Annotated in this window: 43 protein-coding genes; 41 read left to right on the top strand and 2 right to left on the bottom strand. The window is 40.6% G+C overall.

Going from position 1 to position 50996, the window contains the following annotated elements; genetic code table 11:
- The first annotated feature begins 209 nt into the window (after positions 1–209).
- The 20 genes from A2536_09190 (at position 210) to A2536_09095 (ending at position 22840) form a co-directional block, all read left to right on the top strand.
- A complete protein-coding gene (locus A2536_09190; protein OGF48213.1) occupies positions 210–1907 on the top strand; it encodes a hypothetical protein in 1698 nt (565 codons plus the stop codon).
- The gene (locus A2536_09185) at positions 1885–3378 is read left to right on the top strand and encodes a UDP-N-acetylmuramoyl-L-alanyl-D-glutamate--2,6-diaminopimelate ligase (protein OGF48212.1); all 1494 of its coding nucleotides are present in this window, start codon (positions 1885–1887) and stop codon (positions 3376–3378) included. The genes A2536_09190 and A2536_09185 overlap by 23 nt, the downstream gene beginning before the upstream one ends.
- On the top strand, positions 3363–4745 hold the full coding sequence (locus tag A2536_09180; GenBank protein OGF48211.1) for a hypothetical protein: 1383 nt from the start codon (positions 3363–3365) through the stop codon (positions 4743–4745). The genes A2536_09185 and A2536_09180 overlap by 16 nt, the downstream gene beginning before the upstream one ends.
- Positions 4746–5828, top strand: a complete 1083-nt coding sequence (locus A2536_09175; GenBank protein ID OGF48210.1) for a phospho-N-acetylmuramoyl-pentapeptide-transferase — start codon at positions 4746–4748, stop codon at positions 5826–5828.
- Between the two features lie 8 nt (positions 5829–5836).
- Positions 5837–7219: a UDP-N-acetylmuramoylalanine--D-glutamate ligase gene (locus tag A2536_09170; GenBank protein ID OGF48209.1), complete on the top strand. Its 1383-nt coding sequence runs from the start codon at positions 5837–5839 to the stop codon at positions 7217–7219.
- Entirely contained in the window at positions 7219–8331 is a 1113-nt protein-coding gene (locus A2536_09165) for a cell division protein FtsW (protein OGF48208.1), read from the top strand. The genes A2536_09170 and A2536_09165 overlap by 1 nt, the downstream gene beginning before the upstream one ends.
- A 168-nt stretch (positions 8332–8499) precedes the next feature.
- Positions 8500–9573: an undecaprenyldiphospho-muramoylpentapeptide beta-N-acetylglucosaminyltransferase gene (locus tag A2536_09160; GenBank protein OGF48207.1), complete on the top strand. Its 1074-nt coding sequence runs from the start codon at positions 8500–8502 to the stop codon at positions 9571–9573.
- A complete protein-coding gene (locus A2536_09155; GenBank protein OGF48206.1) occupies positions 9570–10946 on the top strand; it encodes a UDP-N-acetylmuramate--L-alanine ligase in 1377 nt (458 codons plus the stop codon). Before A2536_09160 ends, A2536_09155 begins: the two co-directional genes overlap by 4 nt.
- A gap of 462 nt (positions 10947–11408) precedes the next feature.
- Positions 11409–12272 carry a UDP-N-acetylenolpyruvoylglucosamine reductase gene (locus A2536_09150; GenBank protein OGF48205.1) on the top strand — a complete coding sequence of 288 codons (864 nt, stop codon included), beginning with the start codon at positions 11409–11411 and terminating at the stop codon, positions 12270–12272.
- A gap of 29 nt (positions 12273–12301) precedes the next feature.
- Complete coding sequence (locus tag A2536_09145) at positions 12302–13213, top strand: hypothetical protein (protein ID OGF48214.1); 912 nt, start codon at positions 12302–12304, stop codon at positions 13211–13213.
- Positions 13203–14096, top strand: a complete 894-nt coding sequence (locus tag A2536_09140; GenBank protein ID OGF48204.1) for a hypothetical protein — start codon at positions 13203–13205, stop codon at positions 14094–14096. The genes A2536_09145 and A2536_09140 overlap by 11 nt, the downstream gene beginning before the upstream one ends.
- Before the next feature lie 24 nt (positions 14097–14120).
- Positions 14121–15368 (top strand): cell division protein FtsA, encoded by a 1248-nt coding sequence (locus tag A2536_09135; GenBank protein OGF48203.1) that lies wholly within the window; start codon positions 14121–14123, stop codon positions 15366–15368.
- Positions 15365–15574: a hypothetical protein gene (locus tag A2536_09130; GenBank protein OGF48202.1), complete on the top strand. Its 210-nt coding sequence runs from the start codon at positions 15365–15367 to the stop codon at positions 15572–15574. The genes A2536_09135 and A2536_09130 overlap by 4 nt, the downstream gene beginning before the upstream one ends.
- Positions 15575–15624: 50 nt before the next feature.
- Entirely contained in the window at positions 15625–16818 is a 1194-nt protein-coding gene (locus A2536_09125) for a cell division protein FtsZ (GenBank protein OGF48201.1), read from the top strand.
- A gap of 116 nt (positions 16819–16934) precedes the next feature.
- Positions 16935–17714, top strand: coding sequence for a hypothetical protein (locus A2536_09120; protein ID OGF48200.1), 780 nt, complete (start codon positions 16935–16937; stop codon positions 17712–17714).
- Positions 17698–18693 (top strand): hypothetical protein, encoded by a 996-nt coding sequence (locus tag A2536_09115; GenBank protein ID OGF48199.1) that lies wholly within the window; start codon positions 17698–17700, stop codon positions 18691–18693. Before A2536_09120 ends, A2536_09115 begins: the two co-directional genes overlap by 17 nt.
- Positions 18677–19942, top strand: a complete 1266-nt coding sequence (locus A2536_09110) for a hypothetical protein (GenBank protein OGF48198.1) — start codon at positions 18677–18679, stop codon at positions 19940–19942. The genes A2536_09115 and A2536_09110 overlap by 17 nt, the downstream gene beginning before the upstream one ends.
- A 100-nt stretch (positions 19943–20042) precedes the next feature.
- A complete protein-coding gene (locus tag A2536_09105) occupies positions 20043–20732 on the top strand; it encodes a hypothetical protein (protein ID OGF48197.1) in 690 nt (229 codons plus the stop codon).
- 88 nt (positions 20733–20820) lie between these two features.
- Entirely contained in the window at positions 20821–22179 is a 1359-nt protein-coding gene (locus A2536_09100; GenBank protein ID OGF48196.1) for a hypothetical protein, read from the top strand.
- A 145-nt stretch (positions 22180–22324) separates the two neighbouring features.
- On the top strand, positions 22325–22840 hold the full coding sequence (locus A2536_09095) for a hypothetical protein (protein ID OGF48195.1): 516 nt from the start codon (positions 22325–22327) through the stop codon (positions 22838–22840).
- A gap of 42 nt (positions 22841–22882) precedes the next feature.
- Here the strand turns inward: A2536_09095 and A2536_09090 are convergent, their stop codons facing one another.
- Positions 22883–24286: a hypothetical protein gene (locus tag A2536_09090; protein ID OGF48194.1), complete on the bottom strand. Its 1404-nt coding sequence runs from the start codon at positions 24284–24286 to the stop codon at positions 22883–22885.
- 328 nt (positions 24287–24614) lie between these two features.
- Here A2536_09090 and A2536_09085 point away from each other — a divergent pair, with 328 nt between their 5' ends.
- The 21 genes from A2536_09085 (at position 24615) to A2536_08985 (ending at position 49854) form a co-directional block, all read left to right on the top strand.
- Positions 24615–25214 (top strand): hypothetical protein, encoded by a 600-nt coding sequence (locus tag A2536_09085; GenBank protein OGF48193.1) that lies wholly within the window; start codon positions 24615–24617, stop codon positions 25212–25214.
- Between the two features lie 97 nt (positions 25215–25311).
- Positions 25312–25677, top strand: a complete 366-nt coding sequence (locus A2536_09080) for a hypothetical protein (GenBank protein ID OGF48192.1) — start codon at positions 25312–25314, stop codon at positions 25675–25677.
- 185 nt (positions 25678–25862) lie between these two features.
- Positions 25863–26846, top strand: a complete 984-nt coding sequence (locus A2536_09075) for a glutaconate CoA-transferase (protein ID OGF48191.1) — start codon at positions 25863–25865, stop codon at positions 26844–26846.
- Between the two features lie 13 nt (positions 26847–26859).
- On the top strand, positions 26860–27639 hold the full coding sequence (locus A2536_09070) for a 3-oxoacid CoA-transferase (protein ID OGF48190.1): 780 nt from the start codon (positions 26860–26862) through the stop codon (positions 27637–27639).
- A 3-nt stretch (positions 27640–27642) separates the two neighbouring features.
- Complete coding sequence (locus A2536_09065; GenBank protein ID OGF48189.1) at positions 27643–28659, top strand: hypothetical protein; 1017 nt, start codon at positions 27643–27645, stop codon at positions 28657–28659.
- Between the two features lie 237 nt (positions 28660–28896).
- Positions 28897–30438, top strand: a complete 1542-nt coding sequence (locus A2536_09060; GenBank protein ID OGF48188.1) for a D-lysine 5,6-aminomutase subunit alpha — start codon at positions 28897–28899, stop codon at positions 30436–30438.
- A complete protein-coding gene (locus tag A2536_09055; GenBank protein ID OGF48187.1) occupies positions 30435–31193 on the top strand; it encodes a hypothetical protein in 759 nt (252 codons plus the stop codon). The genes A2536_09060 and A2536_09055 overlap by 4 nt, the downstream gene beginning before the upstream one ends.
- A gap of 233 nt (positions 31194–31426) precedes the next feature.
- Positions 31427–32806, top strand: a complete 1380-nt coding sequence (locus A2536_09050; GenBank protein ID OGF48186.1) for a 4-aminobutyrate aminotransferase — start codon at positions 31427–31429, stop codon at positions 32804–32806.
- Between the two features lie 176 nt (positions 32807–32982).
- Complete coding sequence (locus A2536_09045; GenBank protein OGF48185.1) at positions 32983–34251, top strand: lysine 2,3-aminomutase; 1269 nt, start codon at positions 32983–32985, stop codon at positions 34249–34251.
- Between the two features lie 14 nt (positions 34252–34265).
- Positions 34266–35495, top strand: a complete 1230-nt coding sequence (locus tag A2536_09040) for a hypothetical protein (protein ID OGF48184.1) — start codon at positions 34266–34268, stop codon at positions 35493–35495.
- A 13-nt stretch (positions 35496–35508) separates the two neighbouring features.
- A complete protein-coding gene (locus tag A2536_09035) occupies positions 35509–36552 on the top strand; it encodes an L-erythro-3,5-diaminohexanoate dehydrogenase (GenBank protein ID OGF48183.1) in 1044 nt (347 codons plus the stop codon).
- A gap of 226 nt (positions 36553–36778) precedes the next feature.
- A complete protein-coding gene (locus A2536_09030) occupies positions 36779–37957 on the top strand; it encodes an acetyl-CoA acetyltransferase (protein OGF48182.1) in 1179 nt (392 codons plus the stop codon).
- A gap of 145 nt (positions 37958–38102) precedes the next feature.
- Positions 38103–38933, top strand: a complete 831-nt coding sequence (locus A2536_09025) for a hypothetical protein (protein OGF48181.1) — start codon at positions 38103–38105, stop codon at positions 38931–38933.
- 163 nt (positions 38934–39096) lie between these two features.
- Positions 39097–39966, top strand: a complete 870-nt coding sequence (locus A2536_09020) for a hypothetical protein (protein ID OGF48180.1) — start codon at positions 39097–39099, stop codon at positions 39964–39966.
- 17 nt (positions 39967–39983) lie between these two features.
- On the top strand, positions 39984–40940 hold the full coding sequence (locus A2536_09015) for a hypothetical protein (GenBank protein OGF48179.1): 957 nt from the start codon (positions 39984–39986) through the stop codon (positions 40938–40940).
- Between the two features lie 167 nt (positions 40941–41107).
- Positions 41108–43795 carry a preprotein translocase subunit SecA gene (secA, locus tag A2536_09010; GenBank protein ID OGF48178.1) on the top strand — a complete coding sequence of 896 codons (2688 nt, stop codon included), beginning with the start codon at positions 41108–41110 and terminating at the stop codon, positions 43793–43795.
- Between the two features lie 296 nt (positions 43796–44091).
- Positions 44092–45486, top strand: a complete 1395-nt coding sequence (locus A2536_09005; protein OGF48177.1) for a transcriptional regulator — start codon at positions 44092–44094, stop codon at positions 45484–45486.
- A 357-nt stretch (positions 45487–45843) separates the two neighbouring features.
- Complete coding sequence (locus tag A2536_09000) at positions 45844–46965, top strand: hypothetical protein (protein ID OGF48176.1); 1122 nt, start codon at positions 45844–45846, stop codon at positions 46963–46965.
- The gene (locus A2536_08995; GenBank protein OGF48175.1) at positions 46952–48115 is read left to right on the top strand and encodes a hypothetical protein; all 1164 of its coding nucleotides are present in this window, start codon (positions 46952–46954) and stop codon (positions 48113–48115) included. The genes A2536_09000 and A2536_08995 overlap by 14 nt, the downstream gene beginning before the upstream one ends.
- A gap of 68 nt (positions 48116–48183) precedes the next feature.
- Positions 48184–49233 carry a hypothetical protein gene (locus A2536_08990; protein OGF48174.1) on the top strand — a complete coding sequence of 350 codons (1050 nt, stop codon included), beginning with the start codon at positions 48184–48186 and terminating at the stop codon, positions 49231–49233.
- A 384-nt stretch (positions 49234–49617) separates the two neighbouring features.
- Entirely contained in the window at positions 49618–49854 is a 237-nt protein-coding gene (locus A2536_08985) for a hypothetical protein (protein OGF48173.1), read from the top strand.
- 125 nt (positions 49855–49979) lie between these two features.
- Here the strand turns inward: A2536_08985 and A2536_08980 are convergent, their stop codons facing one another.
- Positions 49980–50576 (bottom strand): hypothetical protein, encoded by a 597-nt coding sequence (locus A2536_08980; GenBank protein ID OGF48172.1) that lies wholly within the window; start codon positions 50574–50576, stop codon positions 49980–49982.
- Between the last annotated feature and the right edge of the window lie 420 nt (positions 50577–50996).

Below are 50996 nucleotides of genomic sequence, written 5' to 3'. Positions count from 1 at the left end.
GATATAAGCACAATGATTTTGTTTAAGATTTTGTGATTAAGTATTAGTAATTGTTTAGTGCTTAGGATTTAAATCTTAGTGATTGGTTTATGGGTTTGTTTAGTGCTTAGGATTTAAGTCTTAGTGATTGGTTTATGGGTTTGTTTAGTGCTTAGAATTTAAATCTTAGTAATTGAATTTTAAGGGAGCATAACTTGACCGACAAGAGCATGCGGATAAGGATCCAGATTATTGCTGCTTTTTTTATTCTCTTTGGCGCAGCTCTCTTTTTCAGGTTCCTGTATCTTCAGATCTATACGGGCGGCCAGATGGAAAATCTTTCCGACCGGCAGTCCGCGGACGTACAGGAGATAATAGCGGAGCGGGGATTTATATATGACAGTAACGGCCGCGAGCTCGCGGTCAGCGTGGAAGTGCCGTCGGTTTACGCCATCACTTACCAGGTGAAGAACAAGGAGGAGACTGCCGTAAAATTAGCAGGTATTCTCGGCATGAGCAGGGCGGAAATCTTGAAAAAATTTAATTCAGGCAGAAACTTTGTCTGGATAATGCGGAAAACGGAATATGAAAAAGGGAAGCGTATTAAGGCTATGAAGCTTCCCGGTATCAATACGGTCCTTGAGACAAAAAGATTTTATCCTAAAGGCACCCTCGGGGCGCATGCTCTCGGTTTTGTGAATGCCGATGCAGCGGGATGTGAAGGCTTGGAACTTTCATACAATAAATATCTCTCCGGTAAGAACGGAAAGCTTATCTCTGTAAAAGACGCTAAAGGCAGGGAAGTGGTCTCAGGTGAAGTGGATTACGAAGCTCCCCAGAACGGGAACAACATGATCCTTACTATTAACGAAGGCGTTCAGTCTATTGTTGAAGAAGAATTGAATATTGTTTTTGAAAAGTACCATGCTAAAGAAGCAACGGCAATTGTGATGAATCCTGCGACCGGAGAAATACTGGCGCTGGCTAACAGGCCTAATTATGACCCGAATAAATTTAATGAATACCCGCAGTCTTATCTGAGAAACAGGGCGGTTTCGACAGCATACGAGCCGGGATCCACCTTTAAGGCTGTGACTATGGCGGCGGCTTTTTCGGAGAAGGTAATAAGCGAGGGAGACCTCATTAACTGTGAGAACGGACAGATGATTGTTTACGGGCATAAATTGAACGACCATGAAAAATACAAGATATTGAATTTTAGAGATGCTTTTGCCAACTCCAGCAATATCGGTATATCGAAAGTAGGAGTTATGGTGGGGAAAGACAGGCTTTACAAATACATAAGGAATTTCGGGTTTGGAGATAAGACAGGTCTTACGATTTCAGGGGAAGTCAAAGGAATGGTCAGGTCTCCTGAGAAGTGGTCAGGACTTTCCATTTACACCGTTTCTATAGGTCAGGAAATCTCCGTAACTCCGCTCCAGATTGCCTCGCTTTATGCGACTATCGCGAATAAGGGAAAAATGATGCAGCCGATGCTTGTGAAAGCGATAAAGAGCAAAGAAGGAAAAATAATTAAGGAGTTTGCTCCGAAAGAAATACGACAGGTAATCTCCGAGCAGGTGGCAGAACGGATGACCCGGGTTTTAAAAGCGGTAGTGGAAAATGGCACGGGTAAGGAAGCGGCAATTCCCGGGCTTTCTTTAGCCGGAAAGACCGGTACCGCACAGAAGTTTGACCCGGCCATAAGAAAATATTCAAGCAGTAAGTATGTTGCGTCGTTTGCCGGTTTTGCTCCGGCGGATAATCCGAAGCTTGCTATTTTAGTAGTGGTGGATGAACCAAGCACCAGCAGGGGGATTTATTACGGCGGAAGCGTGGCGGCACCGGCCTTTGGAAAGATAGCAAAAAGAGCTCTCAGGTGTTTGGAAAAAAAGGAAACTGATGATATTGTTAAAAGTAATTAAGAATCTTAAATTAGAAAAGATTAAAGGTAATGTAGAAAAAAACATAGACGGGATTTATTATGATTCTAGAAAAGTAGAAGCAAACGGTGTTTTTGTCTGTATTCCGGGCTTTAAGGTTGACGGACATGCTTTTGCTTCGGAAGTTGTAAAAAAAGGCGCGGCTGCTCTTATTGTGGAAAAGGATGTGGAGAATGTTCCGCCGGACGTGACCCTTATCTATGTAAAAGATGCAAGAGAGGCTCTGGCGGAAATTGCTGCTGTTTTTTATGACCATCCGTCAAGGAAGCTTAAACTTGTCGGAGTGACCGGCACGAAAGGCAAGACCACTACATCGTATATGCTCCGGTCGATCTTTGAGAAGAACGGTGAAAAAGTAGGACTCCTTGGTACCATTAATTATGAGTTTAACGGAGAGGTTATACAGTCAAAAAATACCACTCCGGAATCTTTGGATCTGGAAGAGTTATTCCTTAAGATGGTGGTAAAAAAAGTGGAAACCTGCATTATGGAGGTCTCTTCTCATTCTTTGAAATTAAAGAGAGTTCATGGTCTTGAGTTTGACACCGCGGTCTTTACAAATTTCACCCAGGATCACCTGGACTTTCATAAAACCTTTGAGGATTATCTCGAGGCAAAACTTATGCTTTTTAAAGGCCTTGGTGTTAACAGTGTGAAAAGCTTTCCCAAGGTGGCTGTAGTTAACCTGGATGATCCTAAAGCCGCTGATTTTATGAAGGCGACAAAAGTAAAAGCTGTAACGTACGGGCTTAACGCCGGAGCGCATGTTGATGTCACGGCAAAGAATATTGTTTCGAGCGCTTTGGAGCTTTCTTTTGACATAGTTTACGCGGGTAAGGTTTTACCGGTAAAGCTTCAGATGCGGGGCAGGCATAATATAAGTAATGCCCTTGCCGCTGCCGCTGCCGGATTTGCCATGAATATCCATCCGGATAATATACAGGCCGGACTGGAAAACTTGAAAGGTGTTCCGGGCAGGTTTGAGGTTTACAACACCACAGAGGGAGTTTCAGTGCTTATAGATTACGCGCATTCTCCGGATTCTCTGGAAAAACTTCTTCTTTCGGCAAAGGATTTGAAACCGTCGAGAATTATAACGGTTTTTGGCTGCGGTGGAGACAGGGACAGGTCGAAGAGGCCTATCATGGGAAAAATTGCGATGGCGAATTCTGATATTACGGTTATTACCTCGGACAATCCGAGAACCGAAGATGCGCTTTCTATTATTAAAGAAATTAAAACAGGGATGAACGGTGGGGATTATAAAGAAATACCGGACAGGAAAGAAGCTATAAGAACGGCGCTTCTTCTAGCGAAGAAAGATGATGTTGTTGTGATCGCAGGAAAGGGTCACGAAGATTATCAAATTATAGGAAAAGAAAAGATTCACTTTTCCGACAAGGAAACAGCTGAAAGTATACTTTCAGAAAAGGGTCTATGGAAAAAATATTAGTTAAGGAAATAGTTGCCTGGACTAACGGGAAGCTTTTAAGAGGATCTCCTCTGGACGAAGTTTCTTCTCTTTCTATTGATTCGAGAACTATAAAAGCGGGGGCTTTATTTCTTGCAATTAAAGGCGATAATTATGACGGGCATTGTTTTGTAAAGAATCTGGAAAAACTTTCTGCGTTGGGAGCTGTCGTCAGTAAAGAGACGGAAGGATTGAATACTCTTAAGGTTGTAATATCTGTCGAAAATACAACTCAGGCGTTAAAACAGATAGCGGCAGGTTATATTGCAAAGCTTGCTAACGTGAAAATCGCGGGAATAACTGGCAGTAACGGCAAGACGACTACAAAAGACATTTTATGGAATATTATTTCTTTATCTGAAAAAACACATAAACCAAAAGGGAGTTTTAATAATGAAATTGGTCTGCCCTTGACGATATTAGGGGTGGATGCTTCTTACAAAGCTCTCATTTTGGAATATGGAACGAATCATCCCGGGGAACTTGTAAAGCTGGTTGGGGTGGCCAAACCGGATGCGGCGGCAATAACTAATATCGGGACGGCGCATATAGGTTTTTTTAAGTCCCGTGAAAATATACTGAAAGAAAAATGGACGCTTTTGGAAAATATAAAAGAGGGTGGTCTGGCGGTGATTAACCTGGATGATGCCTTATTAACCGGAAAAATGAGTTCGATCAAAGGAAAGATGCTGACTTTTAGCGTACTACGGCCGGCGGATATTTCCGCCGAAAATGTTACCGAACTTAAAGAAGGCGGTACGGCTTTTACTCTGAGTATCGGGGGAAAAAAGGAAAAGGTGAAGCTGAATCTTCTCGGGATTCATAATGTAAGTAATGCTCTTTGCGCTGCGGCTCTTTCCACGGCTTTTGCGGCGGATATTAAAAATATTGCCAAAGGGCTGGAGGAGTTTATAGCCGTTTCCGCGCACAGGCTTTCCGCGGAAGTTGTTAACGGAATTAAAATTCTGGATGATGCTTATAATGCCAATCCGGATTCCGTAAAAAGAGGTATTTATGCCCTTTTGGGTTTTTCGGCAAAAAAGAGAGTGCTGGTGCTGGGCGAAATGGCTGAGCTTGGTGAGTTTGCAGAAAAGCTTCACGGGGAGATAGGAGCGGTAGCGGCAAAGAACAATATTGACGCTCTGGTGGTGACAGGCCTGACCGGCGCATGGTATAAGGCCGGTGCCGTTAAAGCGGGAATGAAAGAGGGAAAAGTTTATCTTTTTCCCGATAATATCTCCGCCGGATTATTTTTAAAGAAATTTCTGGAAGAAGGAGACGCAGTCTTAATAAAGGGCTCAAGAAGAGCAGGTATGGAAAAAATCGTAGAAATGGTGAGGTTAAAATAAATGCTATATTATCTTCTCTATCCGCTGACCAAATATTGGAGTGCTTTTAATGTATTTAAGTACTCCACTTTCAGGGCAATCTATGCGGCTTTGACTGCTATACTGATTACATTTTTAATAGGTAACTTTGTTATAAAAAAACTGAAACAGATGAAGGTCTCTCAGCCGATCCGTGAGGATGGACCTAAAACCCATCATATTAAGACAGGAACGCCGACTATGGGCGGTATAATAATTATAATCTCCGTATTGGTTTCCGTGCTGCTCTGGGCTAAACTCGATAACGGATTAATCCAGCTTTCCTTGTTTACATTCGTTTATTTTGCGCTTCTTGGCGGGATTGACGATTACATGAAGCTTGTGAAGATGAACTCAAAGGGTATTTCAGCAAGAGTGAAAATACTGGGACAACTCCTTGGAGCCGCGGTAATTGTGGCATTTCTTTACACCTCTCCGGTAAGCGCCGAATTTGCGAGGCATATTAAAGTTCCTTTAATTAAATTTCCCGTGGACCTGGGAATATTTTATTTTCTCTTTATCTCTATAGTTATAGTCGGCTTTTCCAATGCAATAAACTTAACCGACGGTCTTGACGGGCTTGCCACAGGTTCACTTTTGTTTACCACTTTGGCTTTTACGGTAGTTGCTTATGTGGTAGGGCGCGTGGACTTTTCAAAATATTTAAATCTGATACATGTTCCGGCTGCTTCTGAACTTGTAATTTTTTGCGCGGCTATTGTCGGCTCCTGTCTGGGTTTTCTCTGGTACAACAGTTATCCTGCTCAGGTTTTTATGGGAGACACGGGTTCTCTGCCTCTGGGGGCTGTGCTCGGGCTCATGGCTGTGCTTGTAAAACAGGAACTCCTGCTTGTATTAATCGGCGGAATTTTTGTAGTGGAAGCGCTTTCGGTGATGATACAGGTCTTTTCTTTCAGAGTTTTTAATAAAAGGGTTTTTAAGATGGCGCCCCTCCATCATCATTTTGAATTAAAAGGTATGCCTGAATCAAAGATCGTTATCAGGTTCTGGATAATAGCAATAATAATTGCACTTGCAAGCTTGTCTTTGCTTAAGCTGCGTTAGGAGAAATGTTGAATTTAAGAGGAAAGAAAGTTACTGTTGTCGGTATGGCAAGAAGCGGAGTTGCTTCGGCAAAACTGCTGAAAGAAAGCGGAGCATTGGTGACTGTTACGGATATAAAAAATGAAAGTGAACTTCCGGAACAAAAAGAAGCTTTGCAGGCTCTTTCCGGTATAGAGATGGAGTTTGGCAGACATTCGGACAAGGCTCTCCTGGAGACGGATCTTATTGTTGTCTCTCCGGGGGTCGACACGGAAAAACCGCTCTTTGTGAAGGCGAAAGAAAAAGGTATTGAAATAATCGGAGAGCTTGAGCTGGCTTCTTCATTCTTTAAGGGCTCTGTAGTTGCTGTGACCGGCACCAAGGGAAAAACGACTACCTCGACTTTAATAGGCGAGATACTTAAAAAGGCCGGCAGGGAAACTGTAGTCGGCGGAAATATAGGAGAACCCTTGACCGGATTTGTAAGAGAGGGCGTGGATGATACCGGTACGATTTATGTAGCAGAAGTGAGCAGTTTTCAACTGGAAACTATAAAGACGTTTAAACCGAAAATTGCGGCTATTTTAAATATCGGAAGCGATCATATGGACAGGTATAAAAGTCTCCAGCAATATGTGGAAGCCAAAGGAAGGATTTTTAAGAATCAGACGGAAGGGGAAGCGCTTATTTTAAATGCAAATGATAAGTTTACGCCCCTCTATGAACAACAGGCAAAAGCAAAACAGTATTTCTTTGATATAAACGGCAGAGACAATAAAGAGGGTGTTTTCCTTAATAATGGGAATATTATTCTTCACTTAAATGGCGTTGAGAAAATGATTGTTAACCGGAAAGAACTCCTTATCAAGGGTTCTCATAATGTTGAAAATGCAATGGTCGCGGCTCTGGCGGCCGGTCTTCTTGGAGTGGAAAACGGTGTAATAGCAGAAGTATTCAGGAATTTTAAAGGCGTAGAACACCGGCAGGAGTTAGCCGGGGAAGTTTCCGGAGTAACGTTTATTAACAACTCCCAGGGGACGAATATGCTGGCGGTGGAAAAATCCCTGCTCAGTTATGACGCGCCGATAATACTTATTGCCGGCGGCAGAAATAAGAGAAGTGATTTTTCGGAACTGAGGGCTGTGGTTGCTAAAAAAGTAAAAAAACTTGTAGTTATCGGCGAAGCGAAGGAAGAAATTAAAAGAGCTCTTCTTGATGTCGTTCCTACAGAAGATGCGGCAGATATGGCAGATGCAGTAAGGAAAGCATTTGCGTCGACAGTTGCCGGAGATGTCGTTCTTATGTCGCCCGGTTGTGCGAGTTTTGATATGTTCAAAAATTACGAAGAGCGCGGGCGGATTTTCAAGGAAGAAGTCAGGAAGCTGCAGTTTGAAAAGACCGGAGGTTTATAGTGTACGACTTAGCACCCTCAAGAAAGCGGTTTGACGGCGGAGTTATTCTTTCTGCTCTCATTCTCCTTTTGGCTTTTGGAACCGTAATGGTGCTTTCTTCTTCCGGGATTTATGCCAACGATAAAGGACAGGCGCTGCATTATTATCTTATGAAACAGCTCTTTTGGATAGGTGTGGGAAGTTTAGGTCTTATTTTTTTTAAGAATATTAAATATGAAAAACTTCGTGAGCTGGCAAAACCGCTCTTTATCGCGGCCGTAATCTCGGTATTTCTGGTTTTTGTCCCGCACCTCGGCAGAAAAGTGGGAGGAGCCAGAAGATGGATATCGCTTTTCGGATTTACCTTTGAACCGAGCGAATTCCTGAAACTGGCGTTTATCCTTTATGTAGCAACGGCAATTGAGAGAAAACAGGAAGTAATTAAAAGTTTTGCTAACGGTTTTGTGCCGTTTTTAGTCGTTTTCGTCTGTATCTCAGGAGTTCTTCTGCTTCAGCCCGATATGGGTTCAATATTAATGCTGTTGTTTGTTCTGGGTTTAATGCTCTTTGTCGGAGGAGTAAGACTTGCTCATGTTTTAGCGGTTTCTCTTCCGATGCTTCCTGTCGGATATATGATCATAATGAGGGCCTCTTACAGGAGTAAAAGGATCAAAGCTTTTTTAGATCCCTGGGCAGACCCGCAGGGGATCGGGTTTCAAATAGTGCAGTCGTTTATCGCTTTTGGTTCCGGCGGCATCTTTGGTAAAGGTCTCGGAGGCGGCACCCAGAAGCTTTTCTATCTTCCGGAGGCGCATACGGATTTTATCTTTGCGATAGTAGGTGAAGAGGTCGGACTTATAGGATCTACAGCGGTTCTTTTGATCTTTGGTTTCATTATTTGGAAGGGCATTGATATTGCCATAAGGCTGGAAGATGTTTTCGGTAAAGTACTGGCGGTCGGGATAACTTCCTGGATAGGCCTTCAAGCTTTCATTAATATGTCGGTTGTAACGGGACTGGTTCCGACCAAGGGTTTGACTTTACCTTTTATCAGCTACGGCGGTTCGTCCTTACTTATAAATATGATGGCGGTGGGGATTTTGCTGAATTTGGCAAAACAGGTAAGAAGATAAGTATAAGAAATGGTGTTGGGTGCTAGGTTCTAGGGGCTGGGTTTAGATTAATGAGTTGTTGATTTAAATGATACTGCACTTAATCCGCCCCTGGCGGAAAGTAAAACAAAGTACCTAGAACCTGTGCCCGGGAAAAAGAGTAAATTTAAGAACGAGGAAAAACACTAAGTGAAAATACTGATTGCAACAGGCGGGACCGGAGGGCACATCTATCCTGCTGTTGCGTTTGGAAGAGAAGCTAAAAAAAATCATCAGGTGATATTTATCGGCGGGCGCGGAGGGATGGAAGAAAAAATTGCAGTAGCGGAAGGTTTTCAATTTCTTCCTATACCGGTGGGGAAGATATTAAGAAGGATCACTTTAAAGAACGTTTCAAATATGTTCAATTTTACAAAAGGGATATTTGCAGCAACGGCGGCAATAAGAAAAGAGAAGCCGGCGGTAATAATAGGTTTTGGCGGGTATGTTTGCGCACCGGTCGTTATAGCCGGATGGTTTACGGGCATTCCGGTTACTCTGCATGAGCAAAATGCGATACCCGGGCTTACGAATAAAGTTCTTATGAGATTTGCAAGGAAAGTATTTGCGAGCTTTCCCGGTACAGAGAAAGCTTTTAAAGGTAAAGGTGTTTACACCGGTAATCCCGTAAGGGAAGAGATAGGTTCTTTAACGAAAGAAAAGGCAAGTCAGTCCCTGAATATTGAGGCTGAAAGATCCGTGCTTTCTATAATCGGAGGCAGCCAGGGTGCCAGAAGCATGAACGCGGTTGTTTTTGAAGCTTTGAAAAAGCTAAAAGGCGGAAAAGTGGAAGTTCTATGGATGACAGGGGAAAAAGATTTTTCTCTTTATAAAGATAAGCTCTCCGAGATCGGCGGGTTAAAACCGAAATTATCGGCGTTCTTTGGAAACATACAGGAGATCTATGCTGTGACAGATCTTCTAATTGCAAGAGCGGGTGCCTCGACTATATCCGAGGTTATAAAATGTTCTATTCCTTCGATATTTATCCCGTTTCCCGCGGCGGCGAACAACCATCAGGTGCATAATGCACGGTCGATGGCGGAAAAAGGAGCGGCTTTGATGTTTGAAGAAAAAGACCTGACTGCCGAAAAGCTGGCGGATGAGATAGAAAGGCTTCTTTTTAAAAATGAAGGCATGGCGTCAATAAAGGAAAATATAAAAAAAATAATTACAAAAGACAGCGCGAAAATAATGTTAGAGGAGCTGAAAAAGGCGATATGAATAAAAAAACTTACAAAGCGCATTTTGTGGGAATAGGCGGTATTGGCATGAGTGGTATCGCTGAGGTTCTAATTAATCTGGGATACGGTGTTTCAGGCTCGGATGTTAAGAACTCCGAAATAGTCGAGAATCTTAAAACGAAGGGTGCTTCCGTAAATATCGGACACGCCGGAAAAAATGTTGCCGACGCAGCGCCGGATGTCGTGGTTATCTCGAGTGCGGTGCTGGCGGATAATCCGGAGGTAGTAGAAGCAAAGAAAAGAAATATTCCCGTAATTCCCAGGGCGGAGATACTTGCGGAATTAATGCGCCTTAAAACAGGCATTGCTATTGCAGGTACTCACGGGAAAACCACAACTACTTCTATGGCAGCGGTGGTCTGGAATGAAGCAGGTCTGGATCCGACAATAGTTATAGGCGGCAAACTTAATGTAATTAACAGTAATGCAAAACTGGGAAAAGGTGAATATCTGGTTGCTGAAGCCGATGAATCCGACGGTTCTTTTATGCATCTTAGTCCTGTTGTTATAGTTGTTACCAATATAGACGATGATCATCTTGATTTTCATCACAGCATGGAGAATTTAAAGCATCTCTTCATAAGCTTTATAAATAAGGTGCCGTTCTACGGTGTCGCGGTGCTTTGCGCGGATGATGATAATGTAAGAAGTATTTTACCGAGTGTGGAAAAGAAATATATAACCTACGCTATTAAGAGTAAAGCGGATATTACACTTAAAAAGCTTAAAGTAAAAAAGTTTGGCAGTGAATTTGAAGTGCTTTACCGCGGAAAAAACCTCGGGAAGTTCGTTGTTAATGTGCCCGGCGTGCATAATGTTCTTAATGCACTTGCCGTTATCGGTGCCGCCGTCGAGACAGGAATAAAACCGCAGGCGGTAAAGAAAGGCCTGGCGAAGTTTACCGGCGTAATGCGCAGGTTCGAAAAACTCGGAGAAAAGCACGGCGTGCTGGTGGTGGATGATTACGGGCACCACCCGACGGAGATTATGGCGACCTTAAAAGCGGCCCGGATGCTTAAGCCCAAAAGACTCATAGCGGTTTTTCAGCCGCACAGGTACAGCAGGACAAGGATACTCTTTGAAAAATTCGGCAGGGCGTTTAAAGAAGCCAATATGGTGGTGCTTACGGATATTTACGCGGCCGGTGAAAAACCGATACCTAATGTAACGGCGGAGCTGGTGGCTAACAGTATAAAAAATAACGGCAAAAAAGTGGTCTTTATAAAAAATAAAGAAGATATACCTGGGTATCTTTTGGATATCTGCAGGAAGGGAGACCTCATTATAATACTTGGGGCCGGAGATATCAGGAAGACCGGGGAAGATTTTGCGAAAAGACTTATTAAAAGCTAAAAAAGTACTAATGACTAGTGACTAATGACTATTTTAGGTAAGCGGCGGAAAGCTGCCGCGATATTACAATGAAGAGATATAGATATGAGGCGGAGTTTTTTCCGCCAACAATGAATAGTCAATAGTCATTAGTACTTAGTTATTAACATGAATGGTAATTAGTACTTAAATTACTGAGGATAGCATGAAGGTCAATGAAAACTTAATTATAATACTTGGGGCCGGAGATATTAGGAAGACCGGGGAAGATTTTACGAAAAGACTGATGAAAAGCTAAAAAAGTACTAATGACTGGTGACTAATGACTATTTAATGAACGCGGCAATAGAGCACCGCGATATTATAGAAAAGAAAGTTAAATATTAGGCGGGTTTTTTTCCCGCCAACAGTAAATAGTCAATAGTCATTAGTACTTAGTCATTCAACTCGATAGCAGTATTAGCAAGGAGTGTCAAAGAGTGTATGAAGATCAACGAAAACTTAAGTAAATATACCACACTGGGTCTTGGCGGGCCGGCGGACTGTATGATTGATGTTGCCGATATGGCGGGACTTAAAAAAGTGCTTTTATTTGTGAAAAAGGAAAAACTGCCGCTTACTCTGCTGGGAGGGGGAAGTAATGTTTTAGTAAAAGACGGAGGAATTAAAGGATTGGTAATCCGGTTAAAAGAAAATTTTTCAGAGATAAAGGTGAAAGGCAAAGAGGTCATTTGCGGCGGGGGAGCTGTACTCTCCGGTGCAGTGATAATAGCTGCGGCAAAAGGACTCTCCGGGCTCGAATTTGCGGCAGGCATACCCGGAACTGTCGGAGGCGCTGTGGTTATGAATGCCGGGGCAAATGCCGGGGAAATAAAAGATGTGGTTAAATCCATTACTGTAATAGACAAAAATGCGAAAATTAAAAAGTTAAACAGTAAAATGGCAGGTTTTATATATAGAGGGGCAAAGTTTGCAAAAAACGGCAATCTGATCGTGGTCGAAACAACTTTTAAGTTAAAGAAAAGCTCTAAAAAAGCCGTAAAAGCAAAGATATTTGAGCTTTTAAATAAAAGAAAAAAAAGCCAGCCGGCTTGCTGGGGTACCGCGGGTTCGGTATTCAAAAATCCGGAAGGTTTCTTTGCCGGTCGTTTGATAGATGAATGCGGATTAAAAGGCAAGAAATCCGGAAAAGTTGAAGTATCGGAAAAGCACGGAAATTTCTTTATTAATCGAGGGAAATCCTCAAAGGATTTTATAAAACTTATAGAGCTTGTAAAAAAGACAGTGCTTAAGAAAACCGGAGTAAAGCTGGCTGAAGAAATAAAAATATTAGGAGAGGATAAGTGAATAACTTGTTTGTAGAATATCATAAATTACTGAAAAATAAAAAAATTGTTCTTATTGCCGGAGGTATCTCTTCTGAAAGGGAAATTGCGCTAAGAAGCAGTGATGCCGTGGAAAATGCGCTCCGTAACATCGGACTTAAATATAGTCGCATAGATTTTAATGAAAAAAACAGGAAAAATATATTTTCACTGATAAGAAAAGCTTCGCCGGATATTGCTTTCCTCGGACTGCACGGGGCTTTCGGTGAAGATGGACGTATTCAGGGAGCCTTGGATATTTTAGGGATCAAGTATGCCGGGTCCGGAATGCTCGCAAGCGCGATTACCATGGATAAAATAATTACAAAGAAAATATTAATAGAGAGAAAACTGCCGACGCCCGGATATCTGGAATATACCGGCGGAAAATTGAAAATGAAACTTCCGGTGGTTGTTAAGCCCGCAGACGGCGGCTCAACCGTAGGTATTACAATTGTCAGAAATAATAAAGATTTTAATAAAGCAGTTAAACTTGCGCTGAAGTATTGTCCGAAAGTTCTTGTAGAAAAGTATGTAAAAGGCAGAGAGGTGACTGTTCCGGTGTTCTTTGGCAGGGCGCTTCCGGTTATTGAGATAATTCCAAAAACAGAATTTTATGATTATAAGGCAAAATACACAAAAGGCATGTCAAAACATATAATGCCGGCTAAACTTGAAAAGAAGCTTTACGGGAAAATTGAGGAACTGGCGCTTAAAGTACATGAGGCGCTTCTTCTTAAAGATTATTCAAGAATTGATTTTATTATAGAAGAAAAGACAGGAAAACCCTATATTCTTGAAGCAAATTCATTGCCGGGCTTGACGGGAACATCTCTACTTCCTGAGGCTGCAGGATATATGGGTATAAGTTTTGAAGAAATGATACTTTCAATGTTGGCGGGCGCGGTCAGGAATGGACAATAAAATACTGTTTTCTAAATATAGGAATAAGCCTGATATAAAAGGCACTAAAACCTATAAAGTTACGAGAATAGTATTGAAAACTGAAGCGGCAGCGGTAAGGCCAAAGGCAAAGATTACGCTTTCGTTTGCAAAGTTCTTAAAAGCGGGAAAGATCCTGCTTATAGCCGGAGCAGCTGCTGGTTTGGGTTATGCCGTTTTTACCGGAGTGGACAGATTAAATAACTCCCCGGAGTTTGAAGTAAAAGAAGTAAAAGTAAAGGGGAATAAATATGTAAGCAAAAACGAGATACTGGCGATAGCAAAAGTGGAGACAAGAAGGAATATGTTCGGAGTAAAATTAAAGGATGTACAGTCAAGATTAAAAGGAAACCCGCAGTTTAAAGGGGCTGCCGTTAATCGGGTGTTTCCCGGTACGGTGGAAATAGAAGTTACCGAAAGAGACCCGGTTGCTTATCTCGGGGAAAATAAACTTTATCAGGCGGATGCGGAAGGGATAACCTTCCCGGCTATTAAGTCTTTTTTTCACGGCAAGCGACTTTATGTCTTTACGGGAATAAATATTAGTTTAAGCGAGGTTGGAAAGAAAACCACTTCAAAGTCCTTAAAACAGGCTCTGGCGATGGTTGAAAAACTGGAAACAAAAGGGGTGCCGTATTTGAATGATGTAATGGCGGTAGATGTGCCCTGTCCGGAAGAGCTTTCGCTTGTGGTGCAAAATACAAAACAAGTGTATAAGCTCGGAGAAGGGAACTGGGATGAAAAAATTGATAAGCTCAGCTGCCTTCTTAAAAGTATAAATGAAAGAAAAAAAGATATCGCTTACGTTGATCTCCGGTTCCGTGACGAGGCGGTCGTTTCTTTTAAAAATAATAAAGCAAACTGATAAACCTAAAAGGGCGGTGAGAAAATGGCCAAAGACGAAAATGAAAAGATAGTGGTCGGGCTGGACATAGGCACGACCAAGGTCTGCTGTGTTATCGGAGAAGTTACAGATTCTGGAGGGCTTAATCTTATCGGTATCGGGCATTCCATATCAAGAGGTTTAAAAAAAGGTATTGTCGTTAATATTGAAACTACCGTGGAAGCGGTACGGAAAGCTGTAGATGAAGCTTCCAGAATGGCGGGAGTTGAGGTTGGTTCCGTATATGCGGGTATAGCCGGAAGTCATGTAAAAGGCCTTAATACAGAAGCGGTTGTGGCCGTTGCGGGAAAAAACAAAGAAGTTACAAACGGTGATGTTGAAAGAGTAATTGAAGCGGTCAAGACCCAGTCGGTACCGCCGGACCGGGAAGTAATTCACATTATCCCTCAGGAATTTATACTGGACGATCAGGATGAGATAAGGGCTCCTGTAGGTATGTACGGACAAAGATTAAGAGCAAAGGTCCATGTGGTTACGGCCTCGGTAGCCAGGACTCAGGATATTATCAGGTCTATAGAGAAGGCCGGTTATTTTGTGGAGGATATCGTACTTCAGCCTTATGCTTCGAGTGAAGCGGTGCTTACGCAGGATGAAAAAGAACTCGGAGTTGTTATGGTTGATATCGGCGGCGGGACGACGGATATAATTGTTTTCTCTGAGGGCGGAGTAAAGCATACTTCAGTAGTTGCCGTCGGCGGAATGCAGGTTACCAATGATGTTGCAATCGGACTTCGTGCTCCTATTGAAACAGCGGAGGAGATTAAGAAGTCTTTTGGCAGCGCTTTTGCCGGAACAATAAACGAGACGGAAGAGATACGGGTGAAACTTATTGGTGACAGGCCGGATCGTATTGTGCCGAAAAGGATTGTTGCAGAAATTATTCAACCCCGGATGGAAGAGATTTTTGAGTTTGTTTCTCAGGAGTTGAAAATGAATGGTATGGATGGCAAGGTGCCTTCAGGAGTGGTTGTTACCGGAGGCGCTTCTTTAATTTTAGGTATAGAGGAGGTTGTTGAAAAGGTGTTGAAACTCCCGGTAAGGGTCGGATATCCGCAGGGCATCAATGGTCTGGTGGAGATTGCCAATTCTCCCATGTATGCTACGGCGGTAGGACTTGCGCTTTACGGCGCAAAAGCCAAATCCGGAGGAAAAAGCGGACTGAGGTCTGTGAATAAAGGCCCGCTGGAGGGGGTTCTAAATAACGTGAAGAAATGGTTTAAGGAACTCTTTTGAAAGAAGCAGGGAAAGCAAGGACAGCAAAGAAAGCAAGAACAGTAAGAGCAGTAAGAGCAGAAAAAGAAGAAGGAGAAGCAAAAGAAGAAATGAAGGAGGAAAAGGAAGTGATAAAAAGTTGCAGAAAATCGGAATCAAATATTGTATCAGTGGAATCCGGTAGTTTTGCAATCAGCGAAATCATCTTCCAATTAAAAACGAAATAATATTACTAAAAGCCCCGACTAAACGTCGGGAAAAAAACGGAGGAAATACAATGATAGAATTTGCAAACGATCCAAGTTTTGCGGCCAACATAAAGGTGGTCGGAATCGGCGGTGCGGGAAACAATGCCTTAAACAGGATGATTGCCGCAAACATTTCAGGGGTTGAGTTTATAGCTCTCAACACCGATGCTCAGCAGTTGAAGAGAAATGCTGCTTCTGTGAAGATCCAGGTCGGCACCAAGCTTACCAAAGGTCTGGGTGCGGGAGCTAACCCTGAAGTAGGCCGTAAAGCGGCTGAAGAAGACAGGGAAAAGATCAGAGAAGCTCTTGCGGGTGCGGACATGGTCTTTATTACCTGCGGTATGGGCGGCGGAACAGGGACCGGCGGAGCTCCTGTCGTTGCAGAAATAGCCAAAGAGAACGGATCACTTACGGTAGGAGTTGTAACCAAGCCGTTCCGTTTTGAAGGGTACAGAAGAAAGATCCATTCAGACGCGGGTATAAAAGAAATATCCGAAAAAGTAGACACGCTCCTGATAATTCCGAACGAGAAACTTCTTTCTATAGTTGAAAGGACGACTCCGATGGTGGAAGCGTTTAACATGGCTGATGATGTTCTTCGCCAGGCTATTCAGGGCATCTCCGACGTTATCACTATCCCCGGGCTTGTAAATGTTGACTTTGCCGATGTAAGGACGATCATGGCAGAGATGGGCGGCGCCTTAATGGGTACCGGTATAGCAAGCGGAGAGAATAAAGCTACGAAAGCGGCGGAGATGGCAGTGACCAGTCCGCTTCTTGAAAATGTAAATATAGAAGGGGCGAGGGGCGTTCTTATTAATATCACCGGCGGTCCGGATTTAAGTTTGTTTGAAGTAAACGAAGCCACTTCTGTTATTTATGAAAAAGCCCATAAAGAAGCAAATATCATATTCGGCGCGGTCATTGATGAGAATATGAAGAATGAAATCAGGATAACTGTTATTGCCACCGGTTTTACTCCGAAAGCTAATGAAGCAATTCAGAAAGCGGAAGTAAAAAATGAAGTAGCGGTGGAAGAAAAGGAGCCTGAGCCTGCGGCAGAACAACAAGCTGTTTTGGTTGCAGCAGCTCCGCAGAAAAAACTTTCCCTTGACGATATAAAGGGTGAGATAGGAATGTCTAACCTCGAAGCCAAGGTAAAGGGCTATATGGAAAATGAAGATTTTGATGTTCCGACTTTTCTAAGAAAAAGAACGGAATAGAAAGCGGGGGCCGTGCTGAAAAGTACGGCCCTTTCTTCTCTTTCTTTAATCCGTTTAAGGAAAGGGAAGAAAAAAGAAAAGTACTTAGTCATTTTGTGTTAGCAGAAAGGAGCCCTTTGCTTAAAAGTTTTCTCATAGGAATACTCATCCTTACGTCATGCGTAAGGGCTGACGAGCCCTGGGGTATGATCCTGGGGTATCATAGAATTGTTGAAAAAAGAACCCTTTATCCTGATGTTACTATTACTGCCTTTGAAGAACAGATGCAATTTATTAAGGATAATTACGAGGTAATCTCGCTGGATTATCTGGTTTCTTGCATTAAAGAGAAAAAATCCCTCGAAGCCAACTCGGTGGTTATAACGCTTGATGACGGAGACCAGACCATTTATAAAAATGCGTATCCGATACTTAAAAGACTGAATTTGCCTGCTACGGTATTTCTATATTCTGATTATCCGGGAAAGGGCGGTATGACCTGGGAGCAGGTAAAAGAAATGTCAAATAATGGAGTAATCTTTGGCTCTCATACTAAATCTCATACCTTACTGACTGAAAAACTAAAAGGTGAGAGCAAAGAGAAATATCTTGAAAGATTAAGAATGGAACTTGTTGAATCAAAAAAAACAATAGAAGAAAAAATAAAAAAAGAAGTAAAGTACCTGGCTTATCCTTACGGGCAACATCTGGAAGTTGTTGAGGCGGAAGTGTTAAAAGCAGGTTATATTGCTGCTACGGGAATGGCCTGGGATAGAAACTTTGTTTCAAGTGCGTTGCTTGTTAATCTTAAACGCAGGCTTATTCCGGGAAAATATAAATTTAACGAGTTCGTAGATATATTCAAAAATACAAATCTTGATAAATCTTCGGAGACACTGCATGAAGACTACCGTTAAACTGGCTATTCTTGCCGTACTGGTCGGAATATTTGCCATATTTGTTTTAAAAATAGAATCTCCCGCGGGAAAAAACAAATCAAGGGAAAGTTTTACGGATATTGAAGTAACCCCCGAAGGCCATAATGCGCAAATAGAAGCTCCAAAGCAGGATATTCCTATAGAAAATTATCAGGATAAATATACTTTCCCCGGTCCCGAAAAAAATAAAGGAGCTAAATGGATAAAAATACTTAATTATCATGAAATCTTCCCTGAAAGCGTCCGTTCGAGCAAGGATCCAAAAATCAACAGGTTTTCCAAACCCTCGGATTTGTTGTTAATAGTTTCACTGGAAAATTTTGAAGAGCAAATGAAGTACCTTTCCGAAAATTATAAATGCGTAAAAATGTCGGATTTTGGTTTACGTCTCGAGAAAAAACAGTCCTACGATAGGGATGTAATAGTAATAACTTTTGACGGCGCCGATGAATCTATATATAAATACGCTTATCCTGTACTCAAAAAGTATAAGCTTCCGGCTACTTTGTTCCTTCATATTAACTCCGTAAAACTTGACAGGACCGCGATGAGCTGGGAAACAATAAAAATAATACATGAAGAGGGCTTAATGGAAATAGAGTCCCATTCAATGTCCCATCCTCACTTAAACAAAATGAAGGGCGGAGAAACCGGGGAAGAGTACGAAAAAAGAATAAAGCGGGAACTTGTCGAATCTAAAAATATAATAGAAGAAAAGCTTAAAAAGAACGTTTACTATTTTGCTTATCCTTACGGAGGCTATAACAGTACCGTTATGCGTCTGCTTAAAGAGAGCGGTTATAAAGCGGCGGTAACAGTGCAGTGGGATAAAAATACTATGGAATCCAACCCCTTTGCCTTAAAACGCAGAGGTGTTTTTGGAAATATAAATTTAAAACAATTTTCCGAACTCTTATCAAATAATTATAAAGATGACATGCGTGAATACGCAGATTAAAGTAATTATTTTGTTAATTATGTCCTTGTTTTGTATGGGCGCAGAGAGCCTCAAGGACAAAGTTATGCTTTCAGAAGTAAAGGTATCAGATAATGGAACAATCCGTAAAATAAAAGTATATACTCTCACCCGCGGTTTTGATACTTATTACCACCTGAAAGGGATCTGTCAGGCTTATAATATTTCCTTCTCCTATGTGCCGTCAAAAAAAAGAGTGCTTATGAACAGAGGTGTTAATTCCATGCGTCTTACTGTCGGCGTAGAACCAAAGCTAAAAGAATATTCTGTTTTTTCAGATAAGAGGTATTTTCTATCTGCAGATGGCCTGAATTATGTCTTTGCCGGACTGATGAAAGGTTCAGTAAAACTCGATAAAAAATCCAAAGTGCTTCAGGTTAAATACGAGGGAGAGATAAAACCAAAAAAAGGAAAAAAAAGCAGACCGGAAGTTAAAATGAATAACGGAAGTATAAAGACTATTCCTTTTTTACAGGGTGAAAAATTTAAAGTACAGAGGATAATAGTAGATGCCGGTCACGGGGGAAAAGATCCGGGTGCAGTCGGAAAAGACGGACTGCAGGAGAAGGCGGTTACTCTGGATATTGCTTTTAAAACAGCTGAATTAATAAGAGAAAAGCTAAAAAAAGAAGTTATTCTTACCCGTGATAAAGATGTATATATAAGCTTGCAGGAAAGAACGGCAATAGCTAATAAAAACAAAGGAGATATATTTGTTTCTATTCATATTAATGCAAATACCGACAGGGAGGCAGAGGGTACAGAAATCTATATATATGATGCGGATCCGTCCGATAAAAAATCAAGCAAGCTTGCAATACGGGAAAACATGGAATATTTGAAAACCGGAGGTATTAAATCCATCCTTTCAGAACTGGGTTCAAAATCTAATGATTATTTGAGTATTCTTCTGGCCGGGAACATACTGGATAATATTGTAAATAATGTAGATGTGGAAAGCCGGAATAAAAACATGATCCTTCGCGCCCCTTTTTATGTTATTGCGCATGCCAATATGCCGGCTGTACTTCTGGAAGTGGCATTCATTACCAATAAGAATGAAGAAAATAAACTTAGAGGTGATGATTTTAGAAACAAAGTGGCTAAGGCTATTTGTCAGGGTGTGGAAGATTTTATTAACGCAACAAACGAGCAGGATAAAGATGAGATCATGACTTCCCGGGAGCCGGTGACCGAGGAATACAAGAAGGAAGGATATACGGAACAGTGAGAACAGCAGGAGAAGCAAGGAAAGCAAGTACAGCAAGTACAGGAAGGGAAGAAAAAGAAGTAGAAGAAGGAAAAGAAGGAAAAGGAAGAATAGGAGTGGCATGATTTCTTTTGTTTTGAAAAATAAAAATACTACGGCGTTTACTTCGGTTAGGCCTGTTAGTTATAAATTGGAAGAGCTGAATAAGAAATTACCTGCTCTGTTAAAGAGGTTGAAAATAAAACCGGAGATTGTTGCTTTTGCGAAGCAGGTGCATGGGGCAAAAGTGTTTGACGTGAAAAGTGGCAAGTTTGTAAATGGGCGCGAAGCGGACGGATTTATTACTACGAAAAAGAATTGCCTCCTCCTGGTTTTTACTGCAGACTGCCTGCCGGTATTTTTATATGATGTGAAAACCGGATTCATCGGTATAACCCACTGTGGTTGGAAAAGCACAATAAAAAACATAGTATCTAGAGCCGTAGGGAAGCTAAAAAAGAAGGGCTCCAAAGTAAAAGACCTTCGTATAGTTCTAGGTCCGAGGATAAAAGAGTGCTGTTATGAGGTAAGCCCTGAGTTTGCCCTTAATTTCAAAGAGAAATATAGAAATAAGGGTTTTTGCAAGCGCGGCGGAAAACTATATTTTTCCTTGTCAGATATAGTGAAACTACAATTGAAAAAACTGGGAATTCCTGCTAATAATATAGAAGATACAGCTCGCTGCACATGTTGCGAGAAGAAAAAGTATTTCTCGTATAGAAGAGACGGTAAGGGAACGGGTCGGATGGTGTCAGGAATCATTAAAAGATAAGTACGAAGTACAAAGTACAAGGTACGAAGTTGAGCTAAGTATAGATATAAGACCATTTGATTTTGAACATTAAATAATGGAGAAAACTGTGAAAATAATATTAATTGTGCTCGGTGTTATTCTGACAACAGTCGAATTCGGGCTTGCAAAAGAAAAGCTGTTTCCATTAAATATTGATGAAATAGATTTTAATAAATATGAAATCAAAGGAAAACAAATAATACGGATAGCTGAAGATATAGACGAATCTGGTAATGCAAAAACTATTAAATATTATGAAATTGATAATGGAGATGTAAATATTACGATTAAAAAAGAATTAGCAATTGAAACCAGAGATGCTGGTATTTATAAGATTTCCGGCTATATTCCGGATGGATATGTTAAGGAATATTATGAATCGGGAGAGTTAAAAGCTCTTGTGCACTATTCCAGTAATAAAAGAAGCGGAGAATATAGTGCTTTTTCAAAGAGAGGTAATTTGATAGAAGAAGGTAATTATACAGGCAACAAAATTACCGGAATATCAAAATTCTACAAAGAACCCGAAATGAAGACTGAAGAAATAATTAAAGTAGATCGGGAAGACGAAATAGAGGATCTTCCAAAAAAAATAGTTTTCAAGTGCGAAGGAGACAAAATAGGCACAGCCTTGTTTTCCAAAGAAGAAAGGGAACTCAGCGTAACAATAAAAGATGCGAATGGGAAAAAAGTAAAGCATGAAATTGGAAGTTATATGGTTGTTAGAAATATAAAGACAGTAAAACTTGAAAAAGATGATTATGAGAGCATATATTTTTACTGTATTGATGGGGGAACCGGGGCGGCGTACTATGCTTTATATGTTATAAATACCAAAAAAAATGCTTTTGTAAGTTTTTCTATGGATAGATCTGTTGGCGATTCGTTTCAAATATGGAACACTCGGGATAAAATAGATAAATTTGAAAATGATGAAGATAGAAAAGAAAGAGAATACTTGGTAAAAATGGCAAAAGAGCAGGGATATGTCTCTCAAGAAGAAATAGGCAAATCCGAGAATAATCCGTACTATGCTTATTATTTCTGGCATAAAGACGGTGGAAAGAAAAAAGATGGTACAATAAGAAAATACAAGGGCAAAGAGACAGGGAACAGCATATGCTCGGAAGTAAAATATAATAATGTCAAGTATACCTCATATTTTAAAAGTGGGGTTATGGCCTACGATGAAGAAAAAAATGAACATTACGTAGTGTTTCATAGGGAAAATTCATATGAATGGGCGGATCGACTTGAATTGAAATATCCATATCTGTTTATTGTGTACAACCACGATGATAGTTTAGCAATAGTTAATATTAAAACAAACTTGGTAAAAGACTATGGCTTTGTTAAGAATGTTAAAATAGAAGACAAAAAGATAAAAATAGGCAAAAACGAAGAAATCCCCTATCCGGATTTCTAAAAGTCCAATGAGTTTTGTTTAAGATTTAGTAATTATGAAGTTAGTAATTGTTTAGTGTAAATCCTTAGAAAACCCACAGCCTCGTAAGCCCGTGGTAGTTGACTGCTTAGAATTTAGATCTTAGTAATTGCAATTAAGGAGAATTATGGATTTCACTGACCTAATAAAAAAGCGAAAGAGCATCCGAAAATATGATCTCACAAAGCCTGTCTCCGAAGAGCTCGTCGCCAAGCTCCTCGATGCTGCCCGCATAGCGCCTTCGGCTTGCAATCTTCAACCGTGGCATTTTATTGTCATTAAGGATAGTAAAGTAAAAGAAAAATTGAAAGAAGCTTACGGGCGGGAGTGGTTCTATACGGCGCCGGTGATTATTGTAGGATGTGTAGACACTTCTGTATCGTGGAAACGTTCTTTTGATAAAGCTGATTATAGCCATGTTGATCTGGCTATTGCCTTTGAACATCTCCTTCTTGCCGCAGCTAACGAAGGACTCGGCACCTGCTGGGTGGGAGCCTTTAATCCTGAAATTGCCCGGAAGGTTCTGGGTGTTCCTCAAAATATCAATATTATAGCCATGACCCCTGTTGGTTTCCCCGCAGAAGACCCGGTCTTGAGACCGAGGAAAGAACTTAGTGAAATTGTGCATAAAGATATTTGGTAAATCAAACATTTTGCAATGTTTTAAAGTAAAAGCTTTGAAGTCTTACGATGCTTTATATGACGAGCACTTTGAAATGAATTTTGAGGCGGTATTTTTTACGGTTTCAAATGCGCCCCTGCCGAATATAGACCAGGTGTATTCATAGCCGCCTTTTTTTATCTCATTATTTGGAAGGAGATAAGATGTGCCGCCGTTTGAAAGGGAGACGGTGTTTAATTCTACTTCGGGAAACCGTGTTTTTAGGTATCTAGACATTTCTGAAAAAACTTCTTCCTGAAAGAAAAGATAATTTACCGGACCGATAGAAAGCAAGCCGAGACTATAAGGCCAGTATTTTCTTGTTATATATTTATTATTTCCCTTGAATATTGTGAAATTCAAATAAACCATCATATCATTTGCCCAGCGTAACTCATCTTTTTCTCTCGCTTTTTTTACCGGAAGTTTTGAGAGATTACCGGGAGTATTTCTTTCCCGTAGCAACCAGAAGTTGGCAGTCAGCTTCTTTATATCTTTTTCAAGATCAGTCCTCACCGGCAGAGTGATACTTTTTGTCGAGTAATTAGCTTTATTAAGAGGTGAATAATTCAAATCTTTTGAAGCGCTGATCAGTTTTGCCGCAAGCCGTCTTCCAAAGGCTTTGGCGCCTTTTACGGAATAATATTTCGAATACGGTCTTAAGTCACCGGAACAGCCGTTTAAGAATAAAAAATCCCCTCCAAAATGTTTTTCCAGGGTTTTGAGAAGGAAACCGGGATAATCGGCGCTTATGATATTACCGTTAAAGTGTGCTACAAAAGTCGGGTGTGAGGCATATCTAACAATGCCTCCTAAAATACTACCTTTTGAACTCTTAAAAAGCAGGAGGGTGAGGTCTGGATCTACAGGTCCGTCAAGCTTTGCTGAAGCGGATACTTTTATCTCCGGAAAACCCAGAGAACTCAATTCTTTTTCAACATAGCCTTTAACGTGAATATCACCATTTTTGACGACGCAGCCGGAATTATCAATCACAGTTACGGTCCCAAAATCCCTTTTTGAATCCCAGCGCCTGTTGATATTAAATCCTTTTCCTGCTTCAGTTTTTATAAAAGAAATTTCAGCTTGGGATGCTCTGTTTATTGCCTTTTTTCCGGCGGTTATAAGGGTTTTTACGAAATAGTCATCTTTTAAATTAGGCATTTTGGGCATGCTGTGCGTGTGAGTTACGTTTATTACTATTTTACGTGGATCGATCCGTAAAGCTTTTGCGATTACTTTTCTGAAGGTTGTGGCAAATGGTTCGGGAAGCTCCACAAAATCAAGGGAGAATGTGATATGTATAGGCTTGTCATTTTCAACAAGGGCAAAACAACGGACGAAAAGCGGGTCGTTTATCTTATAACCGCATATCTTATATGTAAACGCCCCTGTAATATTTAACTTGGAAAACCCTGCTTTTATCATTTGAACCTCTGTTTGATGGTATCACAAATCTTTTGGCAAATTCAATAAATTTTGAGAGCTTTAAAAACTCCAGATCAGTAATGATGTGGTAAGTATGCATTGAAAAATAGGAGATTTTGTTAGAGGTCTTATTAAAAGCAATTTAAAAAAATGAGAAGACACCCAAGGCATATTGAAAATATATTCGTCTTGACAATTGTGTGGTTGTGTATATAATAGTCGTAATAATTAAGAATGTAAGTGCAAATATGTTGTTGAAAAGACGCTATATTTGTTGTAATATATAGTTAACATGTGTTAACTATAGTTAACAGCAGGGTGGTGGCTTATGAATAGTATGATCGAAAGTATATTCTCAAGTAAAGCAAAGATTAAAGTGCTAAGGTTTCTTTCTGTATATGATCCTGAAATGAGCGGTAGAGAGATAGCCAGAAATGTCGGAGTATCTCATGTCCGGGTTTTAAAGGTTTTGGATGAACTTTCCCGGGACGGCTTTGTTATAAGAAAAAGAGTCGGAAATACATTTTCTTTCAAGATAAACAACAGAAATACTGCTGTGAAATATATACTTAAGGAATTGTTTGAAAAAGAAGAAAGCTATCTTTCAAAAATGCTTCAAAAGATAATTGATGATATAGCCCCTGATGCATTGTCAGTTTACTTGTTCGGCAGTATGGCTGAAGGCAAGCAGAGAGCCGGAAGCGACCTTGACCTGTTCTTTGTCGTGAAAGATTATAAAAGCAAACTAAAGGCGGAAAAAAAAGACATAGAAAATCATACAGAAAGCGTGCTTGAGACAGGAAAAAAAGTTTCCAGTATCATAGTCACTCTTACTGAATATATAAAAATGAAAACAAAAAATAAACAGCTTTTAATGAATGTCGGAATGGGCCGGCATTTAAAAGGTAAAAAGTTAAACGAGCTGTAAAGCGAGGGGTGAATGACAGGAAAAATACCAAGGAAATTAAGAGAAAAAAGTACATAATTTAAATTATTTTGATAAGGCCGGAAAGTTCGTTGAAGCAATGAAGGCCTGTTTGGAAGAAAAAAATTACGACGCAGCAGCTTTAAATGGAGTACACGCCGTCATCTCCGCTATAGATGCCGTACTTGTCTTCAAAGGCGGCGTTGTAAGCGCAAGTCTAAATCACGAAGATGCCGTAAAACTGCTTGCTGAAATTGTTAATGAAGAAGACACTGTCAATCAATCAAGGCATGCTTTTGCGGTACTAAAAATGAAAACCAAAATAGAATACACAGACGATCGCATCACGGAAAACCAAGCCCTGGAAATAGAAAAACAAACAGATAGATTTTTACCTGGGCCAAAACAAAACTTCCAAAATAAGGGACTGACAACAGGCTTCACCGGTGTCTGTCCCCGGTTTTAATGATAAGTTTAAACAAATTCCACAAGAAAACACGCTTGTTTACATACAACCCAATTATGTAAGCCATATAATATAGTTCATCAAAGTGCCAAATTATCTTGAAAAGTACCGAGGCAAATGATAAAATAATGAGCAAATTACTGCATTAATAAGCAAAACTATGCAAAATCGACTTTGGAGAGAACATGGTTGAAGAGTATAAGCAGGGTATAGGCGAGTTGTTTTTGAATCCGGATCCGGATAAGCTCCGGGAGACTTTTAAAGCCAAAGATAAGAAAATGGTCAGTAAAGTCATGGATTTAAAGGATGCTGTTTCAAAATATGTTAAAGACGGGGATTATCTGGGGATTGGCGGGTTTGGTACCAACAGGATTCCTTCTGCGGCTTTGCATGAAATAGTAAGACAGAGAAAGAAAAATCTCGGTTTTGCGGGGCATACATCCACTCACGATTGTCAGATCCTTATTGCCGGAAAATGTATAAACAGATGCGATGCGGCTTATATCGTAGGTCTGGAGGCCAGAGGTTTATCGCCAAATGCACGCAGGGCTTTCCAATCCGGAGATATTAAAGTAACGGAATGGACGAATGCCGTTCTTTCCTGGAGATTAAAAGCCGCTGCTATGGGGCTTCCGTTCTTGCCCACCAGGACGATGATGGGAACGGATACTTTTAAGTACAGTGCGGCAAAAGAGATTAAATGCCCATTTACGGGGAAAAAACTTGCGGCAGTTCCTGCATTGTCCCCTGATGTCAGTGTAATTCACGTACACAGATCGGATGTTTACGGTAACTGTCAGATAGAGGGTATTTCTGTTGCAGACCAGGATCTCGCAAGGGCTTCAAAAAGAGTTATCCTGACCACCGAAAAAATAATCTCCAACGAGGAGATACGGCGCGAACCCCATAAAACATTTCTGCTTTATCTTTATGTTGACGCAGTTATCGAAGTGCCTTTTGGCTGCTATCCGGGCAATATGCCGAATGAATATTTCTCCGACGAGGAACATCTCAAGGAATGGATGGATGCGGAGAAAGATGAAAAAGAATTTGAAAAATTCCTTGATAAATATATTTACAGCTGTAAGAATTTTAATGAGTACCTTGAGAAAAAGGGCGGTATCGAACGTATTATGGAGTTAAGAAAGAAAGAATTTTTAATGTTCTAGTAAAAGGTATGGTATGGCTGAATATAATCCGCTTGAACTAATGATCTGCTCGGCAGCAAAGTTCCTGGAAGACGGCGCGGTTGTGGTCGTCGGTACGGGAGCACCTTGCGCGGCTGCAATGCTGGCGCAAAAAACCAGTGCGCCGAAACTTGTCGTACTTTTTGAAGCCGGCGGTATTGCTCCATTGCTTCCGACTATGCCTATCTCAGTAGGGGACTCAAGGACTTTTTACAAAGGACTTCAGGCTACTTCCATGGACAAAATAATGGAGGCTTGCCAAAAAGGTCTTGTGGATTACGCTTTCCTCGGTGGAGCGCAGATAGACAAATACGGTAATTTGAACTCCACAATTGCCGGTAGTGATTATTATAAACCAAAAGTAAGATTTCCTGGCTCAGGCGGTGCTAATGATCTGGGTTCTTTATGCTGGAAAACTATAGTAATGACCCCGCAGGATAAAAGGCGATTTGTTGAAAAAATGGATTTTGTCACGACTCCGGGCTTCTTGACCGGCCCGAACGCGAGGGAGGAAGCAGGACTTCCGCCGCACACAGGGCCTTATAAAGTCATTACAAACCTTGCAGTTATGGGCTATGATGAGAAAACGAAGCTTATGAGGGTAGAATCCCTGCATCCCGGAATAAGCGAAAAAGACGTAAAGGATAACACGGGTTTTGATATTCAGTTCATCAGTAACCTCAAAGAAACGCCCGCGCCTTCGGCTGAAGCGCTTAAAATATTAAGAACAGAAGTGGATCCCAGCGGATTTATTATTAACAGGCCGGCTTCCTAGGTCATGCGTGTTTTATTTAAGAAAGAGTTAAAAAGTAACAGTGTAATCAGCGTTGTTGGTCTTGCTAAGAACACCGGAAAGACAACTACCTTAAATAAACTGATAGAAGAAGCAAAAAGTATTTATAAAAGTATCGGAGTTATCAGCACCGGAAGGGACGGCGAGCGTGTTGACGTCTTTACCGGGAAAGCAAAACCAAGAATATTTGTTCCGGCAGGTTCGGTCTTTGTAACAACTGAAGAGTCGCTGGTAATGTGCGAAGCGCCCTGGAAGCTTTTAAAGAAAACGAGGTATTCGACAAGCATGGGCAGGGTTCTGATATTAAAAGCTCTAATGCCGGGATTTGTGGAAGTGTCGGGCCCTGTTTCGGTAAATGAGACCATAGAGATCGTTAAATTACTCGGAAAGGATTACAAAGCAGCGAGAGTTTTTGTAGACGGTTCAATAAACAGAACGGCGATAATAACATCAAGATTGAAGTGCGGGGTCGTTCTGGCAACAGGTGCGGTGTTAGGCGATCTAAGTGAAATTATAAAGGAAACGCTTCTTAAAATCACCATGCTAACCTTACCGGTTGTCGACGGTAAAATTAAGAAACAAATCCTGCGAAAAAATAACTGCGGCACTATCAGTTTCAATAAAAGAAAAGAAGCAAACGTGCTGCCTGAATCTTTACTGAACTATATTGAAAATATAAATAAAGGATTGTTCGACAGGCCGGCTTATATCTATACAAGCGGCGCCATTACGGATTTGATAATGGAAGCCCTGCTCAAAAAAAAGCTGGTTGTAGAATTAATCGCTCTGGATGCTTCAAAGATACACGTAAGCCGGAGTGCTTTTGAAAAATGGAAAAATAACGGCGGTTCTTTTAAAGTGGTAAATAAAATAAACCTGGTGGCAATAACTTGCAACCCATATAATCCGATGGGAACAAGTTATGAGCCGAAAAGGTTTGTGAAGGCGATAAAGAAGTATAGCTTAAAAATTCCCGTTTATGATGTAGTACAAGGTTCATAAGGTTTGTAAAGTTTGTAAGGTTTATAAGGTGGAATGGCAAAAAAATAAATAGTTCTAGGTGCTGGGCACTGGGGGCTAGGGAAGAAAGAACGTTGAGCGGAAGCGAAATCAGCCAATGTTTTGTGAACTTTTTCTCAACCCGTAACTCGCTATCCACCTCGGTGGATTTCGCAAAGGATTATGGTTTGATATTTGGACTTTGCTCAACCCGTAACATTCTTTATTTAAAGGAACAACATGAACAAACTAAACTTAAATAGGAACAAAATAGCAGCCTGCCGAAATTACTCAAAAATAATCGCTGCCGATTTGCAAAAGATCATAGATAAAAATACTACTGTTTCCGTGGAAAGAAGTATACTCCGATTGTTTGGGGTTGACGGTGTGGATAAATCGGGTCTTCCTTATCCCAACATACTGGCAGAGAAAATCAAAGAAGCCGGAGTTCTTCAGTACGGCGCTGCAAATGTAATGGCGTCAACGATGATCCAAAACAGGAAAAACTTCAAAGAAACAGTAAGCTTGATTATTTTGGGAAAGGTAAAACCGCTTTATGTAGCTGATAAAAGGAACAAGCAGGTAGTAAATAGGCTTTCTGAATATGGTATTTCAAGAGTTGAAAAAGCAAGAAAAGACAGGGCAAAACTGCAGGCGAAAAACCCAACCGGAAAAGGTCCCTGGTTCTACCTTATTGTTGCTACCGGTAATATATATGAAGACGTAAAGCAGGCGAGGTCGGCGGCTTTAAATGGGGCTAACTGTATTGCTGTTATCAGGTCAACAGCTCAAAGTCTTATGGATTATGTGCCTTACGGGGCAACGACAACAGGATTTGGCGGTACTTACGCGACCCAGGAAAATTTCAGGATCATGAGAAAAGCTCTGGATGAGATATCCGTAAAACTCGGACGGTATATTTATCTTGTAAATTATTGCTCGGGACTTTGTATGTGTGAAATAGCCGCGATGGGGGCGATGGAACGCCTTGACATGATGCTGAATGATTCGATGTACGGGATAATCTTCAGGGATATTAATATGTACAGGACGTTTATCGACCAGCATTTTTCCAGGATGATAAATACGCAGGCGGGAATAATAATAAACACCGGAGAAGATAATTATTTGACTACTGCGGATGCGGTAAAACAGGCGCATACCGTATTGGCCTCAGAGTTCATCAATGAAAGGCTTGCGAAAAATGCAGGTATGCCGGAAAAATTGATGGGACTCGGACATGCGTTTGAAATAAATCCGGATATTAAAAATAGCTTTCTCCTGGAACTTGCCCAGGCGCAGATGGTGAGGGAGATATTCCCTGAGTCACCAATAAAATATATGCCTCCGACCAAACATATTACCGGGGATATATTTAAAGCTCATGTTATTGATTCAATGTTCAACCTGGCATCAGTTGCCACTAACCAGTCCATTCATCTTCTCGGTATTTTGACCGAAGGAATACACACGCCGTTCATACAGGACAGGTATTTAAGCATTGAAAGCGCGAAATATGTTATGAACGCGGCAAAAGATATGTCAACAGAAGTTACTTTCAGAAAAAACGGACTTATTCAAAAAAGAGCAAATGAAGTTCTGGATAAAGCTTTAAAAATGCTCGGTAAAATAAAAAAAGAAGGGCTTTTAAATGCGCTTGAACAGGGATGTTTTGCCGATATTAAAAGACCGAGAAAAGGCGGCAAGGGCTTTGAAGGTGTTATAGCAAAGGCAAAAGAATATACTAATCCGTTCGAAGAAAGATGGAGCTTACTTAAATGAGCAAAATGATAAAACCTTACGGCGACAAGTTAAATGACGGGATGGTACAGCTTAGTTTTACTTTGCCCGTGAAAGCTGATCTGGCGGAGGAAGCAGCTAAAAACATTGCTTTAAAAATGGGTTTGGCGGACCCGCACACTGTCTATCATAAAGATATCGGCGAAGGGTTTACTTTCGTCATTGTTTACGGCAAATGTACCCATTCTGTTGACGTTTCAAAATTAAAGGTAACTAAGGTTGTCGAGGAATGGATGGGACTGGATGAAGTTAATGAATTTGTAAAGAAAAATATTAAAAGGAAAGTCGTAGTCGTCGGGGCCTGCATAGAATCAGATGCGCATACTGTCGGTATTGATGCAATATTAAATATGAAAGGTTTCAGCGGGGATTACGGTTTTGAAAGATATTCAGCATTTAAGGTTTACAATATGGGCGCGCAGGTGCCGTGCGAAGAACTGATCAGAAAGGCCAAAGAAGTGAACGCTGATGTGATACTTATTTCCCAGATAGTGACCCAGCAAAATATACACCTGCATAATCTTACAAAACTTATTGATATGATAGAATCCGAAGAGCTGAGAGATAAGTTCCTGGTCATTGTCGGCGGGCCTTCCATTAATAATAAATTCGCAAAAGAATTGGGTTATGATGCGGGATTTGGAAAAGGAACTTTACCCTCGCACGTAGCTACTTATGCGGTTAAGAAAGTTTTATCAAGAATGGGGAAAGTAAAGTCAAAACGAAAGCAGTGCTGAAAAAAATATAAGTGATGTAAAAAAAAGAACAATGTTGGAATAAAATATTTATCAGTAGAATCAGATAGTTTTGTAATCTCTTCGAAAGATCCGCCAATTATTTAGGGCGGATCGTCGAGAGATCCGCCTTATATAACTGGCGGAAGTGGTATCGTGATTGTTGAATGCTATCCGCCAAAAAGATCGGCGGACGAACATGTATAATAAATTATGGTAGTTCGAAAGGAGACAATATGGCATATTTATCGTACGACATCAAGCCTCACAAAGTGAAAAAGATCAAAACAAAATATAGGGAGATAAAAACGGCAATACCGAATCCAAAATCCGTTCAGGTACTCAAAGACCTGAGGAAATATGAACCGAGAGCTATGGGCGGACAGCCGCCTATCGTCTGGCATAAAGCCAGGAATTTTAATGTATGGGATGAGTATGGCAATAAATGGATAGACTTTTCCTCAGGCGTTCTGGTTGCGAACGTCGGGCATTTAAGGGAAGAGGTTAAACAGGAGATTCTAAAGCAGGTGAAGCAGGGCCTGATACATAACTATTGTTTCCCTAATGTTCAAAGAGCGCGTCTTGTTAAAAAACTTGTTTCCATGTCGCCGAAAGGCATCGAAAAAGCGTTTTTATTAACTACCGGTTCGGAAGCAGTTGAATGCGCCATTAAACTTGCCAGAACTTACGGGCAAAAGATCGGCGGAAAGAAAAAAATAGGGATACTTGGTTTCAGCAGCGCGTTTCACGGTAGAACACTGGGCTCGCAGATGGCCGGGGGTATTCCCGGGTTAAAAGAGTGGATCGTCAATATTGATAAGTCTTTCTATCAGATACCTTATCCGGACGGGTATTTTAATAAAAACACAAGTTTTGAGTATTTTAAGAAGGCTTTAAAGGCAAAAAAGATAAAGCCGAATATGATAGCGGGCTTTTTAATGGAATCCTATCAGGGCGGGATTGCAGCTTTTGCAGACAAAGAATATATAAAAGGCGTCCGCGCATGGTGCAAGAAGAATAAAATAATATTTATAGACGACGAAGTCCAGGCAGGATTTGGCAGGACGGGTAAGCTGTTCTCCATAGAACATTACGGAATTACTCCTGATATTATCTGTTGCGGTAAAGGGCTTTCAGGAGGGCTTCCGATATCTGCGGTACTCGGACCGACAAAGATCATGGACATTTACGGTCCCGGCGAAATGACCTCTACTCACAGCGGCAATCCTCTGGTTTCCAGGACTGCCGTAAAAAGTCTTGAGTTAATTCAAAATGAAAAACTCGTGGAGCGCTCGGCAAAGCTCGGGTTGATACTGCACGCAGAGTTGAATAAAATAAAAGATCAGCATAGTGATATTATCGGTGCTGTTAACGGCAAAGGGCTTCTTGTCGGCGTGCTGTTTAGAAAAGCCGGTACGGAAAATGAACCGGATGGGACTATCGCTTTTAAGATCGTAAAAAAATGCATAGAAAAAGGTCTTATGCTTTACGCACCTCTGGGTACCGGAGGAGCTACTATCAAAATGAACCCGCCTTTAATTATAGAGGAAGCCGCTTTAAGGGAAGGTATATCTATATTTAAGGAAGCGCTGGAAGAGACGTTAAACGAAAAGTGAAAGAAATTTACAATTGACGATTTACGATTGACAATTTATGGTAAGCGGGAAAAGCTCCGCTATGTAAAGTGGTGCCAAGGCATTGTGAGACTTTTGTAAGCAGTTATTTTGCCTGTATCAGTGGAATCCGGAAGCGTTGTAATCGGTGGAATCGTTTTACGAGGAGGGAGGATTTTATGCAGAAATTTTCTAAGGTTAAATTATGGAAAAATGTGCCGGAAAAAGATTGGAATGACTGGCACTGGCAGATACGTAACAGAATAACTGATGTTAAACAGCTGGAAGAAGTAATAAAGTTAAGCAAGCAGGACAAAGCAGAGATAAATATGTGCCTGGCAAAGTTTAAAATGGCTATCTCTCCCTATTACGCTTCATTAATGGATCAAAATGATAAAAAATGTCCGGTAAGGATGCAATCTGTTCCTACCATATTGGAAACAAAGACAGCGGAGAGTGATATGCATGATCCTTTGCATGAAGATACGGACTCTCCTGTTTATGGAATTACGCATAGATATCCAGATAGGTTGATTTTTATGATTACGGATCAGTGCAGTATGTATTGCAGGCACTGCACCAGAAGAAGAGCCGTCGGAATCACAGATAAAAGAATATCGGACGCGCAGATAGATAAATGCATTGAATACATCAGAAAAACAAAAACAGTCAGAGATGTTGTGATAACCGGAGGCGATCCGTTAACGCTGGAAGACGATGTTTTAGAGGGTGTAATTAAAAAGATAAGAGCAATAAAACATGTTGAGATAATAAGAATCGGAACCAGAATGCCGGTAGTGTTGCCCATGAGAATTACAAAAAAACTTGCCAATATGCTTCAGAAGTATCATCCTTTATGGGTTAATGTGCATTTCAACCATCCGAGTGAAGTTACAAAGGAAGCTGCGGAAGCCTGCGATATTTTATCAAGGGAGGGAATACCGTTAAATAATCAGTCTGTTTTGCTCAAGGGTATTAATGATTGCCCGCATATAATGAAAAGACTGGTTCATGATCTCTTGAAGATACGGGTCAGGCCGTATTATCTCTACCAGTGCGATCTTTCGGTAGGTATTGAACATTTCAGGACTTCAATAGGAAAGGGTATTGAACTGATGGAAAGATTAAGAGGCTATACCAGCGGTTTGGCAGTGCCGACCTTTGTAATTGACGCGCCTGCAGGCGGCGGGAAAGTTCCGTTAATGCCTGAATATATGATCTCAAGGTCAGACAAAAAGATAATTATCAGAAATTACGAAGGTTTGATCAGCGCATACACCGAACCTGAAAAAGGAGAAAGCAGCTGCAAGAAGTGTAATTTATGCAAAAACGTATTCAAAGAAGATAATATCGGAATTGCCAAGTTGTTTTCCGGTAAAGCTGTATCCTTGAGACCGATAGATTCTAAAAGAGGGCATGAGATCAGCGGGACAACGTTCCACGCTTAAACGAGGGAGATATGATGTTGAAAAATAAAAAATATTTTAAAAAAGATTTTTGGGCCCCGCCCTTGAATTTTGACAAAAATTTAAGGAAAAGATTTGATCTGCAAAATAAGATCTATGTGCATGATGTTACCTTGAGGGACGGCGAGCAAACTCCGGGTGTTGCTTTTTCGACCGAAGAAAAAGTTTTAGTCGCGCATGAACTTGACAAGCTCGGGGTTAATTCCATTGAGCTTGGACTTCCGGTAGTACCCAAAGATTTTAAAGCCATGGAAATATTAGTGCGTGAAAAATCTATTAAAGCAAAGCTGACCTGTCTGGTCAGGGCAAGAAAAGATGATATTGATGCTGCCGTTAAAACAGGGATAAAAGCGGTTATACTGGAACATACGGTCAATACCGTTGCCTGCGATCTGGCTTACGGAATGACCGAAAAAGATCTGATCAAAAAAAATATTGAAATGATCAAGTATGCAAAAGAACGTGGTCTTTGGGTCAACTGGATGGGCTGGGATGCTTTCAGGAGCGAGCCAGCGCAGATAGAAAGAATATTCAAAGCTGTTGTATACGGCGCGGATCCTGAAGCTGTAACAATAGCGGACACTTTTGGAATGCTTCATCCTCTGGCTACTTTTGATTTCTTTAAAAAAATGCGTAAGTGGTTCCCTGAAAAGTTACTGGATCTTCACGCTCATAACGATATGGGTATGGCAACTGCGAATGCGGTTTGCGCCATAACCGCGGGAGCAAACGGAGTGCACACCGCCGTAAACGGTCTTGGTGAAAGAGCAGGTAATATCAGCCTGGAAGAGGTGGCGGCAACGCTGGACGGCTGTTTTAACATAACTGTTTTAAAAGATCTTAGCCGGATCTCCCGGGTTTCAAAATTGCTGGTTCAGCTTTCAAAGATCAAGGTTGCAAGCAATAAACCTATTGTGGGCGACGGCCTATTTATTGTCGAATCAGGGCTTATTATGCATATATTCCTTAAAGCGCAGCAGAAAAAATTCCCGATGACAATTATGCAGCCATTTTTACCTTCAAAAGTAGGGCAAAATGATATAAAATACGTAGTCGGTAAAGGTGCGGGTAAAGCAACGGTTGAGCACTTTACCTCTAAGTACGGAATTAAATTAAGCGATGAAAAAATATTCAAACTGATAGAGCTGATCAAAGATGAAGCAACGCTGAGAAAATCTTATCTGAGCGTTGATGAATTCCTTGAGATAGTAAAAAAAGTCAGATAAAAGGAGAGATATCATGCTGGGAAGCAAGTACGGAACACACAGAGTAATAGAAAAGAAAGGGTTGATGCCGCAAACTGCGTTTAAACTGGATAACAATATGGATAAGCTTTATGACAACGAGATCCTGATCGCCGTTCAGACTTTAAATGTGGACTCGGCCTCTTTTACGCAGATAGAAAAACAGGCCAAGGGTGACGATAATAAAATAAGAGAGATCATGATGGCAACCGTTAAAGAAAGAGGCAAGCATCAGAACCCGGTAACAGGTTCAGGCGGGGTTTTGATAGGAACGGTAGAAAAAATAGGCAGCGCTTTAAAAGGCAAGATAGATATAAAAGAAGGGGACAAGATTGTTACACTGGTTTCTTTGAGCCTGACCCCGCTTAGAATAGATAAAATAAAAGATATAAGAAAAGATATCGACCAGGTGGATATTGACGGTAAAGCTATTTTATTTGAAAAAACTATTTATTCAAAGATTCCTAAGGATATAGATGAATCCCTTGCTCTGGCTGCATTGGATGTTGCAGGCGCGCCCGCGCAAACAAGAAGGCTTGTAAAAAAAGGCGATACGGTTTTTATCATAGGCGCCGGCGGGAAAAGCGGAATTCTTTGTGCTTACGAAGCAAAGAAAAAAGCGGGAAAAACAGGATATATTATCGGTACGGGTCATAGTGACGAGAGTACGAAGAGAATAAAAGAAATGGGTTTCTGCGATGAAGTTATACAGATAAATGCGACTAACCCTCTGGAAGTTGAGGAAAAAGTAGCGGCTTTAACGAAAGGTAAAATGGCGGATGTTACGATTAATTGCGTAAATGTCCCTGAAACAGAAATGGCCTCCGTACTTGCGACCAAAGAGGACGGAATTATCTACTTCTTCAGTATGGCAACAAGTTTTACCCGCGCAGCCTTGGGCGCTGAAGGTATTGCCAAAGACATTACCATGATAATCGGTAATGGCTACGCAAAAGACCATGCAAAGATAACGCTTGATATACTAAGGGAAAGCAAGAAGATAAGAGAGTTGTTCACGAAAATGTTTGTGAGTAAATAACAGGTGATGGGGAGAAACAGAGGCGCGGATGAACGGATGCTCAGAGGCGCAGCAAGAGCGGAAGGATAAGCTTTATTCTGTCATCCCGTACTCAGATACGGGATCCAGCGTCTGTGTTTTGTTAAATAGATACCACCTTAATGTAAGCAAATGTTGACATAACGATATACGTGAGTAATGTGATAACGTGGAACGTTTTAACAAATTTCTTGAAATGGAGTTACTGATGACTAATGTTTACATTGTTGGCGCAAAACGTTCTGCAATCGGCGGGTTTGGCGGGAGTTTATCAAACATTAAGATTACGGATGTTGCGGCGCAGGTAGTAAAAAACCTGCTGGCAGAGTCATCGGTTCAGGCGGGGAGTATCGGGGAAGTTATCTTCGGAAATGTTCTTCAGGCCGGATTAGGTCAAAATCCTGCAAGACAGGTAAGCATATTATCCGGCATCCCTGAGGAAATTCCTGCCTTTTCTGTTAATAAAGTTTGCGGCTCTTCGTTAAAGTCAGTAGCCCTTGCGGCGCAATCAATAATTGCGGGAGAAAATGATCTTGTTCTCGCGGGTGGACTGGAGAGTATGAGTAATGCGCCTTATTTACTCCCGAAAGCGAGATTTGGATATAAAATGGGTAATGGCGAGATGGTTGATTCAATGATAGGGGATGGTTTATGGGATGTCTTCAATAATTATCATATGGGGATTGTTGCTGAAAATCTTGTCGAGAAATATAAGATAACAAGAGAAGAACAGGATAAGTTTTCTTATGAGAGCCAGATGAAAGCGAAAGATGCTGTGGAGAAAAATAAATTCAAAGAAGAAATAGCTCCGGTTGCAATTAAAATAAAGAAAGATACGGTAATATTTGAAAAAGATGAGTGTCCCCGGAAAAACACAATTTTAGAAGCTCTTGCGGGTTTAAGACCGGCTTTTAAAAAAGACGGTACCGTTACCGCCGGGAATTCTTCCGTGATTGCGGATGGAGCCTCTGCTGTTATCCTGGCTTCAGAAGAATCGGTAAAAAAGAATAGCCTGAAACCCCTGGCAAGAATTGTCGGATATGCTTCTGCCGGTGTTTCTCCTTCCTTGATGGGGGAAGGCGTCTCTTCCAGTGTAAAAAAACTATTAAGCAAGCTTAACATATCTCTGGATAAAATAGATCTGTTTGAATTAAATGAAGCCTTTGCTTCGGTAGTCATTTCCGCCGAAAGGGAACTTAAATTTGACAGAAATAAATTAAATGTGAACGGCGGCGCAATTGCCTTGGGCCATCCCATCGGTGCCTCCGGCACCAGAGTTTTAGTGACTTTAGTTCATGAAATGAAAAAGAGAAATTCCAACCTTGGACTGGCTTCCCTCTGCATAGGCGGCGGCATGGGTATTTCGATGCTTGTAGAAAAAGTATAGCCGGAAGAAGATCAGCTTTTGTACAATTCATCCATTTACTTCCAAATTTTCATCAGTTATTTGAATTGAAATTTGGCTTTCCATATTATATAATACGAAATCAGGGTTATAAACAGTTGTTATTTTAAAATAAGAGGGGAAAACAGTGAAAAAATCAGATTTAATAAGCGCTTTAAAGAACAACGGGATAAACAGAGGTTCAAAGCTTCTCCTTCACAGTTCTTACAAATCTATTGATTTTGAAGGTGCGCCGGAAGAGGTTTGTAAGGGTTTTATGGAAGCTATCGGGGAAGAAGGGCTTTTGGTAATGCCGACACACAGCTTAAATTTTAAGAATTATCCGAAAAACATCGGTCCATATAATCAGGGAAGGTCTCCGTCTCTGGTAGGGGCTATCAGTGATGCTTTCTGGAAGATACCTCGGGTTGCCAGGTCGCTTCATCCCACTCATAGTGCTGCCGCATGGGGAAGAGGAGCGAGAGAACTGGTAAGCGGGCATGAGAAAGTAGATGCTATTGGTACGGATTCTCCTATTGAAAGATTCAGCAGGACGGACGGGAAAATATTAATGATGGGGTGCAAACTAAACTCCTGTACCATGGGACATGCCGCCGAGTGGCAGGCAAAAGTACCGTATCTGTCTGAGCACTTTGATCCCATCTGGGGTTTTACCGCGGAATATATTGATGAAAATGACGGAAAAGTAAAAGTATACACATTTAAAACGGTTCCGGGCTGTTCCTTTGGTTTTGAAAATGCCGTACCCTGGCTTAAAGAAGCCGGTTTTTTAAAGGAAATTTCTCTGAACAAAGAAATTTCTTATCTAATAGATGCAGCCGGTTTTCTGAAAGTGGTGACGGAAAAACTGATACAAAATCCCGGCGCCCTCTTAATCCAAGATGAAGACCACATTTCGAAATGCTACCACTGTAAGCAGGTTAGAAAACTGATGCAAGGAGCGGTGCCAAGTTCATAAGGTTTTTAAAGTTTGTAAAGTAAAATTTTGAAAACAATTTTTGATGCTTGGAATATATAATACTACGCTTATAAGACTTTATGGACGTTATAGGCGTTTTTTGCACGAATAGCAGGAATAGTGTTTTTAATAGTAGAATTAAGCTGTATGGAGGATTTGTATCATGTTCAAACTTGCGGTTTTTACTGATGAGGTCTCACAGGACGTGAAGGAAGTTGCGGCTTTTTGCCGAAAATGGAAGATAGAGGCTGTAGAGATCAGGACACTGATGAACAAAGGGCCTTATAACTTCTCAAAACCTGAGATAAAAACTATTAAATCTGTATTGAATGACAGTGGTATCAAGGTTTGTTCGATTGCCGGTCCTTTTTTTAAATGTACAATAGATAATAAAAAAGAATATAATGAGCATATTGATATCTTGAAAAACTGTATTGATCTTGCGGGGGCGACAGGAACAAAGATCATAAGGGGCTTTACTTTCTGGAGAACGGGGATTGCGGAAGAGCAATTGGATCATGTGCTGGAATATTTTCCGGAACCAATTAAGCTGATCAAAGGTGCAAAAATGACACTGGCGATTGAAAACGAACCGGCGACTTTTGTGGGGTGTGCCAGAATGTTAAAAGTATTCCTGGATAAGGTTAACTCCCCGGTCGTAAAAGCTATTTGGGATCCGGGTAATGAGATATACGATATAGACGGAATTGCGCCGTTCCCGAACGGTTACCGGCTGGTAAAAGATAAGATCGTGCATATTCATCTTAAGGACGCTGTCCGGATAGGTTACGAAGGGAAAATAGCATGTGTTCCTATGGGCGAAGGTGAAGTAAATTACTGGGGACAGTTGAAAGCGCTCAAAGAAGACGGTTACAACGGATATATATCTCTAGAAACCCATTGGAGAAAGAAAAATATGGAGATTAAAAAGATAGCGATGGAAACACCGGGCGGTGCAAGCTGGTCTTCTAACGCCAGGGAATCCAGTGATTATTGCATGCAAAATATATCCCGGATGATAAGATCTCTGTGAAATATATAAGAGGGCAAATGAAGATAATATTAAATATGTTTATTTGTGTAATTCTGGCAGCAGGTACCCTTAAGGCTACGCCGTTTATTGCGGATGGTGGTTTTATCACTCCTCAGGGAAAAAATGACGTTAAGGTTAACCTGTTTTATAATCAGTATACCGGTAGTTATGACAACTCCGGTGCTTATTCCTCTTTTGCTCCCGGGGTTACGCGTCTTGATTATACTCTGCTTTTTGACCTGAAATACGGCACGAGCAGGGATGCGGATGTTCAAATTATTTTACCTTATATGAATAAATTGCACACAGTTGCCGGCGGAATTTCTTTTGGGGCAATTGGCGTCGGCGACCTGACTGTAATTGGCAGGCAAAAGTCCAATGAGAACAAGAGTTCAGGCGGAATGCTTACGGTAGGCGCCGGTGTTAAAGTTCCGACAGGAAAGAGTTTTTTTAATGTTGATCAAGGTTCTCTTGCCACCGGTACCGGCACCTGGGATGCAGGGGCTGTTTTAAATATGCAGGAAAATAATAACGGGATTCTTCTTTTCACCGATGTTTCCTACTGGTACAGGTTTGGACTTAATATACGAAAGTTTGCCGGTTATGACATCTCAGATATAAAAGCAGGAGAGACTGAGGTTAAATTTACTCCGGGCACTATTTTGAAATATAATATCGGAGTTGAAATGCCGGTAATCAAGCAATTGTCAATTGTCGGAGAACTGAATGGAGAAGTGTATTATGATAATAAAGCCGAGTATGTTTCAAATAATGCGGATGCTATGAGCGATTTACTGTTAAAGGGCGCTCCGGATTTTACTTTACAAAAAAGCGTGAATCATAGATTGGCAGCCGGCGTTAAAATATATTTGGGTGATAAAGTTGCCCTGGGCGGAGGTGTTTCAATCCCGGTCAGTATGGTCAATTCGTTCGGGAATATGACATATATTATCCACTGTAGATTATTTTTCTAAGAAAAATAATTAAGAATTACTAAGATGTAAGCACTAAGCACTAAACGAAACGGAAAGATATTAATATGATTCAAAGAATTTGTTTAAGGTTTTATTATTAAGTATTAGTAATTGGTTAGTGCTTAGAATTTAGTTATTAGTGATTGAGTTATACTAGGAGATTGGGAATGTTAAAATATCTGAAAAAAATATTTGGGACAAAGAATGAGCGTGAAATAAAACGAATTACACTTATTATCGCTAAGGTGAATGAATACGAAAAAGTCATAAAAAAACTGACAGATGACGAATTAAAACTAAAGACTCCGGAATTTAAGAGCCGCCTGGAAAAAGGCGAGACTCTTGATGATATTCTTCCGGAAGCTTTTGCGGTTGTCAGGGAAACCTCGGTAAGAACCATAGGACAACGCCATTATGATACCCAGCTCATCGGCGGTATTGTTTTACATGAAGGAAAAATTGCGGAAATGCGAACCGGTGAAGGTAAGACCTTGGTCGCTTCCCTTCCTGCTTACTTAAATGCCCTATCGGGAAAAGGTGTGCATCTGGTCACGGTTAACGACTATCTTGCTGAAAGAGACAGTTTTGGCAAGGGAAATTTCAAGGGTATGGGAAACATTTATTCCTTTCTGGGGCTTACCTATGGCTGTATAAAAAATGACTCCTCAAATGAAGACCGCAGAGCCGCTTATGGTGCGGATATTACTTATGGTACAAATAATGAATTTGGCTTTGATTATCTCCGAGATAACATGGCGACTGCGCTGGAGGATCTTGTCCAGCAGAGGCCGAAGAATTTTGCCATAGTTGATGAAGTCGACAGTATACTTATAGATGAAGCCAGGACTCCTCTTATTATCTCTGGTCCGGCGGAAGAATCCACTGATAAATATTACAGGGCCAACAGAATAGTTCCGGAGTTTGCAAAAGAAACGGATTATAAAGTTGATGAAAAAAGCAGGACTGTCGTACTCACCGAAACAGGTGTATCAAAAGCTGAAAAACTTCTGGGCGTAGAGAATATGTACGAAGGTGTTAACATGGACTGGGCGCACTATGTTAACAATGCGCTTAAAGCCCATGTTCTCTTTAAGCGCGAAGATCATTACATAATAAAGGATAATGAAGTACTCATAGTTGATGAATTTACCGGCCGTTTGATGCCGGGACGGCGCTGGAGTGACGGGCTTCACCAGGCGGTGGAAGCAAAAGAAGGGGTTAAAATAAGAAGGGAAAATCAGACCCTGGCGACTATTACCCTTCAAAATTATTTTAAGATGTATAATAAACTTGCCGGAATGACAGGTACCGCGGATACGGAAGCCGAAGAGTTCATGAACACCTATAAGCTGGATGTTATAGTAATTCCTACTAACAGACCGATGGTTAGAAATGATTTTCCTGATGAGATTTATAAAACCAGGAGTGAAAAACTTAAAGCTGTTGCAAATGAGATTGCGGAATTAAATAAGCAGGGAAGACCTGTTCTGGTCGGAACAATCTCTATTGAGAAAAATGAAGAGCTGTCCTCCTTGTTGAACAAAAAAGGTGTAAAACATCAGTTATTAAACGCCAAATTCCATGAAAAAGAAGCTGAGATCATTGCCGCGGCAGGCGCTTATGCCGGTGTTACGGTTGCCACCAATATGGCGGGACGCGGTACGGACATTGTGCTCGGGGAAGGAGTGGCAAATCTCGGAGGGCTTCACGTTATCGGCACAGAGAGGCACGAAGCCAGGCGTATTGACAATCAGCTCCGCGGCCGATGCGGAAGACAGGGCGATGCCGGTTCGACAAAATTCTACCTCTCACTGGAAGATGATCTGATGAGAATATTCGGGGGAGATAAAATATTTAATCTTATGGACCGGCTGGGAATGGAAGAAGGTCAGCCCATCATGCATCCGTGGATTACCAAAGCGATAGAGGGAGCTCAAAAGAGAGTTGAAGGCTTTAACTATGAAGCCAGAAAACACCTTCTCGAATATGATAATGTAATGAATAAACAGCGTGAAGTCGTCTATGGTCAGAGAAGAAAAATACTGGAAGGCGATGATCTTAAAGAAAATGTAGTAAAATGGATGGAGGATATTGTAGACGGACTTATGGAGGCTTTTGCTGCAGAAAAATTGTCTCCCTATGAGTGGGATATGGAAAGTTTAAATCTTAGAATGAGCGATATTTTTGGAATAGAGTATAAACTGGAAAAAAATGTTCTTTCGGGCATGAGAAGAGAAACCCTGCGGGCTGATATTATAGAGAAAGTGACTGCTTTTTATGAAAGTAAAGAAAAGACGTACGGGAAGATGTTCAAATTTGTAGAACGAATGGTTATGCTTCAAACTATTGACGGGAAATGGAAAGATCATCTTTATGCAATGGATCAACTCAGGGAAGGTATAGGGCTTCGCGCTTACGGAGGAAAAGACCCTCTTTTGGAGTATAAAAAAGAAGGGTTTGAAATGTTCACGGATATGATTGAGCGTATCAAGGATGACACCCTTAGAATGGTTTACAGAGTACAGCTGAGGCATGGCGAAGAAATAGAAAGACAGGAGCTGGAAGAAGCCGCCAAAGCAGGAAAAGCAGTTGCTTCAAAAATTAACTATTCCCACAGAGAAGTCAACCAGTTTGGCGCCGCAGAAGAAGCCGCAAGACAGCGTCAGATGCAGCGCCAGGCACAGCAAGGCCAGATGGACCCCATGGGCGCAAGGCTCGGAGACCGCCCTGTGATGAACCAGGCCCCCCGCACAACCCCGATTAAAAGAGATACTCCCAAAGTCGGAAGAAATGACCCGTGTCCCTGCGGAAGCGGGAAGAAATATAAGAAGTGTTGCGGACAGCATGAGGAATAAATTAGGGACAGCGACCAATTTATTCGATGGTTGGCAAAAGAAAAGGAATATATTTACTGCTCTGCAATATCGAATTAGGGACAGCGACCTTTGACTCTCAGGATTTCTGTTTCTTAACTCTCGAATTTCGTCCATATACTCTCCCGTAAAAAAGACATCTTCTTATCATTGTTTTTATCCTTCTTGTTTGATTTGGTATTCCATTTTTATCTGTATAAACTATTACAGATAATATATAATAAATAGAGCGAGGGTTGTTAGAAACCAGTATTTTATATAATTAATCAGGAGCGGGTATGGAATTGAGGGAATCCGAAGTATTAGAGTTTAAAAAATCAACTTCTGAACTTAAAGAGGCAGTAATCTCTATTGTTTCTATTTTAAACAAACATCAGAAAGGCGAGTTGTATTTTGGAGTTAAAAATGACGGGGAGATTGTAGGTCAGACAATAGGAGCATCTACTCTGCGGGATATTTCTCAGGCAATATCGAATCACATTGAACCAAAGATATACCCTTCAATAAATTTAGTCAACATCGAAAGCAAATCCTGTATTAAAATTGAGTTTCAAGGCGAAGATATCCCATACCACGCTTATGGTCGTGTCTACATCAGAGTTGCAGATGAAGATAAGCAGTTAAGTCCTCACGAGATTAGAAAAGTAATTATACGAAAGCATAATGATAATTATAAATGGGAGTCTGATCTCTCCGATTATGACGTAAAAATGGTAAGCGTCAAGGATGTAAAAAGTTTTATAAATAAAGCAAAATCAGCTAAACGAATTAATTTTGGCTTTAGCCAGGTAAAAATAGTTCTTAATAAACTGGATTTAATACGTAATAATAAGTTATTAAAGGCGGTAGAACCGTTATTTTGCAATAATAATTCCTTTGAGGTTCAGGTCGCGGTCTTTGCTGGAACGGACAAAATAACTTTTCTGGATATAGATAAAATAACAGGGAATCTGTTTGATATTTTGGAAAAATCTGAAGCTTATATAAGAGAACACATTAACTGGGGAGTGAAATTTGGTAAACTAGAACGGGAGGAAATTCCTGAAATACCTATAAAAGCAATAAGAGAAGCTTTGGTAAATTCGTTATGCCATAGAGATTATGCTGTTCCGAAAGGCAATGAAGTTGCGGTTTTTAAGAATAGGATTGAAATATATAATCCTGGAGAATTCCCTAAAGAAGTGTCGCCGGAAGACTTTATTACAGGTAAAGAAAGATCTATTTTGCGAAACCCACTTATTGCAGAAGTATTTTATAAAGCAAAAGAAATAGAAAAATGGGGTTCCGGACTAAAGAGAATTAATGATGAATGTAAGGCTGCAAATGTAAAAGTCGAATTTAAAATCCTCAAAACCGGATTTATGGTAGTGTTTTACAGATTGGATGAAAAAGCCAAGGTGTTACCTCTTGGACCCAACACACAGAAAACACACAGAAAACACACAGAAAACGCACAAGAAACACACAAGAAACACACAAGAAACGCACAGGAAATAATAGATGCAATAAAGATGAATTCAAAAATAACCAGAAAGCAGCTTTCAATTAAAACTGGAATGACAGAAAGTTCTGTTATTCATTATCTTAGAAAACTTCAGGAAGAAGGAACGCTAAAACACATTGGCTCGACCAAAAGCGGGTATTGGGAAGTTATGGATGCTGACAAAAAATAATAATTAAAATATCTGGACATGTTGTCCAGATTAAAAGTTTACATATGAATAAATAAGGGCTTTTAAGGATAATTTTGGCTGGCGGTAAATGGGAAAACCATAACAAATCAGAATACATTAGATAGAATAAATGATTTTGAAGTTTCAACTTTACCAGATCTTATGCGCTACGATGCATTCGGTAAATCCACGAACGTGAAGTATGACTCGATGAATAAAAAAAGTCTCTAAATTGATTTGCTCCCATCTTTTGCTGATCTTCCAGACATCCCAACATCCAACCTTCTTATTTCATCGAGCCTCCATTCAGCCAAAGCCCTTTATTGAATAAAATCACTGTTTTTGCTATACTAAAGCATGTTTTATTATTATTTGATTGTCATATCCAAAGTATTCTATTGGTTCCTGCTATTTCTTGTGTTTTATACCTTTCTCGGGTATCCTTTGCTTTTGGCTTTTATAAATTTGTTTAAAAAGAAAAGGGCGCAGGATAGACCGGAATATTTTCCGGAGGTATCACTCATAATTCTTGCGGGAAATGATCAGAACAGTATTGCAGCTAAGCTTGATAACTGTCTTAGTCTGGAATATCCGAAGGAAAAACTTGAGATTATTGTCGCGGCTATAGACTCTTCTGATAACACCGGAAAAATTATAGAAGATTATTTCAATAAAGGTGTTAAACTCCTTTTTCAGGCGGAAAAGAAAAGCAGCAGTATGGCGGTAAATTCTGTTGTTTCCGAAGCAAAAGGAGAAGTGGTCATTATTACGGATGCTGCTTCTTTGATTGAAAAATACAGCCTCAGAAATATGGCAAGGCATTTTATTGATAAAAATGTAGGACTGGTTGCGGGAAATATTGAGATAGCAAATAAAGGAAATGATTATCTGGTGTCAGGAGAAAAAGTGTTTTTGGAACTGCAAAGAGTTGTTCTTCTTAATTCCTCAAAACTAAAAAGAATCATAAATGTAAATCCTGAACTTTACGCCCTTAGAAAATCAGATTTTACTAATCTTAAGGATGACGGAGTTGAGGCTAAAACCGCGCTTCCTGTAATGTACTCTTATGCGAATAAAGACTGCCTTTACGAACCTCTGGCGCAGGCTCTGAAAACAATACATACAGATACTGAAGTGAATTTAGAAGAGAAGATTTCGGCAACCGTGAAGGCGCTTGATTCCTCAAAATATGTCAGAGAGCTCTTTAAAGCGAAAAAGTATTTTACACTGCTGCAGCTTGTGTCTTTTAATCTGCTTTATGGCGCTTACGGGGTTTTACTTCTCGCCCTCTTTCTTTATAATCTTATGGTTCTTGGAAAACCTGGTTATGTGTTTTTCTTTTCGGCGCAATTTCTTTTTTATGTGGCAGGAGTCTTAAAGCTCTGGTCTTTTCCGTATTATGTAACTTTTTCGGCCTATGCGCATATTGCGGGTTTGGTCAGGTTAATAAAAAGGGAGCGTGGGAATGGAAAAAGCTAAAGTATATTTTGCTGATGCAAGAAGTAAGATCTGGAATTATGATTATTCTCTCCCTGCAAAACTCGAAGAACTTCTAGAGAAAGTTGACCTTTCAAAATATATTTCCCCGAAAGATAAAGTAGCGGTCAAAACTCATTTTGGTTCTCAAGGCGCGTTTAGAATTGTCCGTCCTGTGTTTATAAGGAAAATTGTTGATGCGGTTAAATGTCAAAAAGCAAAACCTTTTGTGACGGATACTACCAGGATTGAATCACTTGATTATCTTGAAGTAGCGGCTTATAACGGTCTGACACATCTGAGTTGCGGTGCTCCGGTAATTATAGCTGACGGTATAAAGGGTATGGATTCGACTCCGGTAAAGGTTGAAGGGCATAAACATATCAGCGAAATAAGCGTTGCCAATGCTATTTATCACGCGGATGCGATGATAGTTGTTTCGCATTTCAAAGGTCATCTTCAAGCCGGGTTTGGCGGTGCGATTAAGAATATAGGTATGGGCGGTGTTTCTCCAAAGACACATGATGGTAAGAACAACAGAGGTCGTCTGCATTCTGTGGATGACAAGCTTCCTGCCTGGGATAAAGCAAAATGTACTTTATGCAGGAGATGTGAAGCTATATGCCCCACAGAAGCTGTAATAATAAAAGGAAAAAATATCGAGATTATTGATGAGGCTTGCTGGCGTTGCGGCAGGTGCGCCAGGATTTGCAAAGAAAAAGCGCTTGATATGCCAATTACTTCAGAACGCTTAAATACACATATAATAGAAGCTTCCAAAGCTGTGATGAGCACCTTTAAACCGAAAAAAGTTATATTTATAAATTTCATGATAGAAATGCAGCCCGAATGCGATTGCATGCCTATGGCGGATGTTCCTGTCGTAAATGACCAGGGAATAGCTCTCTCGGATGATCCCGTTGCCGTAGATCAGGCCTGTATAAATATAGTAGCAAAAGCGAAACCTCTTCCCGACAGTCTTGCCTCTGACTTAGATATTGCCGAAGCCGGAGATACTTTTGGCGCCGTAAACAGAGTAGAGACAAAACTTTCGCTTGAAATAGGCGAAAAGATGGGTCTGGGCAGCAGAAAATATGAATTGATAAAGATTAATAAGAAAACAAAGAAGTCGAAACCCGAAGAATGGGAATAATCCGCCGAATTGAAATAACAGTATCAAATCCGGCAAGATTGTGTTTTTAAAATGAGGAGATAAAGAAAATGAAAAAAGTTAAGGTCGGTATAATAGGTTTGGGAAGGAGCGGCATGAACATTCACGCCAAAGCGTTCCTGAAAATGACCGATAAATTTGAGATCGTGGCAGTTGCCGATAAACAGTTTGCTGACCGCGCCGCGGAGCTTAAAGCTAAGACCGGTTGCGCGGTATATACTGAATTAACTGATCTTATAAAAGACAAGAATGTTGAATATGTGATAAATGCCACGCCGAGTTTTTTACATAGAGATGTCACCATAAAAGCAATGGAAGCCTGTAAGTTTGTTACCGTGGAAAAACCGATAGCGGCAAATGTAGAAGATGCGGATGCGATGATATCCGCGGCGAAAAAACTTGGAAAGACTTTTTCTGTATTTCAGAATTTGAGATGGGATGAAGAGATCAGTAAATTGAAAAATATAATGGCAAGCGGTAGGATTGGGGAAGTGTACTTAATAAGGAAACATACCGGTGTATACCAGCGCAGAGATGACTGGCAGGCAATGAAGAAATTCGGGGGCGGCGCTACAAATAATACATTGGTGCACCATATTGACCAGTCCCTCTTTATGACAGGTTTTGATGTAAAAAGAACAGCTTCAATGCTCCTGAAACTTGTAACTTCGGGAGATGCTGAGGATTTTAGCAAGATACTTGTAATAGGAAATAAAATATCAATAGACCTGGAAGTTTCGACGGCCTCTGCTTTTAGCTTTCCGAGATGGGTGATTTTTGGAAAATACGGTACGATAATGGTCGAGGGCGCGGGAAATGAAATTACAATAAAGACAAAGTATCTGGATCCTTCCAAATTGAGGATGCTAACAAAAGCAGAAGATATTAAGCCTTTCTCCGACGGTACATATCCTTCAGATAAAATAGAATGGAAAGAAGATGTTGATAAGTTTGTGAACGATTGGGGAGCCAGCCACGTCCGCTACCACGAAGCCGCGTATGACTGGATAGTAAACGGCAAAGAAGTACCGGTAAATCCCGAAGAGACCAGATTGGTTCTGGATTTAATTGAAAAATCAAAGAAAGAAAACGGGTTTTAAGCTTCATTAGTTTAAATTAAAATTATTGCTTATCTCGCCGGTTTTTTTGGCGGATAGCTTTATTGATATCACAGATAATACATTTAATATAGGGCGGGATTAACTCTCGCCCCTATTTGATTCCTAAATAGATTGTAAAGATATCCCTAAAAATACCACCGGATAAAGAATTGAGGTGTAACTCCTACCCTAAAAAAAATAGTGTTGTCCTCCGAAGGAGAGATTACGTTAAAAGAATAAAATCCACAAATATAAAATCTTGCTTCAATGGAATAACTGAAGTTTGGGATATCTTTGAAACAAAAATGTTCTATTCCTACGGGAAAAGATAATGTTGAAGAGATTGTTCTTACCCCATCTGAATATATGCAGTAGCCAGCTGATATGCCCATTCCTTTAACAAAAAAGATATTGTTTGTTTCTAATATTTCGGTCCTTTCAAACCAGGTGTATCTTGACGGAATAAATGAAATAAAAGATATATTATTCGAACCGGAAATGCCCGATGAAAATATTAATTCGCTGCCGGATTTGTTGTTATCCCACCATCTTAAAGAGGCGTTGAAAGTTGACCAGGGCAGTTCACTGATTCCTATAGAAATTTTCCCTGCAGAAAAATGAGTTATAGAGGTGCTTTCCGTTTTTACGGCTTCATTACTACAAAATGCGCTAATGCATACAATAAAACTTATGAATAAAATATTTAAACACTTAGATGTCATTTTATTGCCTCATTTGCAGATAAACTAAAAATACCAGCGTATATAAAATCTCGGAGACACCGCTAACCTTAAAGCGTATGTTTCAGAGACAGAGGATGAGTACTGATAGTAGCTATAAATATATCCTGCCGATATATAAAATCTTGCCTCAACAGAATAACTTAAATTCGGTATTTCTTTTAAAAAGAAATGCTCTACACCCACAGGGAAATATCCGTGTAGGTAAATATATCCATACTTGGAATAGTTGGTTTTTTCATAAGAGAAACTGGAGCCAAATCCCAACCCGCTGTAAAGAAATGCATCGTTAATCCCGGAAAGTTTGTTTCTGTCAAACCAGGTATATTCGAATCCCGCGGATGCAGTAACATCATATTTTACGATGTCGTACTCTAGGTTTGTCATATAAAGAATTAATTCGCTTCCGGATTTGTTTTTATCCCACCCTCTTAACGCGATATAGTTTGCCAGCCAGGGCAGGTTATTTACCCCGATAGAGCATTTACCGCCGGAAAAAGGAACTGCTGAAGCACTGTCAGTTTTTACTGCAGGTTCTTCGCAGAATGCGGCATTGAGGCATAAGAACATGGAAATCACAGCTACATATATATTAAGTTTCATTTTACCCCCCTTGGTATTTATAAGATACATTGTAGATATTATACACGAAATAAATATAAAATATAAGGAAAAATAGTGAAAAATAGTGAAATGAAAGAGGCAAGTTTGCAGAAGTAGTATCGTTTTTGTGAGAAATGTTGCGTTCAATTCGTCAGACAGTGTCTGACGAATTCAGTAAACTGTAACTGCTTTTACAAGTTTGACGGCGTGTCAAAATTCCGAGACACTGTCTCGGAATTATCCTGTTAATCCTAAATCAAAGTAGAGATATACGTAAAACACTGAAGATTAAATGAATAGGTAGTTAGATTTAAAACATCTGCCTGCCAGCGATTCCGCAACTATAATAAATAGCCCTATAAAAACCTGTATATACCCTGAGAAAAACGATTATTACCTGTTTAAGCAAATTCGCACTCA

Source organism: Candidatus Firestonebacteria bacterium RIFOXYD2_FULL_39_29 (assembly GCA_001778375.1).
GTDB lineage: Bacteria > Oederibacteriota > D2-FULL-39-29 > D2-FULL-39-29 > D2-FULL-39-29 > D2-FULL-39-29.
Note: the sequence above shows the minus strand (reverse complement) of the source record. Positions and strands in the feature narration are given on the sequence as shown.

Bases quoted from the DNA above. Each gene is read 5' to 3' on its own strand.
- A2536_09190 (OGF48213.1), top strand. From the start codon at position 210: ATGCGGATAAGGATCCAGATTATTGCTGCTTTTTTTATTCTCTTTGGC.
- A2536_09185 (OGF48212.1), top strand. From the start codon at position 1,885: ATGATATTGTTAAAAGTAATTAAGAATCTTAAATTAGAAAAGATTAAA.
- A2536_09180 (OGF48211.1), top strand. From the start codon at position 3,363: ATGGAAAAAATATTAGTTAAGGAAATAGTTGCCTGGACTAACGGGAAG.
- A2536_09175 (OGF48210.1), top strand. From the start codon at position 4,746: ATGCTATATTATCTTCTCTATCCGCTGACCAAATATTGGAGTGCTTTT.
- A2536_09155 (OGF48206.1), top strand. From the start codon at position 9,570: ATGAATAAAAAAACTTACAAAGCGCATTTTGTGGGAATAGGCGGTATT.
- A2536_09150 (OGF48205.1), top strand. From the start codon at position 11,409: ATGAAGATCAACGAAAACTTAAGTAAATATACCACACTGGGTCTTGGC.
- A2536_09140 (OGF48204.1), top strand. From the start codon at position 13,203: ATGGACAATAAAATACTGTTTTCTAAATATAGGAATAAGCCTGATATA.
- A2536_09135 (OGF48203.1), top strand. From the start codon at position 14,121: ATGGCCAAAGACGAAAATGAAAAGATAGTGGTCGGGCTGGACATAGGC.
- A2536_09125 (OGF48201.1), top strand. From the start codon at position 15,625: ATGATAGAATTTGCAAACGATCCAAGTTTTGCGGCCAACATAAAGGTG.
- A2536_09115 (OGF48199.1), top strand. From the start codon at position 17,698: ATGAAGACTACCGTTAAACTGGCTATTCTTGCCGTACTGGTCGGAATA.
- A2536_09105 (OGF48197.1), top strand. From the start codon at position 20,043: ATGATTTCTTTTGTTTTGAAAAATAAAAATACTACGGCGTTTACTTCG.
- A2536_09095 (OGF48195.1), top strand. From the start codon at position 22,325: ATGGATTTCACTGACCTAATAAAAAAGCGAAAGAGCATCCGAAAATAT.
- A2536_09090 (OGF48194.1), bottom strand. From the start codon at position 24,286: ATGATAAAAGCAGGGTTTTCCAAGTTAAATATTACAGGGGCGTTTACA.
- A2536_09085 (OGF48193.1), top strand. From the start codon at position 24,615: ATGAATAGTATGATCGAAAGTATATTCTCAAGTAAAGCAAAGATTAAA.
- A2536_09080 (OGF48192.1), top strand. From the start codon at position 25,312: ATGAAGGCCTGTTTGGAAGAAAAAAATTACGACGCAGCAGCTTTAAAT.
- A2536_09075 (OGF48191.1), top strand. From the start codon at position 25,863: ATGGTTGAAGAGTATAAGCAGGGTATAGGCGAGTTGTTTTTGAATCCG.
- A2536_09070 (OGF48190.1), top strand. From the start codon at position 26,860: ATGGCTGAATATAATCCGCTTGAACTAATGATCTGCTCGGCAGCAAAG.
- A2536_09065 (OGF48189.1), top strand. From the start codon at position 27,643: ATGCGTGTTTTATTTAAGAAAGAGTTAAAAAGTAACAGTGTAATCAGC.
- A2536_09060 (OGF48188.1), top strand. From the start codon at position 28,897: ATGAACAAACTAAACTTAAATAGGAACAAAATAGCAGCCTGCCGAAAT.
- A2536_09055 (OGF48187.1), top strand. From the start codon at position 30,435: ATGAGCAAAATGATAAAACCTTACGGCGACAAGTTAAATGACGGGATG.
- A2536_09050 (OGF48186.1), top strand. From the start codon at position 31,427: ATGGCATATTTATCGTACGACATCAAGCCTCACAAAGTGAAAAAGATC.
- A2536_09045 (OGF48185.1), top strand. From the start codon at position 32,983: ATGCAGAAATTTTCTAAGGTTAAATTATGGAAAAATGTGCCGGAAAAA.
- A2536_09040 (OGF48184.1), top strand. From the start codon at position 34,266: ATGTTGAAAAATAAAAAATATTTTAAAAAAGATTTTTGGGCCCCGCCC.
- A2536_09035 (OGF48183.1), top strand. From the start codon at position 35,509: ATGCTGGGAAGCAAGTACGGAACACACAGAGTAATAGAAAAGAAAGGG.
- A2536_09030 (OGF48182.1), top strand. From the start codon at position 36,779: ATGACTAATGTTTACATTGTTGGCGCAAAACGTTCTGCAATCGGCGGG.
- A2536_09020 (OGF48180.1), top strand. From the start codon at position 39,097: ATGTTCAAACTTGCGGTTTTTACTGATGAGGTCTCACAGGACGTGAAG.
- A2536_09015 (OGF48179.1), top strand. From the start codon at position 39,984: ATGAAGATAATATTAAATATGTTTATTTGTGTAATTCTGGCAGCAGGT.
- secA (OGF48178.1), top strand. From the start codon at position 41,108: ATGTTAAAATATCTGAAAAAAATATTTGGGACAAAGAATGAGCGTGAA.
- A2536_09005 (OGF48177.1), top strand. From the start codon at position 44,092: ATGGAATTGAGGGAATCCGAAGTATTAGAGTTTAAAAAATCAACTTCT.
- A2536_09000 (OGF48176.1), top strand. From the start codon at position 45,844: ATGTTTTATTATTATTTGATTGTCATATCCAAAGTATTCTATTGGTTC.
- A2536_08995 (OGF48175.1), top strand. From the start codon at position 46,952: ATGGAAAAAGCTAAAGTATATTTTGCTGATGCAAGAAGTAAGATCTGG.
- A2536_08990 (OGF48174.1), top strand. From the start codon at position 48,184: ATGAAAAAAGTTAAGGTCGGTATAATAGGTTTGGGAAGGAGCGGCATG.
- A2536_08985 (OGF48173.1), top strand. From the start codon at position 49,618: ATGCCCATTCCTTTAACAAAAAAGATATTGTTTGTTTCTAATATTTCG.
- A2536_08980 (OGF48172.1), bottom strand. From the start codon at position 50,576: ATGAAACTTAATATATATGTAGCTGTGATTTCCATGTTCTTATGCCTC.